Here is a 56058-nt window from a genome sequence, read left to right on the forward strand (position 1 = left end):
GGGGGGGGGGGGGCCTGTTTGGCGCGCCCCCCCAACCCCGCCAACCACGGGCGCCCCCGGGGGGGGGGGCCCCCCACCCCCCCCCCCCGCCCCTCGGTCGTATTCGGTTGTGCGGCAGGTCAGACGCGGGCTCTGATCCACTTGTAGACGACCAGCACCACGATGGCGCCGATGATGGCGCCGAGGAAGGTGTGCTGGACCGGCGGATGGACGCTGAACTTGTGCGGGGCGAAGACCAGACTGCCCAGGGTGCCGCCGACGTAACCGCCGATGATGCCGAGAACGACGGTCCAGATAATGCCGAAATCCTCCTTGCCCGGAACCAGAAGGCGGGCGATCGCGCCCGCGATGAGGCCGATGATGATCATCGTGATGATGCCCATGGCATGCTCCTTGCCTCGAGGTGGCGCATTCGAAGGTAGCAGGGCCGACGCCCGAAATGAGCGTGTCGCAAGACACCGGCGTGCGCGTTTCGTCCCGTGGGCGGCGGCCGGACCGGCGTTCTCGGGCAGCGAAACCCTCGTCGACGCTGGGTTTTCCGGGCCATGATGGAGGCCGACGACGTCATGACGGCAGTGGCTCCCGCACAACGGCAGCGTGGCCGCGCGGCGAGTACGCCGATTCCGAAAGGCATGCGCATGAGTGCGAATGCGCCCGAAACTCCCTCTCTCACCGGTCGGGGCGCTCTGGCCCGGACCATCGCCGCCCGCGGCGGACTGGCGGCCCCGGAGGCGCCGTTCGTCATCGAACACCGCGAAGCGCTCATCTACATGCTCTGCCAGGCCGCCGAACTCGAACACGGCATCATGTGCCAATACCTGTTCGCGGCCTTCTCGCTCGAGACCTCCGCCGCGGAGGGCCTGAGCGCCGCCGAGGTCGAGAAGGTCACGCGCTGGCGGGAACTGGTGTCGCACGTGGCCACCCAGGAGATGCTGCACCTGTCGCTGGTGCACAACCTGCTCTCCGCCATCGGCGCGGCGCCCCACATGACCCGGCCCAACCTGCCGCTGCCCGCCGCCCACTATCCGGCCGGGGTGCAGCTGGCGCTGCTGCCGTTCGGGGAGCAGGCGCTGCGGCACTTCATGTTCCTGGAACGCCCGGAGGGCATGGCCCTCGACGACGCCGGGGGCATCGCCGTGGCCGGGCGCGTCGCGGCGCACATGGAGCAGGGCGAGATCGTGCCGCGACTGCAGGATTTCGCGACCGTCGGCCACCTGTACCGCTCCATCGAACTCGGCATCGAGCATCTGGCCGAGAAGTACGGCGAGCGCTGGCTGTTCGTCGGACCCCACCGCGCCCAGGCCACCGAAAAGCATTTCCGCTGGCCCGAATTGGTGGCGGTGACCGATGTGGCCTCGGCCAAGCGGGCCATCGACACCATCCTCGAACAGGGCGAGGGCGCGCGCGGCGACTGGCGCGACGCCCACTTCGGCCAGTTCGTCAAGATCCTCGACGAGTACGAGCAGTGCCTGCGCGAGAACCCCGACTTCGACCCGGTGCGGCCGGTGCTGGCCGCCAATGTCCGTGCGCCCGAACGCGATATCCCCGTTCCGCTGATCAGTGACCCGGGCACCGCGCGCGTCACCGACCTGTTCAATGTCGGCTACGAGATCCTGCTGCAGATCTTCGAGCGGTTCTTCGCCCACACCGAGGAGACCGATGCTCAGCTGCAAACCCTCGCCGACGCCACGGTCTCGCTCATGTTCGGCGTCATCCGCCCGCTCGGCGAGCTCATCACCACCCTGCCCGCCGGCCCGGACCACCCCGGCCGCACCGTCGGCCCCAGCTTCGAATTGTTCTACGAGACCGACTATTTGATGCCCCATCGGGAGGCGGCGTGGACGCTGCTGACCGAACGCCTGGGCGAGGCGGCCGCCCTGGCCGAGGCCATTCGCGCCGATATGCCCGGGGCGGTGGGGGACGGGCTGGTCCCGGTGGCCAGGGCGTTCGGGGATATCCGGGACACGCTCGCCGCGCACTTCCCGAGTTGGAACGCCCACGCGCGGCCCGAGATCTTGGGCATCGATCCCGCCGTGCAGGCCGCGGCACGGCAGCGCGCCGACGAATTCGCCGGTCGGGTGGCCGGAATCGGGGGCAGTGGGGAACTCGCCGAGTTGTTCCACGCGGTGTACGCCGTGACCCGGAAGCCCGCTCCGGCGTTGGTACTGCCGCGATTGGCCGACAGCGTGCTGCGTCCCTTGTCGGAGGCGCTGATTCGCCACGGCCTCGACCCCAGCACGACCGGTCTCGACGGCGCGGCAGAGCCAGTATCGGGCGATGCGGTGGGGACCGTATTGGGCGATGCGGTGACGACGGTGTCGAGCGATGCGGTGGGGACGGTGTCGAGCGATGCGGTGGGGACGGTGTCGAGCGATGCGGTCACGACGGAGTCGAGCGATGCGGTCACGACGGAGTCGAGCGATGCGGTGGAAGCGGTGTCGAGCGATGCGGTGGCGACGGTGTCGAGCGATGGGGCGGAAGCGGTTTCGAGCGGCGTGGTGGGGACGGTGTCGAGCGATGGGATGGACAGGTCATCGCGCGACGCGGTGCAAACGGCACCCGGAAGCGTGACTCATGTCGGCGCAAGCGTGATTTATATCGGCGCGGCTGCGGGTAAAAGGGCTGAGCCCGAGCCTGATTCAGGAGTACCCGAGCGGCTGCGCGCGCTGGCTCTCTCGGCGACCCGGTTGCGGGCCGGGGCCGACCTGCCCGAGCTCCTCGAGGCCACGGCTGCGCTCCAGGATCTCGCCTGCGCCGTCGCCGCGGTCGGCGAACGACCCAGGTTGCGTGCGGAATTCGCGCAACTGCAGTCCGGGTTGCCCCGCTCGATCCGTACGGCGAAGAATGGCCCCTACCTGGCCACGAACGCGACTCTGGTCGATCACCTCGGTCTGCCCATCGAGCTCGGCCCGACGGCCGCGTTGTGCCGGTGCGGTGCGTCCGCGCTCAAACCGCTGTGCGACGGCAGCCACACGCGTATCGGCTTCAATGACGCGAAAGATCCGGCGCGGGCGGCGGACCGGCGTGACACTTATGCCGGGGGTCAGGTCACCGTTTTCGACAACCGCGGCATCTGTCAGCACTCCGGACTCTGCACCGACCGCCTCGCCACGGTATTCCATACCGGCGCTGAGCCTTTCGTCGCGCCGAATGGCGGCCGCATGGATGAGATCGTGCGTGCCGTGCGCGCCTGTCCGTCGGGCGCGCTCGGCATGGCCTTCGACGGTGTCGAGGCGCGCGAGGTCACCGATTGGCACGGCACCCGCGAGCCGGTCATCGAGGTGACCAAGGACGGGCCCTACCGGATTCGCGGCGGGATCCCACTGACCGGCCCCGAAGGCGGCGACATCGACCGTGCCACAGGCGCTTCCGCCGAGCACTACGCGCTGTGCCGGTGTGGCCGGTCGCGCAACAAGCCCTTCTGCAGCGGCATGCACTGGTATGTCGGCTTCCAGGATCCGGTGCCCGTGCCGGGCACGGAGCCGACGCTGTTCGAATGGGCGGGCGGCTATCCGGCACTACGGCGGATGACCGCGCTGCTCTACGAACAGCTGATCCCGGACGATACTGTCCTGGCAGCGGCTTTCAACGATCCTGACGCCGATTACGTACGCCTGGAGGCGGATTGGCTGGCGATCGCGTTCGGTGCGCCCCGGGAGCCGGACGAACCGCGGTCCAGGCCCGACCTAGCCGAGGAACAGCAGGAGCGCTGGGTTCAGCTGATGCTGCGCGCCGCACGCGAGTCCGGACTCCCGGACGATCCCGAATTCCGTTCCGCCTTTGCCGCTTTCGTGGCATGGGCGGTCACCGCCGAAGGCCGTGCGCCCGACTGGGATTGGGGCCCGACAGGACCGCCGTCCTATGGGGCGCCGAAGTTGTCCGCCGAATCATCCGACCCTGCCCTGCCCGGACCCGAGGAGGCCGTCGGCTTCGCCGCCCACATCAAACCCCTTTTCCGGGACAAGGATCAGCGCTCCATGAGCTTCGTCTTCGACCTGTGGTCCCTCGACGACGTCACCAAGCACGCCGCCGAGATCCTCGACCGCCTGGCCGCCGGCACCATGCCCTGCGACGGCGCCTGGTCGACGGAGAAGGTGGACGTCTTCAGGAGGTGGACCGAGTCCGGCACGCGCCCGTGACCCGCCCGGGCCGCGATCACCGAGTCGTGATCGTGCGGCCCGGACAGCCGTTCGCGCGCCGAATCCCGGCTCAGCCCACGTGGATCGGCATGGCGGCGATGTCGTTCTGGGTCATGACCGGAAGATTGACGATCTCCTCGACCGGGGTGGCCAGCCGCAGCTCCGGGAAGCGGTCGAACAGGGCGGGCAGCGCGATGCCCGCTTCGAGGCGGGCCAGCGCCGCGCCCGGGCAGATGTGCGGGCCGTATCCGAAGGAGATATTGCGGTGCGCGCTCGGCCGGGTGATGTCGAAATCGTCGGCATCCTCGCCGAAGACCGCGGTGTCGCGGCCGATGGCACGGTAGGACATGACCACGCCCTCACCCTGCTCGATCACGGTGTCGCCGACGGTGATGTCCTCGGTGGCGAAGCGCATGAGCAGATGGGTGACCGGGCCGTCCCAGCGCAGCGTCTCCTCGATGACCTGCTTCCACTCCACCTCCGCCGAGCGCACCCGGGCCAGCTGTTCGGGCCGGGTCAGCAAGGCGCGCACCGCATTCAGAATCAGGCTCACGGTGGTCTCGTGCCCGGCGGCGACCAGTGCCTTCAGGTTGCCGACCACCTCCTCCTCGGTGAGCGGCTCGCCGCCCTCGTCGGCCAGGATGAGCGCGCTGGTGAGATCATCGCCGGGCTGGGCGGTCTTGCGGCGGACCATCTCGGTGAAGTAGACGTCCATGTCCTCGATGACCCGCAGGCGCTCGTCCTGCGGGGTGACCATGGAGAAGAACTTCTTGTACCAGTCGAGCAGCATCGGGTGGTCCGCGCGCGGCACCCCCATGAGCTCGGAGATCACCCGCATGGGCAGTGGGTAGGCGACGACCTGCTTGAGATCCACCGCCGCGCCGTCGCGGCCCGCCTCGTCCAGATCGTCGAGCAGCTCCTTGGTGAGCCGTTCGATGGTGGGGCGCAAGGCTTCCAGGCGGCGCGGGGTCAGCGCCTGAGTGGTCTTGATGCGCAGGCGACGGTGCTCCGGGCCGTCCACGGTGAACATGGAGCGGCCGGCGTCGATCATGCCGATCAGGGGCCACTGCCGGGTGATGACGCCGTCCCGCCACAGCTTCCAGGCATTGATGTCCTTGACCAGCCTGGTGTCGGTGAGCAGCCGGCGGGCAATGATGTGGTCGGTGATCGTCCAGGCGGGGGCGCCGAGCAGATCGATCCGGGTGATCGCCCCGGCGGCGCGCAGGCGGGTGGTCTCGCCGGCGAGATCACCCACCATCGGATCTATCGAAATCGCATGCGGGCAGGGGGAACTCACTGAAAACCTCCGAGAGCGCGAACAGGAGTGAAAACAACAGGAAGGGAAGTCATTCCGCGCAGGAACGGCGACGGCCGCCGCACCAGGTTCTGCGCGGGCACCGCCAGATCGATGTCCGGCAGCCGGTCCAGCAGCACCTCGATGCCGGTGCGCGCCACCACCTCCGCGATCTGCTGCGCCGGGAACGGGCAGCGGTACTCGCCGTGGCTGAACGCGAAGTGCGCGTTGTTGCCGGTATGGGTGGCGGCCTCGCCGACCGCCTGCCGCACGTGCGGATCGGTGTTCGCGGCGGCCAGCCCGAGCAACAGCAGATCGCCCGCGCGAATCGTCCGGTCCGCCAGGCGCGTATCGCGCGCGGCCCAGCGCCCGGCCAGGATCGAGGTGGGGGAGTCCTCCCAGAGCACCTCGTTCATCGCCTGGTCCACACTGCGCCGCCCGCCGCCCAGCGCGGCCGCGAAGCGGTCGTCGGTGAGCATCAGGCGCACCGAATTGACCAGCCAGTCCGCCGTCGGCAGGTGTCCCGCGGCCGTCACGGCCATCAGGTCGTTGACGTACTCCTCGTCGGTGAACGGCGCCGGGAAGGCCAGCATGCGCGAGACCAGATCATCGCCGGGCGCGGTCTTCTTCACCGCCAGCAGATGCTGGATGTACTGCATGAACTGCAGGTGCGCCGCCTGGGCGTCCGCGCCGCCGTCGGCCATCACCTTCATGGCCCGCGCCAGCCCGGGGCCCTCGGCGTCGGGAATGCCCAGCAGCCAGGCCAGGACGAGCACGGGCAGTGGTTCGGCGAACTCGCCCACCAGATCGGCCTGGCCGCGACCGCAGAAGGAGTCGATCAGCCGATCGGCCAAACCCTCACAGACCCGGCGCAATTCGAACGGATCCACCGATTCCAGCGCGGGCTCGACCATGGCCAGGTGCCGCCGATGCTCCGCGCCCGCCGTGAAATAGATCGACGGCATGGGCGAGCCGACCATGGGCAGCAGCGGCCAGTCCGGCGGGATGTTCGGCCACTGATTCCACAGGCTGACATCGCGGGGGAACAGTTCGGGAGAGCTGGTGACCTGGTGCATCTCCCGATACCCCAGCACCAGCCAGGCCGGAATCCCGCCGGGCAGCTCGACCGCGGCCACCGGCCCGTGGTCGCGGCGCATCTCCCGGTACAGCGAATGCGGGTCGGTGTGGAAGCGGGGGCCGCTCAACGGCACCACGCCGGGCTCGTGGGGCACGGGGCAGGAACCCGGCGCGGGCGATGTCATGCGGGATTCCTCCACAGCGCGGTCTCCGGGTGAGAGAGGTATTCGACCAGGGCGATCAGGACGTTCTTGCAGGAGTCGCGGTCGCGGGCGTCGCAGTCGAGCAGCGGGATGTGCGGGTCCAGATCCAGCGCCTCGCGCACCGCGGGCAGGGCCGGGCCGGGTCCGAAGTTGTTGCACGCCACGATGAACGGGGTGCGCTGGTGCTCGAGCCGGTCGATGGCGTACCAGGAGTCGGCGATCCGCCGCTGATCCACCAGCACGATGGCGCCCAGCGCGCCCGCGAACAGGCGGTCCCACAGGAACCAGAAGCGTTCCTGGCCGGGCGCGCCGAACAGGTACAGCACGTGCTCGGTGTCGATGGTGATCCGGCCGAAGTCGAAAGCCACCGTGGTGGTGGTCTTTCCGGGCACGCCCGCGAGATCGTCGACGCCCTGGCCGGCCTGGGTCATGGTGGCCTCGGTGTCCAGCGGGCGGATCTCGCTGATCGAGCGGACCATGGTGGTCTTGCCGACGCCGAAGCCGCCCACGATCACGATCTTCAGACCCTGCCGGGCATCGGCGTGCAGCGGGGCGTCGGCGCGGGCCGGACGCGGGTCCTGGGTGCCGGCGCACCGGATGTCAGAGCTTACGGAGTCCAACGAGCACCTTTTCCAGCATGTCGGTATCGGGCAGCGAATTCCATTGCCGCGCGGCATGATCCGGATGACGCACCGTGATCTTGCCGGCGTCCAGCAGGTCCGACAGCAGGACGACGGTGATGCCGACCGGCAGCCGCAGCTCGGCCGCGATCTCCACCACCGCCGTCGGCGCGCGGCACATGTCGAGGATGGCGGCATGCTCGGACTGCATGCCGCGCACCGGATCGCATTCGCTGACCACCAGGGTCACCAGATCGAACGCGTCCGAATCCGGTTGGCTGCGACCGCCGGTCAGCGTGTACAGCCGATCCGGATCCTCGTCTGGCCTGGTCACGACACGCTCGCCCCCGGCACCCGCGGGGCGGCGGCCAGATGCTCGCCGAGCTGCTCGACCAGCTCCCGCATCGTGTGGCCGACCAGCCCGGCATCGGCGTCCTCCGCGGCCACCACCGCGATGTGCGCCCCCACCCCGGCCTCGACGATGAACAGGATCCCCCCGTAGAACTCGGTCATCGACTGGCGCACCCCGCCCCGCCCGTCCCCGAACTCCACCGAGGCCCCGTGCGAAAGGCTCTGGATCCCAGCGGCGATCGCCGCCAGCTGATCCGCGCTGTCGTTCCCCAGCCCGGCCGTATGACAGATCTTCAACCCGTCGCCGGACAGCAGTAGCGCATGCCGCGCCCGCGGCGTACGCGCCAGCAACTGCTCCAGCAGCCAACCCAGATGTGTGGCGGACGGTGTCATCGATCGGTCTCCGATGGGGTCGCAGGGGCGGGGAACGAGTTCGTGGTGAAGGCGCGTTGGAAGGCGGCCATGGCCGAGGGCGCGGACGGCGCGCGTGGCGCCTCGGGTTGTGCCGGGCCGGACAGGCCGTCCGGGTGGACGGCGGCCAGCGTGCTGCCGCGACGGCGCTTCGGCAGGCCGCTGGAAGTCGCTGTGCGCTGGTCGATTTCGGGCTGGGCCGGAAGAAGGTCCTGGGCGGTGGAGACGAAGGCGGGTTTCGGCGGCGGTGCCGTTGCGGGCGCGGCGGGGACATCCCTCGCCGGAGTGCCGGGGTGCGGGCGGGTGGTGACCGGGGTGAGGCGCCCGAAGGTGCCGGATTGGCGTTCCAGGCGGGTGGTGAGTTCGCGGGGGATGACGACGACCACGGCGGTGCCGCCGATGGCGGAGGGGCGGTAGCTGACGGTGAGGTCGTGTTTGCGGGCCAGGTGACCGACCACGGCCAGGCCGAGGCGGGTGCCGGAGAGGGCGGAGAGGTCGGAGCCGGCGCGGGGGCCGGAGACGGCGGATTCGGCTCGCCGGAGGGCGGATTCGCTCATGACGAGGCCGGAGTCCTCGATGGTGATGACCACACCGGCGGGGACCTCGGCGGCGTAGACGTGGACCTCGGTGGTGGGCGGGGAGAAGTTGCAGGCGTTGTCGAGCAGCTCGGCCAGGGCGTGCATGACGCCCTCGGCGGCATGGCCCGCGACGGCGATCTCGGTGATCGCGCGCAGGCGCACGCGCTGATAGCCCGCGACCCGGCCCATGGCCCCGCGCAGGATCGATTCCATGGCAATGGGTTTGGCCCACCGGCGGCCCGATCGCGCACCGCTGAGTACCGCGATGCTGTCGGCCAGCCGGCCCGCCTGCGCGGTGCGGTGGTCCAGTTCCAGCAGGTCGGCCAGCACCTTCGGGTCGGCGTGCCGGTGCTCCATCTCGCGCAGCTCCGCCAACATGCTGGTGCTCATGGCCTGCATGCGCCCCGCCGCGCCGGCGAACGCGGCCATGGCGGCGGCGCGGCGACTCTCGCTCTCCTTGGCCGCGCGGGTCTCGGCCGCGGCCTGTTCGCGGATGCCGTGAATCCTGGTCTCGGACTCGGCTATTCGCGCCTGAGCGGCGGAAACAGTCGCGGCCACATGCGCATCGGCCTGCGCGGTGTAGGCCAGCGCCTCCTGCCGCACCGCCTGCACCCGGCCCCGGTAATAGGCGGCGGCCGTGAGGGCGGCGGTCAGCAACAGCGCCGCCACGCTCGCGCCGATGGCCAGCGGCAGCCGGAAATCGATGGGGGAGTAGAAGACCGCGACCGCCACCGCGACCGTACTGAGCGCGAGGGATCCCGCCAGTATGGACAGGGCGGTCGCTGTCGCAGGACGGGTTGCCGCCCCCCGCCCGGCGGATTCACTGATTCCGACACGCTCCGCACTTCCGAACCGACGTCCACCAGGGCGAATACCCCGGTGCCCCCAACCGCAACCCGCATCCGGGATCCGTGCCAAATGCCCGGACCGGCAAGCGGATTCGGATCTGCCGGACGCAGCATAAGCGCACCGGGCGGGCCGCGCTACCCGAGCGCGAACCCGCCGGCGATCACGAGTCCCGGTGGGCGGGACGGTGGTTCAGATGCGGGTGAAGACCTGCGGGCGCGTACTCAGGTACCCGTAGCCCAGCACCGCCACCAGGTACAGCAGCAACGCCGCCGCGGGCAGCACCAGCCCGATCGCCGCGATCAGGTCGAAGCCCACGAAGCCGATCACCGCCTGCCGGCCCTCCCGCCGCGCGTAGTCGGCATCGTAGCCCGGCTCGAACAGATCCGGGTTGCGGCGCAGGGCAACCCACATCACGAACCAGGCCGCCGCCTGCACCGCACCCACCACGCCGTAGAAGGCGGTCGCCACCTTGGCGTTCCAGCCCCCGTCCTCCAGATGATGGGCCAGCACGGTCGTCGGAAACGGCAGGAACGCCACCGCGAGGAGCAACAGCAGATTGCCGCAGTGCAGCAGCCCGTCCATCCGCCGGACCCGGCCGAAGAAGCGGTGATGGCACAGCCAGATCACACCGATGGTGAGAAACGATCCGGCATAGGCGAGGTAGCTGGGCCACAGCCCGGTCAGCTCATGCCAGAGCGAGCCGTCATCGGTCTCCGGAAGGCGAATCTCGAGCACGAGCAGGGTGATCGCGATGGCCATGACGCCGTCGCTGAAGGCTTCCACGCGGGTGGTGTCGGAAAGCCGCGATTCGGGGTACTGCATGCGGTCATTATCGAGTGCGCGTGCCGGGTTCGATGTCCTCGAGTTCCTGTTCGCGTATGCGCGTACCGGCGACGAGCGAGCCCAGCGCGAACCCGAAGATCGGAACGGCGACGATCGGTGACCACGAATTCACCTGCGGCCCCGCCGGTCGCAGCAGCGTCACCACCCGGATCGCCGCCAGCGTGGCCCCGCTCAGCCCGCCGAACATGAACAGCGACAACGGCAGCCGGAACCGTGCCGGAACGATGCGATAACTCGGCGCCGCCGCGATCACCACCGCGCCGTTCACCGCGAGGCCCGACAGCGCCAGGATCCACTGGTGGGTCTCGATGGTCATATACGACGGATGCAGCGGGTCATAGGTGAGCAGCAGCCCCGCCTCCATCGTCACGAGCCCCAGATAGAACGCCCGCTTCAACAGCGGCTTTCCCCACACGCCGCCGACCGTCACCCCGATCAGCGCGCCCGCGCCGACCAGCGCCAGATCGGCGATCAAACCCGGAAGGCCCTCGAAATGCCCGCTCGGCAGCGCCAATTCGCCGGCCGAACCATTGATGGCCGGGGTGCGCAGCAGCGCCCACACTGCCAGCAACACCATGGCGATGGTGAACGGCCGCGAGTCGCGAGCCCGCCGGCGCCGCAGCCGGGCCCCCGCCGCGGCGAGCGACAGCAGCGCGGCCAGCAGGGGCACGGCGATATTCACCGGAACGGCCTCAGGCAGTTGCCATGTGGTGCGCTGCGGGATGGCGTTGCCCGATCCGGCGCGCTGCGCCTCGGCCTCGGTGATGATCCCGCCACCGCTCGATTCTCGCACGCGTTCTCCCCGGCTCCGGGATATGACGCAGCCCCGGTTTCGGTATGCCCATGAATCACCCACGGTTCGCCCAGAGCGGAATCGCGCCCCGCACACTTGACCTCAACATAAGTAGAGGTTCGATGCTGGAGTCATCGACACCCCGTCGAAAGCGAAAGGGAGGCAACGAGATGCGTGTAGTGCAGGCCGAGGAGTTCGGTGGACCCGAGGTGCTGACCGTGCGGCAGGTCGCGGATCCGGTGGCCGGCCCGGGCGAAGTGGTGGTGCGGGTCGCCGCCGCCGACGTCATGTTCCTGGACACGACATTGCGCAGCGGTTCGGCGCGCGACTACTTCCCCGTCGAGACCCCGTTCGTGCCGGGCGGCGCGGTCACGGGCACGGTCGAATCGGTCGGGCCCGACGTGGACCCCGCGTGGGTCGGCAAACGGGTCGCCACCCCGACGGCGGCCAGCGGCATCGGCGGCGGACTGCCCGTCGGCGGTTATGCCGAACTGGCCCTGGCCAAGGCCGGCACCCTGGCCGTCATCCCCGACGAGCTGAGCTTCGAGCAGGCCGCCGCCCTCGTGCACGACGGACGCACCGTGCTCGCGGTCGCCGACCGGGCCGCGATCCAACCGGCCCAGTGGGTGCTGATCACCGCCGCCGCGGGCGGTCTGGGCACCCTGCTCATCCAGCTGGCCCGCGCGGCCGGCGCGCAGGTCATCGCCGCCGCACGCGGGGAGGCGAAACTCGCTCTGGCGCAACGGCTCGGCGCACACGAGGTGGTCGACTACTCGAAACCCGGCTGGGCCGAGCAGGTCCGGGAACGGACCGGCGGCGTGCAGGTGGTCCTCGACGGCGCGGGCGGCGATATCGGCCGCGCGGCCCTGGCCGCCACCGCTCCCGGCGGCCTGCTCATCGCCTACGGCAACGCCGCCGGTGGCTTCGCTGCGGTCGACGCGGAATCCGCTGCCGCCCAGGGCATTACCATCGTCTCGCTGTTCGAGATCGCGACCCCCGAGACCGACTGGCTCACCCTCCACGACCGCGCCCAGGCCGAGGTCGCCGCCGGTCGCCTCGAGGTCGTCATCGGCCAGACCTTCTCCCTCGATCAGGCCGCCGCCGCGCACACCGCTATCGGGTCCCGCGCCGCCGTCGGCCGGACCATCCTCACGGTCTGAGAGTCATCGGCGTGTCGTGAACCTCCGCCCGGCCTCGGAGAGCAAGGTGGCATCGGGCGGAACACGATGCGGAGGTGGTGATGGGTACGAGAGCCGGTGCGATCGCGGCCGTGGTGGCGGGGGTCTGGATGGCCGTGGCGGGCGCCGCGTGCGCACAACCGGGCTTCGACCCGGACATCCTGCAGCCCGTTCACATCCCGCCGCGCACCGCGCTCTCGGTGCGCACGCTGGTGCCGGGCGCGGGCTGGGGCACCGACAACGAGACCCAGGAGCGCGCGGCCCTGTCCATCGCCAAGCTGTTCCTGGCGGATTTCGCCCTGCGGCACGGCGACGGCTCGGCCGAGGATCGCGAACTGGGCGAGCGCATGGTCTGCAAGTCCGACGACGCGGCCGCCGACCGGATCGCAGCGAAATATCCGTACGCCATCGACGCGGTCGCCCAGGAGTACGGCCTGCGCGCCACCCACGGCGGCGGCGGGTGGGAACTGTCGACCACCAGCGTCGCCGACGTGGCCGATTTCCTGGCCGCGAAAATCCGCGACGAACCGGACAGCCTGATCCTGGCCTGGATGGAACAGCCCAGCGAGCGGGCGGCCGACGGCACCCGCCAGGACTGGGGCACCGCGCGACTGCCACAGGTGTACGGAACCAAGTGGGGCTGGTCCGATGTCGGCGCTCCGGAAGTGGCATCGGTGTCCTTCGGCCCCGGATTCACCGTCGCCGCCCACACCTACGGCACCGCCGAGCAGCAGACCGAGGATGTGCTCGGCGCCTGGTCGGCGCTGACGAACCCGGTGACTCCCAGACACTGACAATCCGCGTGGTGCCGGCGGTGTCACCGTCCGCCGGATGCCGCGGTACATGTTCCGTCCACCGGCACACCGCGCAATCGTTGATCCACCCAATCCATGCTCGCGCCATAGGAACTGACGTAGGCAGTAGCCCGTTCATTCGTGAACTTGTGACAATCGGCTGCCACCCGTGAGAACGCGCGGAATGCGCTGCGGGCTCGGATGGTCCGCCAACGCCTCGTGTGATCCGTGCCATCGGCGCGACCCCTTGCGCTGGGAACAGTTGTGTCTACACAATCGTTGTGTGCTTACAACTGTCGACGAGCTGAGCTCGCGCCGGAAGACGATCATCCTGATCACCTGCTGTTTGAGCTTGCTGATCTCGTCGATGGACGCGACCATCGTGAATGTCGCCATCCCCGCCATCCGCGACGATCTGGGCGCGCCGCTGTCGCGGTTGCAGTGGATCGTCGACGTCTACACGCTCACCCTCGCCAGCCTGCTCATGCTCTCCGGCGCGGCCGCCGACCGCTTCGGGCGCAAGCGGGTGTTCCGCATCGGGCTGCTCACCTTCGCGCTCGGCTCGCTGCTGTGCAGCATCGCACCGACCATCGACGTCCTGATCGGCGCGCGGTTCGTGCAGGCCATCGGCGGTTCCATGCTGAATCCCGTTGCCATGTCGATCATTACGACCACCTTCACCGGCCGGATCGAGCGGGCCCGGGCGGTCGGCGTGTGGGGCGCGGTGGTCGGCATCTCGACCGCGCTGGGACCCATGGTCGGCGGCGTGCTCATCGACAGCCTGGGCTGGCAGTCGGTGTTCTGGATCAACCTGCCCATCGTGGCGGTCGCGCTGGCGCTCACCACCGTCTATGTGCCGGAATCGAAGTCGGCCAGGCCGCGCGGCATGGATCCGATCGGGCAGGCGCTGGCGATCGTGGTGCTGTTCACCCTCGTGTACGGCCTGATCGAGCGGGAGCCCGCGGTCTTCGTGGTGTCCGCCCTGGCGCTGGCCGGATTCATCCGGCACGAGGCGCGCCACCCGTCGCCGTTCATCGACCTGCGCTTCTTCCGCAGCTTCCCGTTCTCCTCGGCCACCGTCATCGCGGTCTGCTCGTTCGCCGCGCTGGGCGCGTTCCTGTTCGACATGTCGCTGTATCTGCAAGGGACCCGGCACTTCTCGGCCGTCCACACCGGTCTGCTGTACCTGCCGATGGCGCTGGGCATGCTGTTCTTCTCGCCGCTGTCGGGGCGGCTGGTGGGCCGCTACGGCACCCGCCCGTCACTGCTGGCCTCCGGCATCCTCATGGCGGTGGCCGCGATCGGCCTCACCCTGCTGCACCCGGACACCCCGATCTGGCAGCTGGTCATCACCTTCGCGCTGTTCGGCATCGGCTTCGGCATGGTGAACGCGCCCATCACCACCACCGCGGTGAGCGGCATGCCGCTCGATCGCGCGGGTGCGGCGGCCGCGGTCGCTTCCACCAGCCGCCAGGTCGGCGTGAGTCTCGGTGTGGCACTGTGTGGTGCGCTCACGGGCGCGGGATTGTGGTGGACCATCGCCGGTTTCGCCGCCGCGGTCACCGCGCTGGGCGTGGCCGCCAATACCGACTGGGCGTACCGTTCGCGAGATCGCGTCGCCCCCCTGCTCGAACAGAAGGTCCCCGCTCATGCCGGATGACACGCCCACGACCGACGAGGTCTGGCGGCAGCTCACCCACCTGGTGATGGACACCCGCGACACCTGGAAGCGCGCGGTGGTGGAGCGAACCGGCATGCCGTTCAGTCGGATTCGCATCCTGCGCCGGCTGCTGCCCGGCCCGCTCACCGCCAAGGAGCTGGCGCGGGCGGCCACCATGGATGCCCCCGCCACCACGGTCGTGGTCAACGATCTCGAGGAGCGCGGCCTGGTGATCCGCGAGATCGACCCGACCAATCGGCGCTGCAAGCTCATCTCGCTCACCCGCGCGGGCCAGGAGGTGGTGGCCGAGGCGCTCGCCACGCCGGACCCGGCGCCCGCCGAATTGGCCGCCCTCACCCCCGCCGACCTGCGCACACTCCACGGACTCCTGCGCAAACTCGAACACTGACTTACCCGTTCGTGATTCAACCGTTATCGTTTGTCCCGTGCGACACCGAACCTGGAAGTCCCTCGCGGCCCTCTGCGGCGCCCTGCTGATCGCGGGCACCGGCCAGAGCCTCGCCGCCGCACCGGTTTCGGGGTCGCTCGCGCGCCCGGCGCCGGAAGCTCCTGTCCGCCCGCTGTTTCCGATCGCCGGCCAGACCGTGGTCCTCGATCCCGGCCACAACGGCGGCGGCGCGGCCCACACCGACGAGATCAATGCCCAGGTGCCCGACGGCCGCGGCGGCACGAAGCCCTGCAACACCACCGGCACCAGCGGCGACGACGGCTACACCGAGCACGAATTCAATTGGGATGTGGCCCAGCGCGTCCGCGACCTGCTCAGCGCCCGCGGCTACCAGGTGATCATGAGCCGCGACAGCGACACCGGCGTCGGCCCCTGCGTGAACGACCGCGGCACCCTCGGCAATCGGGTCGGCGCGGCGGCCGTGGTCTCCATCCACGCCGACGGTGCGCCCGCCGGCGCCCACGGCTTCCACGTCGCCTACTCCTCGCCCGCGCTGAACGACGCCCAGTCCGGGCCGTCGGTGCAGCTCGCCACGACCCTGCGCGACACCATGGTCGGCGCGGGCTTGGCCACCTCCACCTATGTCGGCTCGGACGGGCTGAACCCGCGGGCGGATCTGGCCGGGCTGAATTTCTCCGAGCGCCCGACCGCCCTCGTCGAGTGTGGGAACATGCGAGATCCCGGCGACGCCGCGGTCATCGAATCACCGGATGGCCGCGCGCGATTCGCGCAGGTCATCGCCACCGCCGTCGCGGCCTATCTGGGCTAGCACACCGGACTGTACGGCTCATGGCGCGGGCACTGTCTGCGCCCGATTTGCCGTGAGTACATTCGTCACGTCATTTACCGACCGATTTCGGGAAACCGGACCCACAGAGTTCCGGGGAGGACTCCTTGACCACGACCGAGGCACAGCCGCGCTCGCGCTTTGCGAACTGGCTACTAGAGGACGCGGGTGAACATCACTCGCAGATTCAGGGCCCGATGGCCAAGAAGGCTCCCAAGGAGCATCAGCATTCCTGGTGGAAGGTCATGTGCCTGACGGGTGTCGACTACTTCTCGACGCTCGGTTACCAGCCCGGCATCGCGGCCCTGGCCGCCGGCGTGCTGTCCCCGCTGGCCACCATCGTGCTGGTCGCGCTCACGCTGCTCGGCGCGCTCCCGGTGTATCGCCGGGTGGCCAAGGAGAGCCACAACGGCGGCGGTTCGATCGCCATGTTCGCCAACTTCCTGCCGAACTGGTGGGGCAAGATCTTCATCCTGGTGCTGCTGGGCTTCGCGGCCACCGACTTCACCATCACCATGACGCTGTCGGCCGCCGACGGTGCGGCCCATATCGTCGAGAACCCGTACGTGCCCGGGTTCCTGCAGGACCAGAACATGACCATCACCCTGGTCCTGCTGGCACTGCTGGCGGCGGTGTTCCTCAAGGGCTTCAGTGAGGCCATCGGCATTGCGGTCGGTCTCGTCGGCGCGTATCTGGCGCTGAATCTGGTGGTCGCCGCGGTCGGCATCGTCAAGGTGCTGCAGGCGCCGCACCTGGTGACCGACTGGTCGCATCTGCTCACGGCCAAGCACGGCAATATCTTCGCGATGATCGGCGTGGCGCTGCTGGTGTTCCCGAAGCTGGCGCTGGGTCTGTCCGGCTTCGAGACCGGTGTCGCGGTCATGCCGCAGATCAAGGGCGATCCGGCCGACTCCAAGGAATACCCGCGCACCCGGATCAACGGCACCCGCAAGCTGCTGACCACCGCCGCGCTCATCATGAGCGGGTTCCTCATCGTCACCAGCTTCATCACCACCATCCTCATTCCGGAGAAGGAGTTCGAGGAGGGCGGGCAGGCCAACGGCCGCGCGCTGGCCTACCTGGCGCACGAGTACCTGGGCAATGCGTTCGGCACGGTCTACGACGTCAGCACCATCGCCATCCTGTGGTTCGCGGGCGCGTCGGCCATGGCGGGCCTGCTCAACCTGGTGCCGCGCTACCTGCCGCGCTTCGGAATGGCCCCCGAATGGGCGCGCCAGATCCGGCCGCTGGTCCTGGTTTTCGCGCTGGTGTCCTTCGGCATCACCTGGTATTTCGACGCCAGTGTCGACGCGCAGGGCGCGGCGTACGCGACCGGTGTGTTGGTGCTGATCACCTCCGCGGCCGTGGCGGTGACCATTTCTGCCTGGCGCAAGCAGCAGTACTCGCGGGTGCTGGGCTTCGGCGTGGTGTCGCTCATCTTCGTCTACACCACCATCGACAACATCATCGAGAAGCCGGCCGGTCTGCATCTGGCCATCCTGTTCGTGGTCGCGATCATGGTGGTGTCCTTCGCCTCGCGCATCCGCCGGGCCTTCGAGCTGCGGGCCGTCGAGGTGATCTTCGACGAGAAGGCCTGCCAGATGATCGACCAGCTGGCAGAGCGCGGCGAGATCCGCATCGTCACCCACGACATCACCGATGGCCGCTCGCCCGAGGAGTACGCGGAGAAGGAAGCCGATCAGCGGCGCGAGAGCCACATCCCGGAGTCGGAGCCCATCCTCTTCCTCGAGGTCATCGTGAAGGACCCGTCGGAGTTCAGCACCACGCTGCACGTGACCGAGGTGGATGTGGACGATTACCACATCCTCACCGTCGAGGCCGCGGCCGTGCCGAACTGCATCGCGTCCATCCTGATCGCGATCCGCGACCGCACCGGCGAGTGCCCGCACGTGTACTTCGAATGGACCGAGGGCAATCCGCTGGTCAACCTGGTGCGCTTCATGTTCTTCGGTGAGGGCGAGGTCGCCCCCGTAACCCGCGAGATCCTCCGCCGCGCCATTCCGCGCCGCTCCCAGCGCCCCCACGTCCACGTCGACAGCTAGCTCCGCACGAGGGAGCTCTCACCGCGGGGAATCGGACGAATTTCCGCAGTGAGAGCTCCCTTGTCGTTTCGTACAGGGGATGGCTCGCAAATTTAGGTGTAACTCAGGGTTTCATGCATGCGTAGAATATTGCTACGCTCACGCAGCAAACGCGATACGAGACCAGGAGTACCGATGAAGCTACTTCCGAAGCTGGGCCGCCGACCGGTGACCGAACCCGGAGAGGTAGCCCTGCATGCCCGGAATGTGCAGTTCGATTGGTCCCGGACCGAACCGGTCTGGATGAAGCAGGAACCGATCGCCTCTCACCTCCTCAATGCCCTGAGCATGCTGCTGCCCGAAGGCGAGCGCATGTTCCTGGTGACCTTCGGCGAAGCCCTCGAACTGGTCAAGGACGAGAAGTTGCGGGAGGCCATGATCGGCTTCATCGGGCAGGAGTCCATGCACGCCGAGAGTCACAACGGGGCGCTCGAGGAGGTGCTGTCCGCGCACGGGATCGATATCGAACCCTATGTGCGGCAGACGGAATTCCTGTTCCGCAAGACGCTGGGCCCGAAGGCGGCGGCCAGTGAGGCGGCGCGGCAGCAGCAACTCGTCGAGCGTCTCGGCGTCATCGCCGCGCTGGAGCACTTCTTCGCCTTCCTCGGCGACTGGATCATCAACGCCGACCTCGAACAGTTCGACACCGATCCGCAGATGCTGGACCTGTTCCGCTGGCACGGGGCCGAAGAGGTCGAGCACCGCATGGTCGCCCACGACGTGGCCGAGTACTTCGAGATCGGCTATGTGCGCCGCGGTGCGCTCATGCTGCTGGTGTTCCCGATCTTCATCGCACTCATCCTGCGCGGCACCAAGTTCCTGGTGCACGCCGATCCGACGCTGCCCAACCACCGCTACCCGATGTTGATCGGGCGGATCTTCGCGGGCATGTGGCGGGGGTCGATTCCGGGGATCCCGTCGCTGCTGATCAGTGCGCTGTCCACCTTCAAGCCCGGCTACACCCCCGAGACCGTCGGCTCGACCGCGCAGGCCGTGGCCTACCTGGCGCAGTCCCCGGCCGCCCGGGCGCTGGCCTCGTGAGCTCGGTTCGTCCCGTCCCGGTCGCGCCGCCGCAGGATCTGTTCGGCAAGGGTCGTGCCGATCGCACCACGCGGGTGCTGGATTTCATCGCCGGGAGCCGTTTGCGCTGGACCACTTTCGTGAACCGGCGTGAGCCGGACGCACGGGTGGACGACTGGCGGATTCCGCTGGTCGTGGTGGAGCGCCGGGTGGAGGCGCACGACACCGATGTGATCAGCCTGCTGATGACCGCGCCGGACGGAGGCAAGCTGCCGGAGTGGCGGCCGGGCGCGCACCTGGATCTGGAACTGCCCTCGGGAAAGGTGCGGCAGTACTCGCTGTGCGGCGACCCGGCCGACCGGCACGCGTATCGCGTTGCGGTGCGGCGCATTCCGGACGGCAACGGCGGTTCGCTCGAGGTGCACGAGGGGCTGGCGGTCGGTACCCCGGTCACCGTGCGGGGGCCGCGCAATGCCTTCCCGTTCGTGCTGCCCGGGTACGGATCCTCCGCCGCGCGAGTGCATTTCGTGGCGGGCGGCATCGGCATCACGCCGATCCTGCCGATGATCCGGATGGCCGACCGGCTGGGCGTGGAGTGGAGCATGGTGTACGCCGGGCGGTCCCGCGACACCATTCCGTTCCTGGCGGAGGTGGAGTCGTTCGGCTCGCGGGTGACCGTGCGCACCGATGACGAGCACGGCATTCCCACGGCCGCGCAGCTACTGCCGGACGTCGGTCCCGACACCTCCGTCTACTGCTGCGGGCCGGTCGTGATGACCCACCTCATCGCCGACGCCGTGCGCGAAATGCCCGGCGTGGAACTGTATTCCGAGCGTTTCTCGCCGCCGCCCGTGGTGAACGGCACCGCCTTCCAGGTGGAGCTGGCCCGCACCGGCGAGGTCCTCGACGTGCCCGCCGACAGGTCGGTGCTCGAGGAAGTGCTGAAGGCCCGCCCGGACTCGTCGTATTCGTGCCGGCAGGGCTTCTGCCGCACCTGCGTGGTGCGGGTGCGCTCCGGCGAGGTCGACCATCGCGACACCGTGCTCACCGATGCCGAGCGCGCGGCCGGCGACATGCTCATCTGTGTATCCCGTTGCGGCGGGGACCGTTTGGTGCTGGACATCTAGCGCCGTCTCTCAACGAGGAGAAGATCGTGACCGATCAACCCACCGTCATCCCCGCCGCCGAACGCCTGGTGCGCAGCGGTGAATTCGATATCGCCGTCTACGAATACGGTGAGCCCTCCGCCGAGACCATCGTGCTGGTGCACGGCTGGCCCGACGACAACCACCTGTGGGACCGGGTGGTGCCGTTGCTGGCCGACCGTTTCCACGTGGTCACCTACGACACCCGCGGGCACGGTCGTTCCACCCGCACCGACCGCACCGAGGACTACCGGCTCGAGCACTTCGCCGCCGACTTCTTCGCCGTCGCCGACGCGGTGAGTCCCGATGCGCCCGTGCACATCCTGGCCCACGACTGGGGTTCGGTGGAGATGTGGGAGGCCGTCTGCGAGCCACAGGCCGCCGGGCGGGTCGCCTCGTTCACCTCGGTGTCCGGGCCCAACCTGGACCACCTGGGCGCGTGGGTGCGGTCGAGCCTGTCGCGCGGCAAGGTGTGGGGGCCGTTCACCCAGCTGCTGTCGTCGATGTACACCGGGCTGTTCATGACCCCGGGTGTGCCGCGGGTGGTGCTCAAGCCGCTGGGCACCGAGAAGATGTGGTCGCGCTTCGTCGGGCTGATGAACGAGACCTCGCCGGAGAACATCAAGCTCGGACCGGAATTCCGGCGCGACTTCTTCGACGGCATGCGCATCTACCGCGCCAATATCCTGCAGCGCCTGGGCGATCCGCGCGAGCGCCGCACCGAGGTGCCGGTGCAGCTGATCATCGCGCGCCGCGATGTCGCGGTGCGCCCGGCCGGCTACGACGACACCAAGGACTGGGCGCCCAACCTGTACCGGCGCGAGGTCGGCGGCGGGCACTGGCTGCCGTTCTCGCACCCGGAACTGCTGGCCACCTCCACCGTCGAGCTCATCGACTCGCTGCGCACCGGGGAAACGCCGCGCACCCTGCGCCGTGCCGAAGTCGGCCGGGAGCAGCGGCCTTTCGAGCACCAGCTGCTGGTGATCACCGGCGGCGGCAGCGGCATCGGGCGCGAGACGGCCCTCGCCTTCGCCCGCAAGGGCGCGGACGTCGTGCTCTCCGACATCAACGTGGACTCGGCCAAGGAGACCGCGGATCTCATTGCCGCCGAGGGCGGTACCGCGTACGCCTACCAGCTCGACGTCTCCAGCGAGGAAGCCGTCGCCGAGCACGCCGCCGCGGTCATCGCCACGCACGGTGTGCCCGACATCCTGATCAACAATGCCGGTGTCGGCGCGGCGGGCGACTTCTTCGACACTCCCGCAGCCGAATTCGACCGGGTCCTCAATATCAACCTGCACGGCGTCATCAACGGCTGCCGCGCCTTCGGCAAGGCCATGGCCGACCGTGGCCTCGGCGGCAGTATCGTCAACCTGTCCTCGATGGCCGCCTACACCCCCCAGCGCGGTTTCGCTGCCTACTCCACCTCCAAGTCGGCGGTCTTCATGTTCTCCGACTGCCTGCGGGCCGAACTGGCGGGCAAGGGCATCGGCGTCCACACCATCTGCCCCGGCATCGTGCACACCAATATCGTTGCCACCACCCGCTTCTCGGGTGTCTCCGCCGAGGAGGAGGCCGCCAAGCAGCAGCGCTACGACAAGCTCTACGCTGCCCGACGCTACGGCCCGGAGAAGGTCGCCGCCCAGATCGTCAAGGCCGTCGAGCAGGGCCGCGACGTCGTCCCGGTCACCCCCGAAGCCTGGCTCCAGTACCGCTTCAACCGCTTCGCCCCGGCCGTCGCCCGCTTCTTCGCGGCGCGGGTGAAGCTGACGTAGCGAGTACCCACTGTCGCGGGGGCTCACACCAGCGGTGAGCCCCCCAGAAAATGGGTTTGTCGGACCGATTCTCCCCGGCGTAGTTTTCGGCTATATCCCGCGGTCGGAGGGGCCGTGAGGTGGGGGAGGAGGCCGACGATGGTTGGCGGAATTATCGTAGTTGCGGTTGTGATCGCTCTGGTTCTCGTGACGGTTGTCGCCACCCGCGGCGAGCCTGACCGCCGCCGTGGAAGTCGCAGCCGGAGTTGGGGATACGGCTCGGCGGGAGGCGACTGGGGCGGCAGTTCGAGCGACGGTGGTGGCGGATGGTCCGACGGGGGCGGCGGCCACGGCCACGGTCATGGGTGCGGCGGTGGGCACAGCGGTTGCGGCGGCGGTAGCGGCTGTGGCGGCGGTGGTTGCGGCGGCGGTGGCGGCAATTAGCCGGCCATCGCGACGCCGGCCCGAGCGGCGGTCAGCCCGCCCGTAGCGCCGTCTCGATGGAGTGGACCCGCTCCGATGGGATGCCCCACGGATGGTCCACTCCCACAACGGTATCCAGGTCCCACAGCACGCATTTCTCGCCCGGTCGCGCCACGAACGACCAGGCGACCACCGTGCGCCCCAACTGCTCCGCCATCGGGTCACCCGAACCCGTGCCCTCGCCGTCGGGGAAGTGATGCAGAAACCGGCCGTACGCACTGTCGCACAACCGCGCATACCGCTTGGTGCACAGGATGAGCCCGTGCCAGGCCTCGTCCACCGCATGCGAGGGCATACCGATCACCCGATCGTCGCGCATCGCCGCTCCACAACAGCGCAACCATTGCCGCAGACCGGTTTCCACCAGCTCGCGCGGCTGCCACGGACAGGTCTTGAACACCGCCTCGGGAAGTTCCAGCGCATCCACGGCGCGATTGACCTGCTCGAGCCGAGGCGGCCGGGAACGGTGCAGCAGCATGGTTTCACGCTACGTCGGCACCGGCGCGGTTCGCGAGCGATATTCGCCGGTCCCTGCCGCGCGGTTCACTGCACGTCGACCGCGGTCTCCTCAGTGTGTCCCTTGTCGCCGCGGGTGGAGCGGAGGCTGGTGAAGGTGACCGTCGCGAGCACCACCACGATCACCAGTAGCGAGGCGGCCGTGGGGATCTGGGGAACACCGCTCCAGATGCCGTGCGCCCAGTGCAGGACCAGCTTCACGCCGATGAAGGCGAGGATGGCGGCCAGGCCGTAGGCCAGGTGCACCAGGCGGGAGAGCGCGGCGTGCAGGACGAAATACAGTGCGCGCAAACCGAGTAGCGCGAAGGCGTTGGTGGCGAACACCAGGAACGGGTCGCCGGTGACGCCGTACACCGCGGGCACCGAGTCGACGGCGAAGACGATATCGGTGGCCATGACCGCGCCGACCACCAGCGCCAGCGGGGTCAGGGCCCGGCGGAACTTACCGGGCTGGGCGGGATCCGCCTCGCGGACCACCATCCTGGTGCCGCGGTAGTCGTCGGTGACCGGCCAGATGCGGCGCAGCAGGCGCACCGACTTCATGGTGGCGACATCGAGGTCCTGCTCGTGCCCGCCGGCCGCGTCGGCCAGCAGCTTCACCGCGGTCACCAGCAGGATCATGCCGAACAGCAGGAACGCCCAGTCCAGGGTGGCCAGGGCGGCCGCACCGAGCGCGATGAAGATGCCGCGCAGCACCAGCGCGCCCGCGATGCCGTACAGCAGCACCCGCTGCGCCAGCGCCGCCGGGACCGCGAAGGCGGACAGCAGCAGCATGAAGATGAACAGGTTGTCCACCGACAGCGACTTCTCCAGCAGGTAGCCGGTGAAGAACTCCACGGCCGGGGTGCCGCCGTTGTTGAACCCCAGGAACACGCCGAAGGCGATCGGCAGGGCGATGTAGAAGACGGTCCAGGCGATGGCCTCGCGCATCGACACCTCGTGCGGGCGGCGGGTGAGCGCGAAATCGAGGATCAGCAGCGCCAGCACCGCGGCGATCGTCCCGCCCCACAGCCAGGGCGTCCCGACGCTGTCGATGGTGGTGGAACTCGCGAGAACGGACAGGGTAGGACTCATGGGACCTCCTCGGGCAGGGTAAACCAGCCGAGGTCTCCTTCACCTGCGTCTTCGAATGCCACAGTCGCAGGCAACCATCCGGGGGACGCGTCGGCGCGGCCCGTACTGACCGGAGTGATTCTTGGGAAGTACTCCCCTCAGGTCAGGAAGGATAGTCGACCCTTACCCGCGAGGTCCACCCGGCGCTGGTGTCAGCGCGGTGTGAGCACCACCACGGCGATCGGCCGCGAGGTCATCGTCTGATACTGGGTGTAGCGGCCCTGGTTCACCTTGTCGACGAGCTGGAAGCGGCGCGCGTACTCCGGATCGTCCGGATAGGTGGCCTGTGCGGTGACCGGAATCCGCTTGGTGCCGATCTGAATGTCACAGTCCGCCTTGGCCTTCACATTGGCCAGCCAGCCCGGCGGCCTGGGCGACCCGCCATTGGACGCGGTGACCAGGTAGTCCTTGCCGTCCTGCGCGTAGGTGAGCGCGTTGGTGCGCTCCTGGCCGGTCTTGCGGCCGACCGTGCGCAGCAGCAGCGTCGGGTTCCCGAACAGCAGCTTGTGGCCGACCAGGCCGTTGCTGTTCTCGTAGATCCACTGATGTGCCTTCAGCACGTTCGCGAACAGACTCGCCATCGTGATCCTCCCTGCGGTCGTGGACTGCCCCAGATTAACGCTTCACGATCCGGTCACGATCTTGTGGATACGTTTCCCGAGCCGGCTCACCCGGGATTACGAAAACTGCACGACGACAAAAGGATTCATCGCATGACCACCGCTCTCGCCACGCCGATCAAGCCCCGCAACCCGGTGCTGGTGTGGCTGGTCTGGCCGCTCATCACCCTCGGCATCTACTTCTTCGTCTGGTACTACAAGATCCACAAGGAGATGGCCGAACTCCGCCGCGACCCCGAGGCCCCGGTCGCGGGCCCCCTCCTGGTCATGCTCTTCCTCTCCTGGACCGGCATCGCCGCCATCATCAGCTTCTGGCGCACCGGCACCCGAATCCGCCAATCCCAGGAAGCCGCCGGCCTCGACGGCACCTGCAACCCCCTCCTCGGCTTCGTCCTGAACCTGATCCTCGGCCTCGGCATCCTCTACTACCAGCTCGAACTCAACAAGATCGCCGACCGCTACGCCGCATAGCGAGTCCAACTGGGCATCGACCCTCCCGAGGCGGTAGCATCTCGCGGAGCCCGCAGTGATCTGAAGCGGTCGGGGGCGGTAGCTCAGTCGGTTAGAGCCGTGGACTCATAATCCATTGGTCGCGGGTTCGAGCCCCGCCCGCCCCACAAACCCCCTCTGAGCAGGGGGTTTGCTCTTTCTGGAGAGGTTTCAATCTAGAACAGCGCTCTTCCACGAATAGATTATGGGAGGCGGAAGAGCCGAGCCAAGAAGACGATCGATGTGTACCTGCTGCACATCGGGTACTTCGCCGATCATCTACTCTCCGAAGCACTTCCGATCGAAGCGCCCGCCATCGCTCGCGACCACGTCGGTGGGTACATCGAGACGTTGCTGCGCGAACGAACCGGCGGACCGGCGAGCCGCTGTCGCCGCGATACGCGCGCAGCCAGTACCGGAGTCTCCAACAGTTCTTCAAATCACCACTATCGAATCGATTTGGGGCCAGTTGCGTGCCCTGCATCCGTTGTGATCGACAGGCACAGCTGGCTGTCTAGCCGGATCCTAGGTCTTTTCGCGCGGCCTCGACGAAATTGTCGATAGCGGTATCGTTCACGAATTTATCGATCGCGGCAACGCCGGCGTTGGCAAGGCGAGGCCAGTTCTCATCAGTCGCGATCTGATGGGTGCTGGCGTAGTTGAAGGTCGGAGCCAAGGAGTCGGGGCCTTCCCATAGCGCGCTCATTGCGGCGTTGATTCCATTGAGCTTTTTATTCGTGGAGGAGCTCATGACGATATACAGCATGGCCAAGCTGTGCTGATAAGGTACAAGCGAATCTTGCACTTTCGTCTCGACGCCTTGCAGCGTGTCGTTGTTCGCAGGGCGTCCCAGGACCCCTCTGAGCTCGCCTAATTTCAGTCCGAGGTCCATATAGGCGGTGCCGAAGTCCGTATAAGCGCGTAATCGGTCCGCCCTTATCGTCTGCTCACGCGCGAGCCTTTCTTGCCGGTCGATCTGGGTGCTGCTCACGTGCATGGAGGACCATGCGGAAACTCCGGACGACAACAGGGCTGCCACAGCGGCCAGGACTGCGACCGTCAATGCGTTACGTCCGTTGCGTGAGGCGACTTGGAGCTCCTGCTGGAGTGTGCGTGAAGGTGAGTTCGGCGGTTCAGGCACCTGTTGGGAGACAGCGTGGTCTGAGGGGTGAGGTCGAGATTCTTCGGTCGCCATGATGCCTCGATCCGGGAGCGCGGGGGCTTGGCAGAAGTCGCATGAGTCACCAGGCGTGCGACCGCACCTGTTCGAGAGCGGCGCGGTACTTCGAGTTGCACTGGTTCGTTGGCAGTATGTCCAGTGTCGGCCGGTCCGCTGGTTCTGCTCGGTTCCCACGCCGGAACTTTGCTGGGCCATCCCATGAGGTTGGCGCCGCCGGCCGAATCGGCAGCTCGTCGGTCTCGCGCACGAGCCAGCGCATGAATGCGACCACGCGCGTGCGTTCAGATTCGAGTCGGCGTCGAGCACGGCGGGGTCGACCGACGGTCACCAGGTGGGCTTGATTCTGGAAGAGGCCGCATCACCGCGAGACCTTCGCCCGAGAGCGAAGCCCTCTACCCGAAGAGCTGACCCCGGAAATATCGCCCAAGAAAGTTGGGGCCACAGGGGTTTTTTGAAGTGGGCGAATTTCACAGTTGGTGAAAGTTATGTTCTGTCGACCCCGAACGAAGGGGTGGGAAAGGAGTCCACCAATGCCCGCCGAAACTCGATCTATCCGCCGCATCGGTTGGGGCGCAACCACTTTGGCGCTGACAGCGACCATCGCCGCGTTGTCCGCGCCCACAGCCTCCGCCATCGGGCCGGTCCAGGTCTACCAATGCACGTCGGACCCGACGTCCTCGTCGTACCCGGGACCGCCTTGCGTCATACCGCCGTCGTATGTCGTCGGCCAGACCTACATGCTCGACTCGCCGATCACGCCCAACGTCAACGGGGACAACGCCTTCGTGTCCTTCTACGACAACGGACAATGTGTCGCGGGCGCTATCGCGCCGTCGGACACCGACCCCGGCCACCTCTTCGCGAATGTCCTCTGGGTGCCGACCACTGCCGGAACCCACAAGATCACCGTGAACCAACGAGGCTCCTCGTCCATCACGGTGACCGTGGTCGCCGCGCCGCCGGGGTCCGGTACCCCGCAACCGCCGACACAGTCCAGTTGCCATGGCAGCAGCGGATCCGGCAGCTCGAATCTCCTCAGCTCCGGTAGCGCCGGACTCTGATATGGGGCGTGAGGTCCAGATCTGCGAAAAGTCACCCCCAAGCCTGCCCGGCCGCCTTGCGGCTGGGGCCACCTTTGGAAGCAGCCTGCACCTGGTGACACGTTCCTTGACGGCGGGCCCGCTGTAGGGTTCATCGGCAGCGATGAAATCTGCTGTGGCGCACGGGTATAGGCCACCATTCCCGCTGATTGAGCGAGCGACCCACCGGACCGGAGCAGTGCGATGAACGAGCGTGTCGACCTGCCCTCGATACAGGTCCGGTGGTCGAACACCGAATCGACCTCATCGCAACTGTATCCCGGGCTGACCCACCGCAGCCCGTGTTCCTCGCTGGCCGCCGCGGGCGGGCGCACCGACGCCCTGCTCCGGGCGGACCCGCCAGCGGGCCCGCCCGGCAAGTGAGAAACCCTGCGCGACAACAGGACATGTCCACCGCCGCTGTGGCCCGACTGCCGCCCGGCGGCCATGAGCCTGAAGTTGGGGGTGGTGGCGAAACCGATCGGGATCCGGCGCGTCTCGAGGCACGTCGGGGCGGCGGTCAAATACTCTTGGGTTCGACCCTGGAACTGGCTTGAGAAATAACCGTCAAGCGAGAGGCATCGCGGCATGACCATTCCAGCCGATGGCAGAATCGAACTTTCGGACATGATCCGCTATCTCAAGTCCGAGCTGACCGCGGCCCAAGCGGGCTCGGGTGACGGATCCAAGTTGACGCTCGACGAATGCGCCATCGAGCTGAACATCGCCGTGAAAGACGAAGGCGAGGCGGGCATCAAGGCGTATGTCGTCGCCATCGGCGGCGGGATCTCCTCAGCGCAGACGCATAGGGTCAGCGCGAAATTCAAGCCCGCCGCCGCAGGCGATCCGAAGGAGTACGTCTTCGAGACCGGCAGCGGTGCATAGCCGTCCCAGGGGACCGTCAGCCCGGTGAAGTCCAAGGAAACCTGACATTGCCCTACGATTCACGGTCTCCCGGCGGTCACTGGAGCAGCGAGAACCGGGAGTTGCTCACTCGTCCTCGCCGCACCCGTACCGGGTGGCCGATGGTCGTTGGTCACACATTGTCGGCGCGTGCCGGCGAGCCGGCTCGCTGCCGGATTTCACGGGAGGCGCGGCATGACATCGACGTATAGGGGGAAGCCGTACTATCCAGCGTGGCTGGACAACCTGGCCGACGACGTAACCGGGGAAGGCGCCGCGTGGGACGGCGTCATCGAAGGCGCAGAGGCCGTCCATGAAGTCGTGGTCGCCGCCCGCGAAATATACGAGTTCCAAGACTTTCACTACGCCGGCCCGTGTGGCGAGAACAGTTTCCTCGAGGACTACACCTCATCTGTACGCGGCGTACCGATTCATGTCATCGTTCTGGTCACCTTCAACGCCGCCGGAAAGGCCCAGCGTCTCCTGGTGAACCACCGTCCACGCAGCTCATTGCTGCTGTTGTCCCGCGTGATGCTCGAGAGGTTCGCCGACACACCCCTTGCCAAGCACTGGGAAAACACACCGTGAGGAGCGGGTATGAATGCGCCCTTGTACCTGATCACCGGGGCGGGTGGTGGCACCGGTGGCGTGAGCCGGCAGGTGATCGGGCAATTGCGGGAACGCGGGGATCGCGTTCGCGCATTGGTGCACCGCGACGACGCTCGAGCTGAGCCGTTACGCGCACTCGGCGCTGATGTCGTGGTCGGAGATTTGACCGATCCACGAGATGTCGTCGATGCGATGGCCGGTGCCGATCGCATGTTCTTTTCGATGGGTGTCTCTCCGGACTACCTGCAGGCAACGGTAGTCGTCTGCGATGCCGCGTTGGAGTACGGCCGTCTCGAGGTGGTCGTGAACATGTCCCAGATGACTGTTTCTCAAATGACGCTGACCAGTGTGGGGGAGTCTCGTCAACATCGACTGCATTACCTCGCCGAGCACGTCTTGAACTGGTCGGGTGTCCCGGTCGTGCACATCAGGCCGACGGTGTTTCTGGACAATCCGATATTCACCGGACTCGCGGTACCGTCGCTGCGAGAGCGAAACCTGTTGGCCCTCCCCTTCGGAACGGGTCGTACATCACCGATAGCTACCAGCGACGTGGCTCGCACGATTACGGCAGTGCTCGTGGATCCCACTCACCGCATCGGCGACGTCTACGAATTGACCGGGCCGGCGCGTTTGGACATCGATGGCCTGGCCGCCGAGTACACCCTGGGACTTCACCGGCGGATTCGCGGCACCGACATTCCCCACGAAACCTGGGTCCGGGAGGTCCTCGAGCCCCGAGGTCTGCCCGCGCACGTCGAGCAGCATTTGACCACACTGGCACTGCTACACCGCGCCGGACGCTACGACCGAGCTACCGACGACGTCGAGAAGATCACGGGACAGCCGCCGTCCACGGTTGGTCAGTACATAGCCGAACACTCGGAACTGTTCTCATGAAGGACGCCAGGTACCGTGCGGTCGATCCGATGTCTGGGTGAATCTCAGGGTCGGATGTGAGTCCGGAGTCGTAGGGGGACAGCGACCGTAGGACGACTTGTTTCGCGACCCGTGAGTGATGTGGAAGCCAGTTCGGATCGGTGACGATCGAGGGGGTAAGCACATCGATGAAGGGATGTCCGTGTCCATCAATGAGTTTGATAACCATGGAAGCACCGGCACAAACAGCATGATCATCAGCACGATGAACGATCTGCCGGGCTATGAGGTGGTCGAGGTGCTCGGTGATGTCGTCGGCCTGACGGTACGCAGCCGGCACCTGGGGTCGCAGATTGGAGCCGGCATCAAGTCGATGTTCGGTGGCGAGCTCAAAGGCATGACGAAGATGCTCTACGACAGCCGGATCGAAGCCAGGGACCGGCTGATCGAGAGCGCTCAGCAACGCGGTGCACACGCCGTTCTCGCAATGCGCTTCGACGCCAATGACTTCGGCGACGGCGGCCAGGAGATTTGCGCGTACGGCACCGCGGTCAAAATCCGGAAGCGATAACCGGCCATCTCCAACAGCGGGTTCGTCAACCGTTCGGACCACACCGATTTCGACGAGCCCGACGAAAAGGACATCGGATATCTGGGCCGCCCGTAGACCAGGATGCGCGGCAGCACTTCCCGCAAGCGTGCCACGTCCGCTGCCTGCGGCGATCAACGAGTGAGCCTCGCCGGACGGTGCATCCGCTCGGATCGAAAGGCGCGTTGGGTTTTACACGGCGTCGGCGGTTGCCTTTTGCCGACGCCGATGCGCGGCTTGTTTGGCGCGATTGCCGCAAATGGCCATGCTGCACCAGCGGCGGGCACGGCTACGGGTGTGGTCGGCGAACATCAGAGTGCATCCAGGGCCTTGGCACACCTTGACGTAGGTGAAGTCCTCCTCGCATACCAACCGGGCCATCGCTTCGGCGAGGGGGAGCAGCAGCATTTCGGGGGACTGCCACCGCCGCACTGGGGCTAGTGAGAGGGTGCCGGGTACGTGCGCGACGATCGCACTGTAGCGGTGATCGCGCTCGAGCAATTCGTTGAGCGGGGCGAGCTCTTCGAGAACCGAACCGGCCAGCGGCGCACCTCGGTGCTCGCTCACGAATTCGCGGAACCATTCACGCAGGGCGCGCGCCTGACCAGCCAGGAGATCGATCTCGCCGGGCAGCGCCCGCTCGCGAATGGCGGTCAGCGCCTCCTCGGGCACCAACTGGGCCTGGCGGAGCCAGGCGAGCAGTCCATCGCCGTTTGCGAGCCAGTCGACGGGGGCGTCCAGCGGTGTGGCCACCGAATTGAGGAAGTCCAGCCCCGTTGAGTCTGCCAGGAACAGGGCGGGCATCGGCTGTGTCATCGGTTCTCCTCCCGATCGCAACGTAACCGCTCTAGATGGCTTTGACAAGTTACAAGGCCGGTGAGTAACCTTATCGGCAGCTTCGAGTAGGTTACGGCGATTGTCTGGATGCCGAGCTATGTGTTCGACACAAATGCCCGGGAGAGCAAATGACCCCGCATCCCCGAAGAAAGTGAGCTCCCAAGTCATGTCCGCGATCCGATATTTGCAGGCCGACGTCGATGGATTCCGCGTGTCCTACCGCGAGGCGGGCACGCCAGGAAAGCCCAAACTGCTTCTACTGCACGGCTTTCCGACGTCCAGTCATATGTTCCGCGACCTGATCCCCTTGCTCGCTCACGACTTGCACCTCATCGCTCCCGACCTGCCGGGCTTCGGCGGTTCGGACATGCCGCCGCACGAGCAGTTCGCCTATACCTTCGACCACATCGCCGAGGTGATCGACCGCTTCACCGAAGTAGTGGGCTTCGACCGGTACGCGATGTACGTCTTCGACTACGGCGCCCCGACCGGATTCCGGCTCGCCGTCGAACATCCCGACCGCATCACCGCCATCGTCTCCCAGAACGGCAACGCCTACGCCGAAGGGTTGAGCGAGGGCTGGAACCCGATCCGCGCCTATTGGGAGGACCCCTCGGACGCCAATCGCCAAGCGCTGCGGCAGTTCCTCGCACCGGAAACCACCCGCTGGCAGTACACCCACGGCGTATCCGACGATGCCCTGGTTTCCCCCGACGGCATCGCCCTCGACAACCACTACCTGGCCCGCCCCGGCGCGGACGACGTGCAACTGGACCTGTTCCTCGACTACAGCAACAACGTTGCCCGCTACCCCGAATTCCAGTCCTACTTCCGTACCTACACGCCCCGACTCCTCGCAGTGTGGGGCAAGAACGATCCCTTCTTCCTCCCTGCCGGTGCCGAGGCTTTCCGACGCGATCTCCCCGAGGCCCAGATCCGCTTCTACGACACGGGCCACTTCGCCCTCGAAACCCACGCGCACGACATAGCCCAAGCCATCCGGTCGTTCCTCTCCGTTTGAGCGGTAGCGGTCACTGGCGGCCGAGTATCGAATCCTCGAGACCCGCCACCTCGCCGAGGATCTCGTCCTGGGCTATCGGTCATTACCAGGTCTCGCGACTGTGAAACATCGCCCTTACCACGGCGCGGGTTGGGTCAGCTGTTGAGGAAGGCGAGCAGATCGGTTTCCAGCGCGGTGCGGTATGCGCCGAAAATGCCGTGGGGCGCACCGGGATACACGCGCAGTTCGGAAACGTCCCTATCAACAAAGAGGTTCGCTCGTGGAACCGGAGCAATCCGCCCGCCGACTACCTGTCCATGCTGCACCGCTTCGACACCGACCACGACATCCGCACCGCCGCCGTCATTCTCACCTTCCTACTGGTCATTGCCACGACCGCCCGCATGATCGGCGCACCGACGCGCCCACCCGCCCCTGCCTCGGATCGCACGCACTGACAACCCCCCCTCGGGGATGAGTAGGACTGGAGGAGAAGAGAATTGGAACGACGAGTCGTGTTGCGAGCGCTGATGGCTGCCGGCGGTGCCGCCACGTTCGCAACCACCTCGCCCAGGATCGGCGCACCAGAAGCGAAGGCGGACGGACAAGGCCCAGCCGGGCCTCTCCGCGTCCATATCGTCATGTTCGACGGTGTCGAAGAACAGGACTTCATCGGACCCTTCGAGGTGTTCTCGCTGGCCGCCATGCTCGCCGAGCGCGGCGTGGACCTGCGGTACGTGACTACCGGTCAACCCGGAACGATCCGCGCTTCCTACGGCACCGTCGTGCAAGTCACCGAACCGTGGGCGCCCCAGAACGCCGATGTGCTCGTCGTACCCGGCGGCGGCTACACGCACCGCGACGCGCCGGGCGTCTGGGCCGAGATCAATCGTGGCGTCCTACCCGAAGCTCTGGCAGCCGCGCCCCGCGCTGGACTGACGATCAGCTCATTGTGTACCGGCGCAATGCTTTTGGGCGCAGCCGGGCTGATCAACGGCCGCCCCTGTACGACCCATCACGGTGCTTTCGACACACTGAAACAACAAGGTGGCGTGCTTACGAAGGCACGCGTCGTCGACGACGGCGATCTGGTGACAGCGGGCGGCATAACTTCGGGGATCGACCTGGCTCTCTGGCTGGTGCGCCGCGAGCTTGGCGCCGAAACCGCGACCCGCGTCGAGGAGATCCTGGAATACGAGGCACGCGGGCCGATCTGGACCCGATGACCCAATCTCGATCCACCCGTTGACCCCTCCCTATCCTGGTGGGGGTTCAGTTCGGATTCGGAAAGACGAGACGCGAAATCCTTGACACGACAACGGATTTCGCGTCTCGGTGTGTTCTGGCAATGCGAACGGCATTGATGCGTATTTGTCAAATGCTCTGATTGAACGGTGGTTGTGAAAACTGCTGGTAGAGAACAAGCTTCGGCAGAATCTCGTGGAACCCGGCAGTCGCCCGCCGACATGGGACGACTAGTCACACCCCTAAGAACTATCGAGGCTAGGATGCTTGCGAGGGTAAGTGAGTCGACCACGTGAGGCGGCGAGCATATGGTGACCCAGGATAACGAACAGCGATCCCTGTACCTGTCTTATCTCGGGTACTGTAATGAGCACGATTTTGAGAGTATGGCGTCATTTTATACGCCGACCATCAAAGTCGATGACATCCCTATGGATCCAGCCGCTGTTACGGCGCAATTCTTGCCTCTTGTCTCCGGATTTCCTGATTGGCATTGGGAGATGCGCCACCTCGTCGTTGACGGCGACTATATTGCGGTGCACTTCACGGTAACCGGTACCCATCGGGGGACTTTTCAGGGAATTGAGGCGTCCGGTCGTCGGGTGACTATATCGGAGTTCACTCTTTATCACCTCGAAGACGGCAAGTTCGCCGAGGTCTGGGATTACACCGATATGGACTCGTTGATGAGGCAAATCGGGTAGCGCGAGGAACCGCTGACAGCCCGGCTGACGAAGCCGATACCGCAGACAGCTGACTTCGCTCCCGTCCATGTGGTTTGACTCCACCTCCTGGAAGGCAGGCCGATGACCCCCACCACACCCTCGTTCTTCGAGGCACAACTTCCCGCCCTCTCGAGCAGCGGAAGAGACGCACCGGCGTTCTGGATGCTCGATCTGCTGTGGATTCCGCTGCTGGAGGCCCATCAAACCGGGGGCATGTTTTCGGTCACCGAGCAGTGGATGCCGAAAGACTCTGGCGCACATACCAAGCACGTGCACAATGTCGACGAGTGGTTTTACGTCCTCGACGGCACCGTCGACTTCGAACTCGAGGGCGAGACGTCGTCGGGGCAAGATGGCGACTCGCTGTGGATTCCTCGGGGCACCGTGCACAGTTTCAATGTCACGAGCGATGTCTGCCGTGTGCTCAATGGCTATACCCCGGCCGGTTTCGAGCAAGTGATCAAGGGGCTCGCGAGACCGGCGCCGAAGCGTGAGCTTCCCCCGAGAACTGAAGAGCCGGCGCCAGAAGACATCGCGGCTGCACAGTTCCTGTTCAGCAACTACTGGACCGCACGAGCCGACGATCCCTGGGCGAAATTCTTCGTCCGTTGATCCCGCGCCCGCACCGCAGCCGGTGCGGGCCAGCCGATACCACCACTGGCAGTAGCGAGCCGGAACTCCTTTTCGAGGTCTGCGGCGGAGGTGACGTCGGAATCCGGCACCACCACGGTCATCGTGGTGACCACCCAACCCGAGAAGGCCGCACTCTGAGCGATCATGGAAGTGCGGCGTAGCGCGCAGCGGCTACGCGGCCAGGGACACCGACAACTCGGCATCGAGAGCGGCGGCAACTCGCTCGGAGGGTTGTCAACGTCGGCACCACATTGGTCGGAGCAGGCCCATGATCAAAGGAGCCGCAGGTCGGGGACCTGCGGCTCCTTTGTGGTTTGGGTCTATTTGGTGGCCGGTGGGGTGAAGGGCTGGTTGATGGTGGTGAAGTATTGGGCGGCGGCGAGGATGGCTACCGGGGCGGTGATGAGGAGTTGGCCGGCTACGGTGCCGAGGGGGGCGATGGCGGCGATGCCGCCGATGCAGCCGACGGCGGCGGCGGGGAGGAAGGGGCCGAAGAGGCCGATGATGGTGGCGGAGGCGGCGGCCGCGCCTGCTGCGCCGCCCAGGAGGCAGCCGACGGCGGCGCCGCCCAGGCCGCCTACCAGGGTGCCGATGGCGGCGCCGGTGACGAGGGTGGTGCCGAGGCGGGCCCAGGCGGCTTGTTCGCGGTCGTATTCGTTCTTCCAGGGGGCCTGGTTCTCGTAGGGGAGGGCAACGGGTTGGTAGGTTGCGTGGTCGAGGTCGAAGCGGGGGGTGAGGACGGCGGTGCGGTTCGTGATGTCGGCGGTGATGGGAAAGACGAAATCGTCTACGCGGAAGGATAATTCGGTGCCCGCGAGGGTGGTGCCGTCGGCGGCTTCGATCTTGAAGGTGCCGTGGTCGTTCACCAGGGAGCCGGCGTCGGTCGTGATGGTCAGCGCGCTGTCGGTGCGGACCGCGGTGTAGTCAACTTGGCCGGTGGTGCCGGAGTCGGCAGGCGCGGTATCGGATTCGGCGTGTGCGGTGGCGGGTAGGGCGGTCAGGGCGGTGGCCGTGAGCAGGGCGAGGCCGATGTTCTTGTGCAAGAGGATGACTTTCAATTCGGGGTGGTGAGGATGGGGTCGTGGGTGATGCTGCGTTCACGGACCAGCCACGAGGCACCGTGCGGAACGAGGTGATCGCGGATATCGGTGCTCAGGTGCAGCCGCGGGGACTGCCCGGGGCCGGCTTCGACGACCAGGGAGTAGAAGCGGGTGCGGACGGTTCCTGTTGCCGCGCCGTCATCTTCGATGGTCAGGTTGCCCAGCCAATGGCGGCGCACGAGGCCCGCGGCGCGGAGTCGCTCCGCGGTGCGGCGTAGCCCGTCGGCGATCTCGGCCCGCCCCGTGTGGATGGCGGCCCGCTGCGGATGGATCAACAGCCCGTCGGGTTCGAACTCGGCCGCCCATTCGTCGACGCGCCCGTCGTCGAGCCGGCGCAGGTGCGCGGCATAGAACTGCTGGAGGTCGACATAGAGCTGGCGGGTGCGGTCAGCGTCGGACATCGGAGCCCCGTTCGGTGGATTCGGCCCATTTCTTCGCGTTCTCGAGGGTGGACAGGGAATTGCGGCCCAGGGCGTTTCGAATGAAGGCCGTGGCATCGGCGAGGGTCTTGCCCGTGCCGAGGATCGCGGGGATCGCCTCGGTGATGAGGGCGACGGTGTGCTCGGAGGTCGCGAGCGTTCCCCCGTCGCGCGGTGTGAAACTCCAGCGACCGCGGTGTAGGGAGAGCAGCGCGGGCAGCCGCGTCTGCTTGTAGACGATGTCGCCGGAGTCGAGGACCACGCGCCACGAGGCGGTGGTGTGGACGTCCCCCTCCGGTGTCCGGGTGTCCAGGCTCAGGAACTGGTGTCCGGGTACCGGTTCGGTGAGGGTGACGGCGTCGACGTGGGCGAGTCGCTCCGCCCACAGGTCGGCGCGGTCGATGAATTCCCGGACCCGCGCCGGTTCGGCGTCGATCCACAGCGAGTCCGCGAAGGTGACGGTGGCCTCGGGTCGCCGGGCCAGCGCCTCCGCTGCGGACTTGAGCGATTCGAGCTCCCGGGTCGAGTTGGTGTCGACCGCGGCCTCGATCCATTCCCGGGCTCCCGCGCTGTCGTCGGGAGAGAAGCTGTGCAGCAACAGCACTCGGCTGTTGTCGGCGTCGATCTCCTGCACCACCCATTCCCCGCTCATGGAGGCGACCGGGGGAGCGGAGACCACCTGCCGGAAGGTGATCCGGCGCTGTTCGGGGTCGAAGGTGCGGCGTGAGGTCCAGGTCTTCAGCGACTCGTTCGCGGTGGCCCACAGCCGGATGTGATCGCCGGAGGCGTCGTGCTCGAGGGTCTCGGCGTGGATTGTCGGCGGAAAGATGTCGGGCCAGTTGACGACCGACCGCAACGCGTCGTGCACGGCCTGGGCCGGCGCCGCGATCGTGATGGCGTGTTCGGTGTGATGGAGGCTCATCCGAGCCACCTCCCAATCTGTCGGTGGCTCAGTAGTTGCCCAGTCCGCCGCAGACATTGATGGCCTGCGCGGTGATCGGCGCGGCGGCGGGCGTGGTGAGATAGCCGACCAGTCCCGCGACCTCCAGCGGAGTCGAATACCGTCCCAGCGGGATCTTGGCCTCGAACTTCTCGAGCACGGCGGCCTCGGTGGTGTTCCACACCTCGGCGTAGCCGCGCCGGACCCGTTCGGCCAGTGGGGTTTCGACGTATCCGGGGCAGACGGCGTTGACCGTCACCCCGGTCTTGGCCAGTTCCAGTCCGAGCGCCTTGGTGAATCCGATGACGCCATGCTTCGACGCCGAATAGGGTGCGCCGAGCACCACGCCCTGCTTGCCGCCGGTCGACGCGATATTGATGATGCGGCCGTCCTGGGCGTCGAGAATTCCTCCGTGCGACAACACTTCTCGCGTCACCCGGAAGGTTCCGGTCAGGTTGATGTCGAGCACGTCCTGCCACAGCGAGTCGTCGATGTCCCGGGTGACGCCGCCGCCGTTGCGGCCCGCGTTGTTGACCAGCACCGTGACCGGTCCGAACCGCGCGACCGCCGCCGCGACGAAGGCCCGCACGTCGTCGGTCGATCGGACATCGGCGGCGATGCCGTCGATGGTGATGCCTTCGGCGCTCAGCTCCTCGACCGTGCTCTTGACCCTCTCCGCATCGCGGGCGTTGATGAAGACCTGATATCCGGCCAGACCCAGCGTGCGGGCGATCTCGAGGCCGATTCCGCTGGTGGCGCCGGTGACAATGGCGTGCTTGCTCATGCGAGTGCTCCTGAGGATGGATCGGAGGCACCGGCGTCCTGGCCGGCGCCCTCCGCGAGGGTGGTATTGACCAGTTCGAGAAAATCTCGAACGGTCACGGCGTCGATCACCGAACTGTCGAGAAGCTTTATCCCGTAACGGATTTCGATCTGGTTGGACAATTCCAGGACCGCGAGGGAGTCGTATCCCAGGTCCTCGAATGAGCGATCGGTGATGTCTCCGCTCAGGTCGATGGTCTCGTCTTCGCCGGCGACCCGCTGCAGTACCTCGCGCAGCTGATCGGTGGTCACGGCTGGGTTGGCAGACACCATGTGCTTCCCTTCTCGGTCGGGTGCTGTTGGGGGAGTGGCATTTTCATCGGACGCCGCGCAGGACCACCGCCGAGGTGAATCCGCGCCCACCGCGGGCGAGCACGAGCGCGGCCGGTGTGGTCAGCTCACGCGGCTCCCGGACCAGGTCCAGGCGGGTGGGACAGGGATAGTGCTCGAGGCCGGGGGTGGGCGGGATGGTGCGGCTGTCCAGCGTGAGGGCGGCCGCGGCGATATCGAGCGCCCCGCCGCCCGCGAACAGTCGCCCGGTCCCGGTCTTGGGTGCGGTCACCGGGACCCGGTGCGCGCCGAATACCGTGTCGAGCGCGGCGATTTCGTGATCGTCCTGTTCGCGGACTCCGGCCGCGTCGGCGAACACCACCCCGATCTCCCCGGGCGCGGCGCGGGCGTCGGCGAGCGCGGCCCGGATGATCCGGGCCAACGCCGGTGGCCGCGGCGAGCCGGGCCGCGGATCGAATCCGCTGGCATACCCGCTGATGTGGGCGTAGACGCGCGCGCCGCGGTCGCGTGCCCGGTCCGGATGTTCGAGGACGGTCAAGGCGCCGCCTTCGCCGGGTACGAAACCCTCGGCGGTGTCGGCGAATGGCTGGTAGGCCCGTTTCGGGTCGGTGCTCGTGCTGACATTTCCCCCGGCGAGCGTGGCCAGCCAGCCCCACGGCGAGAGCACGGAATCGAAACCGCCGGTGAGCACCAGCGGGGTGCCCGCGCGCACCAGCCGGCGCGCCTTACCGACCGCGTCGAGGCTGCCCGCCTGGTCGGCCACCACGACACTGGAGGGTCCGCGCGCGCCGTGCCTGATCGCGAGCTGCCCGGTGTTCACGGCGTAGAACCAGGCGAAAGACTGATACCCGCTGACATGGCGACTGCCCTGGGCCCATAGTTTCTGCAGCTCCTTCTGCCCGAACTCGAAGCCGCCGCTGGTGCTGGCGGTGACCACTCCGAGTTCGAAGTCGTCCCGGTCGTCCGGGGTGATGCCGGCGTCACGCAGCGCGGCGTCGGAGGACACCAGGGCATGCCGGGTGGAAATGTCGGTTTGCGGAAGCAGGCGGCCGGACAGCGGCGAGGGGTCGAAGTCGCGAATCTCCCCGGCCAGGGTGGCGGTGTACGGACTGGGATCGAAGCGGGTGATCCGGTCGATCGCCGAGCGCCCCGCGAGGGTGTTGCGCCAGTAGTCCGCCACGGTGACTCCGGTCGGCGCGTGAACGCCGATGCCGGTGACGGCGGGATCCACCGTGGCCGCGAGTCCGGTCATGGCGCGACCAGCACTGCGGCACTCTGGAATCCGCCGAATCCGCTGCCGACGCTCAGCACGGTGTCGGTGCGCTGGCCGCGCGCGGTCAGCGGCACGTAGTCGAGATCGCAGCCGGGGCCCGGGTTGTGCAGGTTGGCGGTCGGCGGGATGACGTCGGTGTCGATGGCCAGCGCCGAGGCGGCCAGTTCGAGGGAGCCGACAGCGCCGAGCGAGTGCCCGATCATGGACTTGATGGAGCTCATGGGAACGCGCCGGGCATGGTCGGCCAGCGCCCTTTTCACCGCGGCGGTCTCGTGCAGATCGTTCTGTTTGGTTCCGGAGCCGTGGGCGTTGACGTAATCGACCGCGGTGGGGTTCACCCGGGCCTGGTTCAGCGCGGCGCCGATGGCCTCGGCCATCTCCACTCCGTCGGGCCGCAGGCCGGTCATGTGAAAGGCATTGCCGCGCGTGGCGAATCCGGCGAACTCGGCGTAGATGTGCGCGCCTCGGGCGCGGGCCCGGTCCCAGTCCTCGAGGATCAGGGTCGCGGAACCCTCGCCGAGGACGAAGCCGTCCCGATCCCGGTCGAACGGACGCGACGCGTGTTCCGGGTCGTCGTTGTTGGGGCTGGTGGCCTTGATGGCATCGAAGCAGGCCACCGTGATCGGTGAGATCGGGGCCTCGCTGGCGCCGGTCACGACGATATCGGCGGCGCCCTCGCGGATCAGATCGGCGCCGTGGCCGACCGCGTCCAGCCCGGACGTGCAACCGGTGGAGACCACCGAGGTGGGTCCTTCGGCGCCGATCGTCCAAGCCAGTTCCGCGGCAATGGAACTGGGCACCAGGTAGTCGAAGAGCTGCGCCACAGCCCAGGCCGGGTCCACCAGCCATTCCCGGCCCTGATCGCTGACCAGGGAGTACTCGCGTTCCAGGCCCGTCGTGCACCCGACCGCGCTGCCGATGCTGATGCCGATCCGCGCGGGGTCCACCGTGCGGAGATCGAATCCACTGTCCTGCAAAGCTTCCCGTGCTGTGGTGACCGCGAACTGGGTGACCCGATCCCAGGCCCGCTCCTCGCGCCGGCTCAATCCGTGGTCATAGGGCCGGAAGTCGATCTCGCCCGCGATCCGGGACCGGTAGCCGCCGGTGTCGAACGAGCTGATCCGGCGGGTGGCGGTGCGGCCCGCGGTGAGCAGGTCCCAGAACTGGCCGGTGCCGACCGCTCCGGGAGCCAGTACGCCGATTCCCGTGATCGCGACCCGGCGCGGTCCGTGCGCCTCTGTTGTCTTTGCTTGCGCCCCAACGTATGCCATGTTCCATCCTTTCGAGTTCGGAACAACTGCCGGCGATCGCCACGACTTCGTGTCAGTGGCGTCGACACTCGCATCGGCTGCTGGAGGCGACGCCGACGAATACTGGAGGACCACTGGAATCGGTTGCTCCAGCGATCCTGTAGGCGGTTGCCGGGCGGGTGTGGGCACAGTCGAGCGGCGACTGTCCACCTGGAGGAGAAGTAATGACTGTGCAGCCGAATGGTCTGGCCGAACGCCGCATCGTGATCACCGGAGGTGGCCGCGGGCTGGGCCGCGTGGTGGCCGAGGATCTGCTCCACCACGGCGCGCGCGTAATGATCGTCGGCAGGGAATCGACTGCGACACAGTGGATTCAGGAGCATCCCGCCGGGAGCGCCGTGACTGCGGATGTCACCGACGCCGTGCAGCTGGCGGCGGCCTTCGCCGAGGCCGGCAGCAGGCTCGGCGGTGTCGATGTGGTGTTCGCGAACGCCGGCGTGAGCCGCCCCGGCCCCTTGGCGGTCACGCCGCCGGCGAATTTCACCACGGTGCTCGAAACCAATGTCGTCGGAACGTTTCTCACCCTGCAGGCGGCGGTGCCCTATCTGGCCGACTCCGGGTCCGCCCGGTTCATCGCCCTGTCGTCGGCCCTGGCGCGGCGGATCGCGCCGGGCGCGGGCGCGTACTCGATCAGCAAGGCGGCCATCGAGGCACTGGTCCGCATCGCGGCGATAGAGCTTGCGCCGCAATCTATCTCGGTGAACGCCCTGTCTCCCGGTTTCGTCGACGAGGGGATGGGCCGCGATCTCATCGCTAATCCACCGGTGTGGGGCCGGTACCTACCGACCATCGCGGCGGGTAGGCCGGGGCGGGCCCAGGAGATCGCCGATGTGGCCCGGTTCCTTGCGGGTCCGGACTCGGACTACGTCAACGGCCATGTGCTCGAGGTGAACGGCGGCCTCGCGTTCTGACGCCTGCTACCAGTGCAGAACCGCCTTGCCGTGAAAGGTCCGCTCCCGGAGTGCGGACAGCGTGTCGTCGAGCGTGTCCAGCGGCCCGGTCCGGTGCACGGCGAGGCTCAAATCCCCTGCGGCCCAGCGCCGTCCGAGCCAGAGCAGATCGTCGGCGGCTCCGATCCCGGCGTCGAGCTCGTCGAACAGGTTCACGTAGCTCAGACTCACCCCGGGCCGCCGATGTCCCCAATCGACCGGCAGCTCGAGCGGCGCGCGGACGGTATTGCCGAAACTCACCAGCACACCTCGCGGTTTCAGCAGCTCGAAAGCCGCCTGCAGCGTCGGTCCGCCGACACTGTCGAACACGACGTCGACCGGCCTCGGTGCGGCCGGTTCGCCTTCCGGAGAGACGACATCGAGCCCGGCACCGGTGATTTCGAGACCGGTGCCGGTGAACCGGTGCCGGACCGACAGCACCTCGGCCCCGGCAGTGTGCGCGAGTTGCGCCAGCACCCCGCCGACGCCGCCACTCGTTCCGGTGACCAGCACCGTCCTGCCGATGATCGGCCCGGCCCGCCGGATGGCCGCGAGCGCCGTCAACCCGGCCACGGGCAGCGCGGCGAGATCGACGGCCGTGCCGGGGTCGTCGATGACCGCGACGTCGCGGCGCGGCACGGCGACCCGATCGGCCCACCCGTCGCCGCGCGCGAGCGCGACGACGGCCCGCGAGTGCGCCGGCCCGTCCGCGCCGGCGTCCTCGATCGTGCCGAGAATGTCCCAGCCGAGCCGGGACCCCGCCGGAAGTCGCTCCGCCCGGGTCAGCTCACCCCGGTTGATCCCGATGGCCCGCACCCGGACCAGCACCTCACCGGGCCCCGGCGTCGGCTCGCCGACCTCGATCAGCCGCGTCGGCCTCTGCCGGTCGCCGGTGGTCACTACCGCTCTCATCGCACACCCGTCCTGTCTCGCGTATTCACGCGATCCAGCAAAACGACTGCCGCGCAACGCTGTCCAGCAAGCGCCGGACGCCTTCCAGCGTTCCTCCAGCGGCGCCGGAGTGCGGCTGCATCAGCGGCGACAACACTGCGAACCATGATGGGTAGAACCGTGTGGCCGCTGGCCGCCCTGTTGACCGCTGCCGCGCTGGTCGCGGGCTGCTCCCCGGGTACGGATAGCGGGGGATCGGACGGGCCGCCGGTGGCCGGCGGCACGCTGCGTTTCGCGCTGCCCTCGGAGCCGAGTTGCCTGGACCCGGGGGTGAGTCCCGCCGACGCCACCGCCCTGATCGATCGCGGTGTGGTGGATTCCCTGGTGGCGCAGGGCAATGACAACACCTTCCACCCGTGGCTGGCGAAGAGCTGGACGATCAGCGATGACCTGACGCGGTACGTCTTCACCCTGCGCGACGATGTGGTGTTCCACGACGGCACCCGGCTCGACGCCGCCGCGGTCAAAGCGAACTTCGACCGGATCGTCGATCCGAACACCAAATCCCAATGGGCGGCAACGCTGCTGGGACCGTACAGCCGGTCGACCGTGATCGGCGAGCACACCGTCGAGGTGGCCTTCACCGAGCCATTCCAGCCGTTCCTCGCGGCGGCGAGCACCACCGCCCTGGGTATCCAGTCGCCGAAGAACTTCGCCGACAACGCCGGCAAGCTCTGCGATCACGTGGTCGGGTCGGGTCCGTTCACCTTTGCCGGGCATACCGCGCAGCAGAGCGTCGGCCTCGCCAAGTTCGCCGGATATGACTGGGCTCCTGAGACTTCGGCGCATGCGGGGCCCGCGCGCCTCGATGGTGTCGATTTCCGTTTCGTGCCGGAGAACTCGACCCGCATCGGGGCGTTGACCAGCGGCCAAGTCGACGGACTGCTGTCGGTGCCCGCCCAGAACGTCAGCGACCTGAAGTCGGATCCTTCGCTTCGGTACACCCGCTACGACGCACAGGGCACCGGCTACGGCGTCTACATCAATACGCGGCGGGGTCCGTGGCAGGACCCACGCGTCCGCCGGGCGTTGCAAGTATCGACCGATGTCGACTCGATCCTGTCCTCGATCTATTTCGGCGTCTACAGCCGGTCGTGGAGCATCCTGACCCCGGCTACCCAGTTCTACGATGCGGCACTGGAGAATTCGTGGAACTACAGCACCGACGAGGCCAACCGGCTGCTCGACGAGGCCGGGTGGAACCAGCGGGACGCAGCGGGCTACCGGGTCAAGGATGGCGTCCGGCTCCGCGCGAACTGGACGACCACCAAGGCACAGGACGAATCCAACTATCGAGGCCTGGTCGGGCTGGCCATCGTCGCCTCGGCCAAGAAGGTCGGCATCGAGATCGTCCGCACCAATGTCCAGACCGGTGAGCTCTTCCAGCTCGTCGCGCGCGGCGACTACGACCTGTTCGACACCAGCTGGTCATCCAACTCGCCGGACATCATGCGCAGCTTCCTGCTCTCGACCGCCAAACCCATGGCGGGACAGAATATTTCGTGGGTGAACGACCCGCAGGTAGACGCGTGGGTCGGCAATGCCGCGCGCACCCTCGACGCGGGCGCGCAGCGCGCGGACTATGCCGCCGCCCAGCACTGGGCCATCGATCAGGCGGTGCTCGTTCCGATCTTCGTGCCCGCCAGCCAGGTCGCGACCCGGACCCGGGTGCACGGTATCGCCGCGGCCCCGGCGTCGTACCCGGTCTTCTACGATGCGTGGCTGAACTGATGGCCGCCCTGGTGACCGTCGCCGGTGCGATCCTGCGCCGGGTACTCGGAATCGCCGGAATCCTCACGGGGGTCGCGACCGTGACGTTCCTCGCCATGTCCCTCGTGCCCGGCGATCCGGCCTACGCCATGCTCGGGAATGCGCCCGCGACCCCGGCGACCCTCGCCGCCATCCGTGCACAGATGGGCCTGGACGAGCCGCTGCCGCAGCGGTTCCTGCACTATCTGGGCCGCCTGGCCCGCGGCGATTTCGGCGAGTCCTTCCAGAGACAGCAGCCGGTACTGCATGTGATCGGCGAACAACTCGCTCCGACACTGGAACTCGCCGCAGCGGCCATCACCCTCGGCGTCGCGGGTGCGCTGGTCACGGTGGTCGCCACCTCGGGGACACGCCGCGCGCCGCGGGCGATCGCCCATGCGCTGGAGCTGATGGCGGTATCCACGCCGACCTTTTGGACCGGCACCCTGCTGCTGGCGGGTCTCTCGTTCCGCCTGCACCTGTTTCCCTCGACCGGGTCCGGTCCGGCGGCCCTGGTCCTGCCCGCGACCACTCTGGCCGTGCCCATCGGCGCGCTGCTGGCCCAGGTGATGCGGGACGGCGTGGACGCGGTCATGCTGTCCCCGTTCGTGCTCAGCGCCCGCGCCCGGGGGCTGGGTGAGCTGGACATCCGAATCCATCACGCGCTGCGGCACACGCTGCTGTCCGCCGTCACGGTCAGCGGTTGGCTGGTCGGCGGTCTGCTCAGCGGCGCGGTGCTGGTCGAGACGGTGTTCGCGCGCCCCGGTCTGGGGCGAGTCTTGTTGTCGGCGGTCACTACTCACGATTTTCCGGTGGTCATCGCACTGGTCATGTCCGGCTCGCTACTGTTCATCGCCGTCAATTCCGTGGTGGACCTGGCCTACCGGGTCATCGATCCGCGCTCGGCGACGCCCTCGGAGGTGGCCCGGTGACCGCGACGCCGAATGCGCGGCTGCTCCTGCCCGGCCTCGTCGCCGTCGTGCTGGCGGCCTGTGTCCTCGTGCCCGGCTGGATCGCGACGCGATCGCCCATCGAAGTCGATCTGGGTGAGGCGCTGGCGACGCCCGGCCGCCACCACTTCCTCGGCACCGATCAGCTCGGACGAGACATCTTCGCGCGCATTGTCTTCGGCGCCCGCTATTCGATCCTCGTCGGTCTCACCGCGACCCTGCTGGCCGTCCTCGGCGGCACGCTGATCGGGCTGTGCGCGGCGCTCGGCGGCCGGCTCATCGACACCGTCATCGCGCGGGGGCTGGACATCGTGCTGGCGTTTCCGGGCGTCCTGCTGACGCTGTTGGTGATCGCGATGCTCGGGCAGGGGGCGGGCAGCCTGATCGCGGCGATCGCCATCGCCGAATCCGCCTCGTACGCCAGGCTGGTCAGGTCGCAGGCCCTGGTGGTGCGGAACGCCGACTACGTCCGGGCATCGATCGCGCTGGGCCGCTCGCCCGGATATCGGATCGTGCGCCACATCGTCCCGAACTCGCTGCGCCCGACCGTCGTGCTGGCGACCCTCGGCGTCGGCAGCTCGATCTTGATCGGCTCGGCCCTGAGTTTCCTGGGGCTCGGCCCGAAAGAGCCCACTCCCGAATGGGGTTCGATGCTCGCGGCGGGCCGTGAACTGTTGTCCAAGTCGTGGTGGGTGGCCGTTCCGCCCGGAGCCGCCATCACCCTCACCGTCGTCACCGTCACCGTGCTCGGCCGGGCACTGCAACAACGTTGGGAGGGCGGCCTTGCCCGTTCTGCACGTCGATGATCTGCACGTCTCCTTCGGCCGGGGCGGTGACCGGGTAGCGGCGGTGCGCGGCATCGGGTTCGAGCTCGCGGCCGGTGAATGCCTGGCGATCGTGGGGGAATCCGGGTCCGGCAAGAGCGTCACCGCCCGCGCGCTGCTGGGCCTGACCGGACCGGGTTCGACGGTCGCCGCGCGGTCCCTGCGCCTGGGCGATATCGATCTGGATCGATTGTCCGCGCGCGAGTGGCGTTCCGTGCGCGGTCGGGAGATCGCGCTGATTTTGCAGGACGCGCTGATCTCGCTCGACCCGCTGCGGCCGGTCGCGGCCGAGGTGGGCGACACGCTCCGCGCGCACCGGCTCGCGCGCTCCGCGGCCGACCGCGCCCGCCGGGTCGACGAGTTGCTGCGATCGGTCGGTATCGACGATCCGGAACTACGCAGGACCCTGCGCCCCCACCAGCTTTCGGGCGGACAGCGGCAGCGGGTATTGATCGCGTCCGCCCTCGCGGGGCGGCCGAAGGTGATCATCGCCGACGAGCCGACGACGGCCCTCGACGCCACCGTGCAGGCCCGGATACTGAAACTGCTGGCCGCCCTGCGCGATGACGGCACCGCCCTGCTGCTGGTCAGTCACGACCTGTCGGTGGTCGCCGGAATCGCCGACCGGGTCGCGGTCATGCACGAGGGCCGCATTGTCGAACAGGGCCCGGCCGCCCGGGTTCTCGGCGCACCCGAGCACCCCTACACCCGCCGCCTGCTGGCGGCGGTCCCGACTCCCGAGAAACGAGGCAGGCCGCTGTCGGGGGACGGCCGGGCCGCCGCGCGATCGGAACCGGCGGCCCGCCCCGCCGCCGGGATCGAATCCGCCCCGCCCGCCCTGTCCGTGACGGGGTTGTGCAAGTCGTTCCGCGTGGCCCGCGGCCGGTCGGTGGCGGCCGTCACCGAGGTCGGCTTCGAGCTGCCGGTCGGCACCACGCTGGGCCTGGTCGGCGAATCCGGCTCCGGCAAGAGCACCACCGCCGCACTGGTTCTCGGCCTGCTGCGACCGGACGCCGGCACCGTCACCCTCGGCGGCCAACCCTGGAGCGCCCTGCCCGAGCGGGCCCGCCGGGCCCGGCGTCCGCAGGTCGGCGTCGTCTGGCAGGACCCGGCGAGTTCGTTCGATCCCCGCTGGGACGTCACCCGGATCATCGGTGAGGCCCTGCCCACGCGCGGGCGCAGCGCCGCCGATCGGCGCAAGCGAATCCTGAGCCTGCTCGATTCCGTCGGTCTGCCACAGACTTTCGAACGGCGGCGGCCCGGCGAGATGTCCGGCGGGCAGCGCCAGCGGGTGGCCATCGCCCGCGCCCTGGCCTCCGATCCCGCCGTCCTGATCTGTGACGAGCCGGTCTCCGCCCTGGACGTCACGATCCAGGCGCAGATCCTGGATCTGCTCGCGGATCTGAAAGCCCAACGGGGACTGTCGATGCTGTTCGTTTCGCACGATCTCGCGGTCGTGCAGCACCTCAGCGACTCCGTGGCGGTGATGGCCGCGGGCCGAATCGTGGAGCAGGGGAGTGTCGACCAGGTCTTCGACACTCCCCAGCACGATGTCACCGGGGCCCTGCTCGCCGCGGTCCGGCTTCAGCCGCAGAGCGAATCCACCTGCGGTCGTAGTCGACCCGCGATGAGCTCGGCCGAATAGCGAGAGGCGGCGACGATTTTCGGTGGCGGAGCCAGCTCCGGGGCGCTGCGCAGCACCTTGTGGTGCAGTTGCTGCAGCGCCGGGGTGGGCTCCAGGCCCAGCTCCTCGGCCAGCCGGTGCCGCAACCGCTCGTACACCTGCAGCGCGTGCGCCTGCCTGCCGGAGCGGTAGAGCGCGATGATCAGATGCGCGTGCAGGCTCTCCAGCAGCGGCGAGCGCTGCACCATGCCGCTGAGTTCACCGATCAGTTCGCGATGACGGCCCAGCCGCAGATCCACCTCGATGCGGTGTTCGAGGATCGACAGCCGCACCTCGTTCAGGCTGGTGGCCCACATGGTCAGCACCGGACCGGGTTTGATGTCGGTGAAGACCGGGCCGCGCCACACCGCCAGGGCCGCGCGCAGCGCGCTGTCGGCGCTGTCGTCGTCCTCGGCCGCCAGTGCCATCCGGGCCAGCCGGACCTTGTCCTCGAAGACGTCGACATCGAATTCCCCGGGACCCACATGCAGGAGGTAGCCGCGTTCGCGGGTCTCCAGCCGGGACTCGCCCCGATCCAGGTTCGAGCTGTGTTCGCCGAGGCATTTGCGCAACTGCATGACATAGGTCTGGAGCGTGGAGGCCGCCGAGGACGGCGGCGCGGACTCCCACAGTTCCTCGATGCAGTAGTCGGCCGAGATCACCCGGTTCGCGTTCATCAACAGCAGGGCGAGCAGTTGGCGCTGCTTCGGTGCGCTCGGGACTGCGCCGACACCGTCGATGCAGCACTGCAGTGATCCCAATACCCCGAATTTGATCATGTGAAGCTCCCGAGCTGTATGAAGATTTCAGCGCGCCGGAAATCCGGTCACGCTGGTCGTTCGATCGCGTAGGCGCGCAGAATCAGTCGTGCGGCGCGCGCCGAGATCTCCGCGGCCCGGTCCGGCGTGAGCGCGATGGTGCCGAAGGCCGAGGCCTGCTGGCCGTCGTGGGACAGCTGCGCGAAGAACTGGCCCGCCACCTCCGCCGGTTCGGTCGTCTCCAGAATGCCCGCCGCGGCGAGCACTTCGAAGCGATGGGCGAGCCATCCGGCGATCCGCGGCCCCTGCGCCACGGATTGATCGGCACAGACCTGATGCAGGTCCGGATGCCGCGCCACCTCACCGACGATCAGCCGCCGTACCGCGGACACCCGCTCGGACAGGGTCACCGCGAGGAACAAACGCCCCACGGTGACCAGATCCTCGAAGACGGTGTCCGGATTCCGCAGCAGGCGCGGATCGAGTTCGTCGGCCGTATCGGCCGCTGCCCGCACCCCGGCGAGTACCACCCGGAACAGGGTCCGTTTGTCGCCGAAGTAGTTGTAGATCGTCTGCTTGGACACGCCGGCCTGCTCGGCGATGGCATCGACACTGGTTCGCTCGTAACCGAATTCGAGGAACGAGTCCGTGGCGGCATCCACGATCACCGACCGCTTGTTCGCCGCGCGTGATTCCAGCGCGACTGCGGCCCGGGACGAAGCTGACACCATGGGCACACTCCTTCATTCGAAATGCGATCCGATTCCACAGGCTAGCCAGCGTCCGCCGGGTGCGGAATCGTCCCGCTCGCCGTGATCGGAAGGCTTCATCAGTATTTCATAATCTGTTACGGCACAGTCGAATTGGTGACATCGGCAATCGGCGGGTGGGCGTGCCGAGGTCAGGCGGAGGCCGGGATCGAATGCCCCAGGAAGGCCGCCATATCCGCCAGGACCGGTCCCGAGCGGATCGGCGCGGCGGTGTCCGCGATCTCGGCGTACGCACAATGGAGATTAGCCACCAAACGCTCCGGTTCATTCCACGACGACCACGGATGGCCGCCCAGTCGCGCCGGATCGACCTGGCGGGCCGCCTCGAGTGGCGTCGCGCCGGACGGCATCGCGTCCCGGGCCACCGCGAGCAGCCAGCCGAGATAGTCGCGGGTCTCGGTGAGGACGTGACGGTCGGCGACCTCACCGTGGCCGCCGATGATGGTCTCGGGCGCGAGGTCCCGCAGCCGATCGATCCAGTCGAGCATGCCGTGCACCGAACCCGACAGCAGGAACGGTGTCGTGCCGGGCATGACGAGATCACCCGCGATGAGGACCCGCGCGTGCGGCACCCACACCGCCAGATCGGCGTCGGTGTGTCCGATACCCCCGGTGAGCAGGTGGATCTCGCGCTCACCGGCGTGCAGGACGGCCCGATCACCCACCCCGACACCGGGCAGCACCAAAGGCAGGTCCCCCCAATCGATCTCGGGCCACAGGGCTCGCACCGCCCAGCCGTTGCGAGCCATCGCCGGCCGGCACCGTCGATGCGCGACGACCGGAGCCGGGGCGAACAGCGCGTTCCCCGCCGTGTGGTCCCCGTGCCAGTGGGTGTTGATCACCATCGCCGGTGAGCCCGCGCCCATCCGCATCAGCGCGGAACGCAAACCGCGGGCTCGGCTTTCGGTGCCCAGCGTGTCCACCAGAACGGATTCGCCGTCAGCGCGGACGAGCGCGGCATTGCTCACGCACCAGCCGCCGGGGCGCTCGATATAGGCGAAGACGTCGTCGGCGACCTCGTCGAGTGCACTCACCCCGACCGACCGGCCGATCGAATGATCCGGCACAGCTGCGGATCTCCGGCCGCCACCTCACCGACCCGGGTGCGGGTGCGGAATTCCGGATTCGAGGTCGCGCGCAGGAATGCCTCGCGGCCGGACCAGCGAGCGATATTGATGTAGACGTCCGGATCGCTCTCGGATTTGAGCAATTCGTAATGCCGGAAGCCGGGTTGCCGCGAGAAATAGTCCGCGACATCGGCATAGATCGATTCGAATCGCTCCGCCGGACCCGCCAGGCGCAAGACATTCACGAAGACGTACTCGGACTGCTGCCCGGCCGCTACCGGGTCGGTCGTTGGATCGGACACCGATCGTCCTCACTTCTCATCGATCGAACACGTGTCTCCAGCATGTGCGCGGGATCTGCAGAGCCACTGGAGTCCCGCTGGAGTCTTGCTGGAGTCCCGCTGGAGCCGGATTGACGGTGGACTCACGAGTCCAGATATTGGACCCATGAGTCCATCGGACTCGAATCACCTTCGTGTCCAAGGGAATTGGAGCCCAATCCATGTCCACACCGTCTCCGTCGCTCGACACCACACGGTCCCGGATTTCCCGTCCGCCGGATTGGGCGGTGCTGAGCCTGCTCTGCCTGGGGCAGCTGATCGTCGTCCTCGACCTTTCGATCGTCAATGTCGCGCTGCCCGCCATCCAGGGTTCGCTCGACTTCTCCGACGCCGGACTGCAGTGGGTGGTCAACGGCTACGCCATCACCTTCGCCGGCTTCCTGTTGCTCGGCGGCCGGGTCGCCGATCTGATCGGCCGCCGGCGGGTGTTCCTCATCGGCCTCACCATTTTCACCCTCGCCAGCCTGGCCGGTGGTCTGGCCAGATCGTCGGAATGGCTGGTGATCGCCCGCGTCATCCAGGGTTTCGGCGGTGCGCTGCTCTCGCCCGCCACCCTGGCGATCCTGTCGACCACCTTCACCGAGGGCAAGGCGCGGGCCCGTGCCACCGCGGCCTGGGGTGCGATCTCGGGGGCCGGTGCCGCACTGGGGTCGGTGCTCGGCGGTGTACTGACCGATATCGCCAGCTGGCAGTGGATCTTCTACGTCAATATCCCGCTCGGTGCGCTGGCCCTGGCACTGACCTATCCGTTGCTCGGTGAGAGCCGGGGCGCGGCGGGGAAGCGGCTCGACGGGGTCGGTGCCGTGCTCGTCACCACGGCGCTGGTGGCGCTGGTGTTCGGCGCGGTGGACTCCCAGAACCATGGCTGGTCCGCATCCTCGACCTGGGGGCCGATCGCAGGCGCGGCCGCGCTGCTGGTCTGGTTCACCCTGCACGAGGCGAAGGTGGCGGTCGCGCCGCTGATTCCGTTGTACGTCTTGAAGATCCGGTCGGTCGCCTTCGCCAATATCGTCATGTTCTGGATCGGCGCGGCGGTGATCGCGCACTTCTACTTCCTGTCGCTGTACATGCAGAACATCCTGGGCTACAACGCCTTCCGCACCGGCATCGCGTTCCTGCCGGGCGCGGTGGCGATGACCATCGGCGCGTACTCGGGTCCGCCGCTGGTCAAGCGATTCGGGGGCGTCCGCCCGCTGCTGACCGGCGCGCCCGCGTTGAGCGCGCTCGGACTGCTCTGGCTCGCGTTCGTCCCGGATCACGGCTCCTTCGCGCTGCATGTGCTGATCCCCCAGGTCCTGATCACCCTCGGTGCGGGTTTGGTGATGGTGCCGCTGGTCATTGCCGCCACCGGCGGCGTGGCGCCCGCCGAGGCCGGCGTGGCCTCCGGAATCATCAACACCACCAGGCAATTCGGTGGAGCCATCGGATTGGCGGTGCTGGCCACCATCGCTGCCTCCCGGACCGGTTCCGGCAGCGGCGGCCACCCGCCGTCGCACGCTGAGCTGCTGTCCGGCTATCACGCCGCGTTCGGTGTCGGCGCGGTCTTCGCGGTGGTAGCGCTGGGCTTCACCTTCGGTCTGCGGACCGTCGCGCCGCCCATACCGACGGCGGCGACCCCGGCGGAGCCGGAGATCGACGCACCTGAGTCCGATGCCGCTCTGGAGACCACCGAAAGCAGTCCCGCCCGCCCGTGACCGGCGCCGGGCGAGGGTCCTCACGAGTCGCCGAGGAACCTCGCCCGGTGGTCGCGCACGAACTTCTCATAGCTGATCGGCGGTGTCCCGGTGAGTATTTCGACGTCATCGAAGATCCGGCCGCGGACCGGGCCCGCGGCGGCACGGGCGGCGGTGACCGCGTCCGCGACCGTCGCGGGCACCCGGCGGGCCAGCCGCTCCCGCTCCTGCTCGATCGAGATCTCCCGCACGGCGATCGGCCGGCCGAGCACCTCGGCGAGGACGGCCACCTGCTCACGCGGGCTCACCGCCCGCGGGCCGCTGAGCCGCAGCACCGGTGCGCCGGCGGGGTCGGTCTCCGCGGACAGCGCCCGGGCTGCCACCCGCCCGATATCGCGGGGATCGAGATGGGCCGCGGGCAGATCGGGCAGCGCTACCTCGACCACGCCGGTGCCGAGAATCGAAGGGATCCACGCGAATGTATTGGAATAGAACCCGTTCGGCCGCAACACGATCGACGGAATGCCGGACTCGACGGCCACTCGCTCGCCCGCGGCATGCCAGCCGCCGAGCGCGCCGTCCGGATTCTCGTCCACTGCCAGCGACGAGACCGTGACCACCCGCCGCACGTCCGCCGCCGCCGCGGCCGCGACCACGGTGGCGTCCTGCCTCGCCTTCAGATGGCCGGAGGTCGCGATGAAGACCGAATCCACCCCCTCCAGTAGCGGATCCAGTGTGCGGGGAACATCGAGGTCCCCGGCCACGAATTCCACACTCGGCACCGGGGCGGTCCGGCCGGGATTTCTGGTCAGGGCGCGGACCTTCGCACCCCGCCGCGACAACTCCCGCACCGTCGCGGTGCCGACGATACCGGTGGCTCCGACCACGAGAATCATTCGAATCATCTCCCTTGCCACGCGATTCACTGCGACGGCGGGAGCGTATCCGGCAATTCGGGCGCACGGCCGAATGCCGGATCCACGCTCCAGAGATCCTCCAGGAGCCGTGCAGCAGCGCTTTCTACGGTCGATTCCGACGCCAAACCTCAGGAGGACTCGATGAGTCACGTCTCCACACCGCTGATCCCCGCTCCCGGTGACACTTTCGGCAACACCGATTCCGGAGGATCGCCCGCCCACATTCTCGGCCTGGTCTCCGGGGCCCGCCGTGCCCAGGTGGTGCTGGCCGCGGTGGAGCTCGACCTGTTCACCGCACTGGCCGACAAGGAGCTTCCGGCAGCCGAAATCACCACGATCACCGGCATTCAACCCGAATGGTCGCGCGATTTCCTCGATGCCGTCGCCATCACCGGACTGCTCATCACCGATCACGGTCGTTACGCGAACAGTCCCGATGCGGACCGTTATCTGGTGCGTGGCCGTCCCCACTATCTCGGCGGATTCCTGCGTTTCCTCGACAAGACCCTGCATCCGGCCTGGACCGGGCTCGCCGCCAGCCTGAAATCCGGGAAGCCGGCCAATTCCGATGCGGCGGACGGTGATCCATACGGCACCCTGTTCACCGACGCCGACGATCGTCGCGCCTTCTTCGAGGCGATGGATGTGCTCAACGCCCCCATCGGCGCGGCGCTGTCCCGGCTGGACTGGTCGCAGCGCACCACCTTCGCCGATATCGGCGGCGCGCGCGGAAATATCGCCGCGGAACTGGTGCGAGCCCACCCGCACCTCACCGCACGGGTCTTCGACCTACCCGAGGTCGAGCCCGAATTCGACGCCCACATCACCGAACTGGGGTTGACCGACCGGATCGCCTTCCGGCCCGGCGACTTCTTCACCGATCCGCTGCCCAGCGCCGATGTGCTCATTTTCGGGCATGTCCTGCACAACTGGCCCGTCCATCGGCGGCAGCAGCTCATCGCCGCCGCCTACGCGGCGCTGCCGGAGGGCGGCACCATCGCCATCTACGACCCGGTGCTCGATCCGGTCAGCCCCACCCCACCGGCCTTGCTCGCCAGCCTGAACATGCTGGTGTGGTCCTCCGGCGGCAGCGAGTACACCGTCGCGGAGGCCGAAACATGGCTGCGCGCAGTGGGATTCGTCGATATCGCCGCAGTTCCGCTCGGTCCGACATCCACGCTCATCACCGGCGAAAGGCCACATCATGGCGGTGCCACTGCAGCGATCGCCGAATAGCACCCGGGATCTGGTGCTGGGCTGGCTGTCCCGTACCTCGACCGGGTACGACATCGATCCGGACAGCGTCGATATCTCGCTGCCGCGCAACGGTTTCTCGGCGGAGACCATTCAGGTGACCGCGCGCGATATCGCGGGCGGCGCCCACCGTTCGATCATCCGGGTCGGCGCCACCGGAGAGAGGATCTATCCCACCGAATCGATCGTGGCGCAGGCCGATGCGCTGCGGGCGGTCCGCCGCCACAGCGATGTGCCCGTGCCCGAGGTGCTGGCCGTCGAACCCGATGCCACCGTGCTGGGTGCGCCGTTCTTCCTGATGGAGTTCGTCGACGGGCGGGTCCCGCCGGACTTTCCGTCCTACCACCGGTCGGGCTGGGTCGCCGACCTGGTGCCCAGCGAACGCACGGCGGTCTGGTGGGCGGCCCTGACCGCGCTCGAACGACTGCATTCGATCACGGCGGACACCGCCGATCTGCCCGATCTGGGTCCCGCGGGTCCCGCTGCGCAGGTGCGGTATTGGAGCGACGCGCTGGACTTCTACCGCTGTGCGGACGATCCGGTGATCCGGCGGGCCCAGCGGTGGCTGGCGGGCAATATTCCGGTTCCCCGGTCGCCGTACGTGCTGCTGTGGGGTGACGCCAGGCTCGGCAACATCATCTACCGCGATACCGAGGTCGCCGCCCTCGTCGACTGGGAGATGACCGGATACGGCGAACCCGAGAGCGATCTCGCCTGGTTTCTGTACCTGGACCGGCACCTGAGCCGGGGGATCGGCGCACAGCGACTGTACGGGCTGCCCGACCGGGACCGAACCGTCGAGGCGTACGCCGCGCTGTCCGGCCGGACGCTGCGAAATCTCACCTTCTACGAGGTGCTGGCCGGATTCAAATTCGCGCTCATCACCGCGGCGGTGACGCGCCGCGCGGAGCGCACCGGACTGCCCTCGGATACGCCATTTCCCTTGCACCGCAATGCGGTAGCCCTGCTCGACGAAACCCTGGAGGCGCTATGACCATCAGATTGTCCATCCTCGACCAGGCTCCGGTCCCCGAGGGCACGCTCCAGTCGCAGGCCCTGGCCAATTCTCTCGACCTCGCCCGCCACGCCG

58 protein-coding genes and 1 tRNA gene (1 of these 59 only partly in view) are annotated in these 56058 nt (G+C 67.8%); 31 read left to right on the forward strand and 28 right to left on the reverse strand.

The genetic code is table 11. The features are described from left to right. Positions 1–119: 119 nt before the first annotated feature. Positions 120–383, reverse strand: coding sequence for a GlsB/YeaQ/YmgE family stress response membrane protein (locus ABZV44_RS19725; RefSeq protein ID WP_354837990.1), 264 nt, complete (start codon positions 381–383; stop codon positions 120–122). Positions 384–638: 255 nt separating this feature from the next. Here ABZV44_RS19725 and ABZV44_RS19730 point away from each other — a divergent pair, with 255 nt between their 5' ends. Continuing rightward, positions 639–4139 carry a ferritin-like domain-containing protein gene (locus tag ABZV44_RS19730; protein ID WP_354837992.1) on the forward strand — a complete coding sequence of 1167 codons (3501 nt, stop codon included), beginning with the start codon at positions 639–641 and terminating at the stop codon, positions 4137–4139. A gap of 70 nt (positions 4140–4209) precedes the next feature. Here the strand turns inward: ABZV44_RS19730 and ABZV44_RS19735 are convergent, their stop codons facing one another. The 8 genes from ABZV44_RS19735 to ABZV44_RS19770 all read right to left on the reverse strand — a co-directional run bounded on the left by ABZV44_RS19735 (position 4210) and on the right by ABZV44_RS19770 (position 11158). Continuing rightward, positions 4210–5397 carry a cytochrome P450 gene (locus tag ABZV44_RS19735; protein ID WP_354837994.1) on the reverse strand — a complete coding sequence of 396 codons (1188 nt, stop codon included), beginning with the start codon at positions 5395–5397 and terminating at the stop codon, positions 4210–4212. Positions 5398–5432: 35 nt separating this feature from the next. Next, a complete protein-coding gene (locus ABZV44_RS19740) occupies positions 5433–6695 on the reverse strand; it encodes a cytochrome P450 (RefSeq protein WP_354837996.1) in 1263 nt (420 codons plus the stop codon). Further along, positions 6692–7261 carry an ATP/GTP-binding protein gene (locus ABZV44_RS19745; protein WP_354838494.1) on the reverse strand — a complete coding sequence of 190 codons (570 nt, stop codon included), beginning with the start codon at positions 7259–7261 and terminating at the stop codon, positions 6692–6694. Before ABZV44_RS19745 ends, ABZV44_RS19740 begins: the two co-directional genes overlap by 4 nt. A gap of 52 nt (positions 7262–7313) precedes the next feature. Further along, positions 7314–7667, reverse strand: coding sequence for a DUF742 domain-containing protein (locus ABZV44_RS19750; RefSeq protein WP_354837998.1), 354 nt, complete (start codon positions 7665–7667; stop codon positions 7314–7316). Next, the gene (locus tag ABZV44_RS19755) at positions 7664–8077 is read right to left on the reverse strand and encodes a roadblock/LC7 domain-containing protein (protein WP_354838000.1); all 414 of its coding nucleotides are present in this window, start codon (positions 8075–8077) and stop codon (positions 7664–7666) included. The genes ABZV44_RS19750 and ABZV44_RS19755 overlap by 4 nt, the downstream gene beginning before the upstream one ends. After that, positions 8074–9405: an ATP-binding protein gene (locus ABZV44_RS19760; RefSeq protein WP_354838002.1), complete on the reverse strand. Its 1332-nt coding sequence runs from the start codon at positions 9403–9405 to the stop codon at positions 8074–8076. Before ABZV44_RS19760 ends, ABZV44_RS19755 begins: the two co-directional genes overlap by 4 nt. A gap of 306 nt (positions 9406–9711) precedes the next feature. After that, a complete protein-coding gene (locus ABZV44_RS19765) occupies positions 9712–10344 on the reverse strand; it encodes a TMEM175 family protein (protein ID WP_354838004.1) in 633 nt (210 codons plus the stop codon). Positions 10345–10351: 7 nt separating this feature from the next. Next, the gene (locus ABZV44_RS19770) at positions 10352–11158 is read right to left on the reverse strand and encodes a hypothetical protein (RefSeq protein ID WP_354838006.1); all 807 of its coding nucleotides are present in this window, start codon (positions 11156–11158) and stop codon (positions 10352–10354) included. A 170-nt stretch (positions 11159–11328) separates the two neighbouring features. On the opposite strand from ABZV44_RS19770, the gene ABZV44_RS19775 reads away from it, so the two are divergent. The 9 genes from ABZV44_RS19775 (at position 11329) to ABZV44_RS19815 (ending at position 22088) form a co-directional block, all read left to right on the forward strand. Next, the gene (locus ABZV44_RS19775; protein ID WP_354838008.1) at positions 11329–12318 is read left to right on the forward strand and encodes a zinc-binding dehydrogenase; all 990 of its coding nucleotides are present in this window, start codon (positions 11329–11331) and stop codon (positions 12316–12318) included. An 80-nt stretch (positions 12319–12398) separates the two neighbouring features. Further along, positions 12399–13130: a hypothetical protein gene (locus tag ABZV44_RS19780; protein ID WP_354838010.1), complete on the forward strand. Its 732-nt coding sequence runs from the start codon at positions 12399–12401 to the stop codon at positions 13128–13130. A gap of 283 nt (positions 13131–13413) precedes the next feature. After that, entirely contained in the window at positions 13414–14790 is a 1377-nt protein-coding gene (locus tag ABZV44_RS19785; protein ID WP_354838012.1) for an MFS transporter, read from the forward strand. Beyond that, entirely contained in the window at positions 14780–15199 is a 420-nt protein-coding gene (locus tag ABZV44_RS19790; protein WP_354838014.1) for a MarR family transcriptional regulator, read from the forward strand. The genes ABZV44_RS19785 and ABZV44_RS19790 overlap by 11 nt, the downstream gene beginning before the upstream one ends. Before the next feature lie 37 nt (positions 15200–15236). Further along, entirely contained in the window at positions 15237–16028 is a 792-nt protein-coding gene (locus ABZV44_RS19795) for an N-acetylmuramoyl-L-alanine amidase (protein ID WP_354838016.1), read from the forward strand. A gap of 215 nt (positions 16029–16243) precedes the next feature. Beyond that, on the forward strand, positions 16244–18109 hold the full coding sequence (locus ABZV44_RS19800; protein WP_354838497.1) for an amino acid transporter: 1866 nt from the start codon (positions 16244–16246) through the stop codon (positions 18107–18109). 174 nt (positions 18110–18283) lie between these two features. Continuing rightward, positions 18284–19189: a metal-dependent hydrolase gene (locus ABZV44_RS19805; protein ID WP_354838018.1), complete on the forward strand. Its 906-nt coding sequence runs from the start codon at positions 18284–18286 to the stop codon at positions 19187–19189. After that, on the forward strand, positions 19186–20295 hold the full coding sequence (locus ABZV44_RS19810; RefSeq protein WP_354838020.1) for a PDR/VanB family oxidoreductase: 1110 nt from the start codon (positions 19186–19188) through the stop codon (positions 20293–20295). The genes ABZV44_RS19805 and ABZV44_RS19810 overlap by 4 nt, the downstream gene beginning before the upstream one ends. Before the next feature lie 23 nt (positions 20296–20318). After that, complete coding sequence (locus ABZV44_RS19815; protein ID WP_354838500.1) at positions 20319–22088, forward strand: SDR family oxidoreductase; 1770 nt, start codon at positions 20319–20321, stop codon at positions 22086–22088. Positions 22089–22542: 454 nt separating this feature from the next. On the opposite strand, the gene ABZV44_RS19820 is transcribed toward ABZV44_RS19815, so the two are convergent. From ABZV44_RS19820 to ABZV44_RS19830, 3 genes are all read right to left on the reverse strand, one after another. Beyond that, positions 22543–23028 carry a hypothetical protein gene (locus ABZV44_RS19820; RefSeq protein WP_354838022.1) on the reverse strand — a complete coding sequence of 162 codons (486 nt, stop codon included), beginning with the start codon at positions 23026–23028 and terminating at the stop codon, positions 22543–22545. Between the two features lie 65 nt (positions 23029–23093). Then, positions 23094–24140, reverse strand: a complete 1047-nt coding sequence (locus ABZV44_RS19825; protein WP_354838024.1) for a TerC/Alx family metal homeostasis membrane protein — start codon at positions 24138–24140, stop codon at positions 23094–23096. A 191-nt stretch (positions 24141–24331) separates the two neighbouring features. Beyond that, positions 24332–24760 (reverse strand): nitroreductase family deazaflavin-dependent oxidoreductase, encoded by a 429-nt coding sequence (locus ABZV44_RS19830; RefSeq protein WP_354838026.1) that lies wholly within the window; start codon positions 24758–24760, stop codon positions 24332–24334. Between the two features lie 132 nt (positions 24761–24892). On the opposite strand from ABZV44_RS19830, the gene ABZV44_RS19835 reads away from it, so the two are divergent. Beyond that, positions 24893–25270 (forward strand): DUF4234 domain-containing protein, encoded by a 378-nt coding sequence (locus ABZV44_RS19835; protein WP_354838028.1) that lies wholly within the window; start codon positions 24893–24895, stop codon positions 25268–25270. A gap of 72 nt (positions 25271–25342) precedes the next feature. Then, positions 25343–25416: transfer RNA gene (locus ABZV44_RS19840), tRNA-Ile, on the forward strand. A 386-nt stretch (positions 25417–25802) separates the two neighbouring features. Here ABZV44_RS19840 and ABZV44_RS19845 read toward each other — a convergent pair. After that, on the reverse strand, positions 25803–26279 hold the full coding sequence (locus ABZV44_RS19845; protein ID WP_354838030.1) for a hypothetical protein: 477 nt from the start codon (positions 26277–26279) through the stop codon (positions 25803–25805). Between the two features lie 719 nt (positions 26280–26998). Here ABZV44_RS19845 and ABZV44_RS19850 point away from each other — a divergent pair. The 6 genes from ABZV44_RS19850 (at position 26999) to ABZV44_RS19875 (ending at position 30509) form a co-directional block, all read left to right on the forward strand. Further along, positions 26999–27529, forward strand: coding sequence for a hypothetical protein (locus tag ABZV44_RS19850; RefSeq protein WP_354838032.1), 531 nt, complete (start codon positions 26999–27001; stop codon positions 27527–27529). Between the two features lie 222 nt (positions 27530–27751). Then, complete coding sequence (locus ABZV44_RS19855) at positions 27752–27931, forward strand: hypothetical protein (RefSeq protein ID WP_354838034.1); 180 nt, start codon at positions 27752–27754, stop codon at positions 27929–27931. Positions 27932–28135: 204 nt separating this feature from the next. Then, positions 28136–28432, forward strand: a complete 297-nt coding sequence (locus ABZV44_RS19860) for a trypco2 family protein (RefSeq protein WP_354838036.1) — start codon at positions 28136–28138, stop codon at positions 28430–28432. 213 nt (positions 28433–28645) lie between these two features. Continuing rightward, complete coding sequence (locus ABZV44_RS19865) at positions 28646–29038, forward strand: hypothetical protein (protein WP_354838038.1); 393 nt, start codon at positions 28646–28648, stop codon at positions 29036–29038. Between the two features lie 9 nt (positions 29039–29047). Continuing rightward, entirely contained in the window at positions 29048–29959 is a 912-nt protein-coding gene (locus ABZV44_RS19870) for an NAD(P)H-binding protein (RefSeq protein ID WP_354838040.1), read from the forward strand. Positions 29960–30140: 181 nt separating this feature from the next. Further along, positions 30141–30509 (forward strand): YbjQ family protein, encoded by a 369-nt coding sequence (locus tag ABZV44_RS19875; protein WP_354838042.1) that lies wholly within the window; start codon positions 30141–30143, stop codon positions 30507–30509. 210 nt (positions 30510–30719) lie between these two features. On the opposite strand, the gene ABZV44_RS19880 is transcribed toward ABZV44_RS19875, so the two are convergent. Next, positions 30720–31343, reverse strand: a complete 624-nt coding sequence (locus ABZV44_RS19880) for an ABATE domain-containing protein (RefSeq protein ID WP_354838044.1) — start codon at positions 31341–31343, stop codon at positions 30720–30722. Positions 31344–31530: 187 nt separating this feature from the next. Between ABZV44_RS19880 and ABZV44_RS19885 the strand changes: the two genes are divergently transcribed. Then, complete coding sequence (locus tag ABZV44_RS19885) at positions 31531–32385, forward strand: alpha/beta hydrolase (protein WP_354838046.1); 855 nt, start codon at positions 31531–31533, stop codon at positions 32383–32385. A gap of 134 nt (positions 32386–32519) precedes the next feature. Here the strand turns inward: ABZV44_RS19885 and ABZV44_RS19890 are convergent, their stop codons facing one another. Next, positions 32520–32708 (reverse strand): hypothetical protein, encoded by a 189-nt coding sequence (locus tag ABZV44_RS19890; protein WP_354838048.1) that lies wholly within the window; start codon positions 32706–32708, stop codon positions 32520–32522. A gap of 156 nt (positions 32709–32864) precedes the next feature. On the opposite strand from ABZV44_RS19890, the gene ABZV44_RS19895 reads away from it, so the two are divergent. The 3 genes from ABZV44_RS19895 to ABZV44_RS19905 all read left to right on the forward strand — a co-directional run bounded on the left by ABZV44_RS19895 (position 32865) and on the right by ABZV44_RS19905 (position 34946). Further along, positions 32865–33590 carry a DJ-1/PfpI family protein gene (locus ABZV44_RS19895; protein WP_354838050.1) on the forward strand — a complete coding sequence of 242 codons (726 nt, stop codon included), beginning with the start codon at positions 32865–32867 and terminating at the stop codon, positions 33588–33590. A 327-nt stretch (positions 33591–33917) separates the two neighbouring features. Continuing rightward, complete coding sequence (locus tag ABZV44_RS19900; RefSeq protein WP_354838052.1) at positions 33918–34313, forward strand: ester cyclase; 396 nt, start codon at positions 33918–33920, stop codon at positions 34311–34313. Between the two features lie 102 nt (positions 34314–34415). Beyond that, complete coding sequence (locus tag ABZV44_RS19905) at positions 34416–34946, forward strand: cupin domain-containing protein (protein WP_354838054.1); 531 nt, start codon at positions 34416–34418, stop codon at positions 34944–34946. A 341-nt stretch (positions 34947–35287) separates the two neighbouring features. On the opposite strand, the gene ABZV44_RS19910 is transcribed toward ABZV44_RS19905, so the two are convergent. The 7 genes from ABZV44_RS19910 to ABZV44_RS19940 all read right to left on the reverse strand — a co-directional run bounded on the left by ABZV44_RS19910 (position 35288) and on the right by ABZV44_RS19940 (position 41083). Next, on the reverse strand, positions 35288–36010 hold the full coding sequence (locus ABZV44_RS19910; protein ID WP_354838056.1) for a hypothetical protein: 723 nt from the start codon (positions 36008–36010) through the stop codon (positions 35288–35290). Between the two features lie 11 nt (positions 36011–36021). Further along, entirely contained in the window at positions 36022–36468 is a 447-nt protein-coding gene (locus ABZV44_RS19915) for a nuclear transport factor 2 family protein (RefSeq protein ID WP_354838058.1), read from the reverse strand. After that, the gene (locus tag ABZV44_RS19920) at positions 36455–37408 is read right to left on the reverse strand and encodes an aromatase/cyclase (RefSeq protein ID WP_354838060.1); all 954 of its coding nucleotides are present in this window, start codon (positions 37406–37408) and stop codon (positions 36455–36457) included. The genes ABZV44_RS19915 and ABZV44_RS19920 overlap by 14 nt, the downstream gene beginning before the upstream one ends. Before the next feature lie 28 nt (positions 37409–37436). Further along, entirely contained in the window at positions 37437–38210 is a 774-nt protein-coding gene (locus ABZV44_RS19925) for an SDR family NAD(P)-dependent oxidoreductase (RefSeq protein ID WP_354838062.1), read from the reverse strand. Further along, positions 38207–38500, reverse strand: coding sequence for an acyl carrier protein (locus ABZV44_RS19930; RefSeq protein WP_354838064.1), 294 nt, complete (start codon positions 38498–38500; stop codon positions 38207–38209). Before ABZV44_RS19930 ends, ABZV44_RS19925 begins: the two co-directional genes overlap by 4 nt. 64 nt (positions 38501–38564) lie before the next feature. Continuing rightward, positions 38565–39791, reverse strand: coding sequence for a ketosynthase chain-length factor (locus ABZV44_RS19935; RefSeq protein WP_354838066.1), 1227 nt, complete (start codon positions 39789–39791; stop codon positions 38565–38567). Next, positions 39788–41083 (reverse strand): beta-ketoacyl-[acyl-carrier-protein] synthase family protein, encoded by a 1296-nt coding sequence (locus ABZV44_RS19940; protein ID WP_354838068.1) that lies wholly within the window; start codon positions 41081–41083, stop codon positions 39788–39790. The genes ABZV44_RS19935 and ABZV44_RS19940 overlap by 4 nt, the downstream gene beginning before the upstream one ends. Positions 41084–41286: 203 nt before the next feature. Here ABZV44_RS19940 and ABZV44_RS19945 point away from each other — a divergent pair, with 203 nt between their 5' ends. Beyond that, on the forward strand, positions 41287–42033 hold the full coding sequence (locus tag ABZV44_RS19945; protein ID WP_354838070.1) for an SDR family oxidoreductase: 747 nt from the start codon (positions 41287–41289) through the stop codon (positions 42031–42033). Positions 42034–42039: 6 nt separating this feature from the next. Here the strand turns inward: ABZV44_RS19945 and ABZV44_RS19950 are convergent, their stop codons facing one another. Continuing rightward, the gene (locus tag ABZV44_RS19950) at positions 42040–42963 is read right to left on the reverse strand and encodes a zinc-binding dehydrogenase (protein ID WP_354838072.1); all 924 of its coding nucleotides are present in this window, start codon (positions 42961–42963) and stop codon (positions 42040–42042) included. 144 nt (positions 42964–43107) lie between these two features. Here ABZV44_RS19950 and ABZV44_RS19955 point away from each other — a divergent pair, with 144 nt between their 5' ends. From ABZV44_RS19955 to ABZV44_RS19970, 4 genes are read left to right on the forward strand one after another with little or no spacing between them, the layout of a single operon-like run. Further along, positions 43108–44733 (forward strand): ABC transporter substrate-binding protein, encoded by a 1626-nt coding sequence (locus tag ABZV44_RS19955; protein ID WP_354838074.1) that lies wholly within the window; start codon positions 43108–43110, stop codon positions 44731–44733. Then, entirely contained in the window at positions 44721–45683 is a 963-nt protein-coding gene (locus ABZV44_RS19960; protein WP_354838076.1) for an ABC transporter permease, read from the forward strand. The genes ABZV44_RS19955 and ABZV44_RS19960 overlap by 13 nt, the downstream gene beginning before the upstream one ends. Then, positions 45680–46507 (forward strand): ABC transporter permease, encoded by an 828-nt coding sequence (locus ABZV44_RS19965; RefSeq protein WP_354838078.1) that lies wholly within the window; start codon positions 45680–45682, stop codon positions 46505–46507. The genes ABZV44_RS19960 and ABZV44_RS19965 overlap by 4 nt, the downstream gene beginning before the upstream one ends. Next, on the forward strand, positions 46485–48170 hold the full coding sequence (locus ABZV44_RS19970) for an ABC transporter ATP-binding protein (protein ID WP_354838080.1): 1686 nt from the start codon (positions 46485–46487) through the stop codon (positions 48168–48170). Before ABZV44_RS19965 ends, ABZV44_RS19970 begins: the two co-directional genes overlap by 23 nt. Here the strand turns inward: ABZV44_RS19970 and ABZV44_RS19975 are convergent. The 4 genes from ABZV44_RS19975 to ABZV44_RS19990 form a co-directional block, all read right to left on the reverse strand. Next, complete coding sequence (locus tag ABZV44_RS19975; protein WP_354838082.1) at positions 48110–48967, reverse strand: AfsR/SARP family transcriptional regulator; 858 nt, start codon at positions 48965–48967, stop codon at positions 48110–48112. The two genes, ABZV44_RS19970 and ABZV44_RS19975, sit on opposite strands and share 61 nt — an antisense overlap. Positions 48968–49014: 47 nt before the next feature. After that, positions 49015–49677: a TetR/AcrR family transcriptional regulator gene (locus ABZV44_RS19980; protein ID WP_354838084.1), complete on the reverse strand. Its 663-nt coding sequence runs from the start codon at positions 49675–49677 to the stop codon at positions 49015–49017. Between the two features lie 170 nt (positions 49678–49847). Continuing rightward, complete coding sequence (locus ABZV44_RS19985) at positions 49848–50750, reverse strand: MBL fold metallo-hydrolase (protein ID WP_354838086.1); 903 nt, start codon at positions 50748–50750, stop codon at positions 49848–49850. Beyond that, complete coding sequence (locus tag ABZV44_RS19990; RefSeq protein WP_354838088.1) at positions 50747–51085, reverse strand: antibiotic biosynthesis monooxygenase family protein; 339 nt, start codon at positions 51083–51085, stop codon at positions 50747–50749. Before ABZV44_RS19990 ends, ABZV44_RS19985 begins: the two co-directional genes overlap by 4 nt. A 200-nt stretch (positions 51086–51285) precedes the next feature. Between ABZV44_RS19990 and ABZV44_RS19995 the strand changes: the two genes are divergently transcribed. Then, entirely contained in the window at positions 51286–52818 is a 1533-nt protein-coding gene (locus ABZV44_RS19995; RefSeq protein WP_354838090.1) for an MFS transporter, read from the forward strand. Between the two features lie 20 nt (positions 52819–52838). Here the strand turns inward: ABZV44_RS19995 and ABZV44_RS20000 are convergent, their stop codons facing one another. Further along, positions 52839–53693, reverse strand: coding sequence for an NAD(P)H-binding protein (locus tag ABZV44_RS20000; protein WP_354838092.1), 855 nt, complete (start codon positions 53691–53693; stop codon positions 52839–52841). Positions 53694–53855: 162 nt separating this feature from the next. Between ABZV44_RS20000 and ABZV44_RS20005 the strand changes: the two genes are divergently transcribed. The 3 genes in view from ABZV44_RS20005 to ABZV44_RS20015 are tightly spaced (each overlapping or abutting the next) and all read left to right on the forward strand, a layout consistent with a single transcriptional unit that may run on beyond the window. Further along, positions 53856–54950 (forward strand): methyltransferase, encoded by a 1095-nt coding sequence (locus ABZV44_RS20005; protein WP_354838094.1) that lies wholly within the window; start codon positions 53856–53858, stop codon positions 54948–54950. Continuing rightward, positions 54919–55962, forward strand: coding sequence for a phosphotransferase family protein (locus tag ABZV44_RS20010; protein WP_354838096.1), 1044 nt, complete (start codon positions 54919–54921; stop codon positions 55960–55962). The genes ABZV44_RS20005 and ABZV44_RS20010 overlap by 32 nt, the downstream gene beginning before the upstream one ends. Beyond that, positions 55959–56058, forward strand: partial view of an MsnO8 family LLM class oxidoreductase gene (locus ABZV44_RS20015; RefSeq protein ID WP_354838098.1) — the 5' portion only. 926 nt of this gene lie beyond the right edge of the window; only the first 100 of its 1026 coding nucleotides appear in the window; the start codon lies at positions 55959–55961; the stop codon falls past the right edge of the window. Before ABZV44_RS20010 ends, ABZV44_RS20015 begins: the two co-directional genes overlap by 4 nt.

The organism is Nocardia sp. NPDC004860, assembly GCF_040609015.1.
In the GTDB taxonomy this organism is placed as follows: domain Bacteria; phylum Actinomycetota; class Actinomycetes; order Mycobacteriales; family Mycobacteriaceae; genus Nocardia.

Excerpts from the sequence above, each read along its gene's own strand:
- ABZV44_RS19830 (WP_354838026.1), bottom strand. The coding sequence starts at position 24,760 with ATGGCGAGTCTGTTCGCGAACGTGCTGAAGGCACATCAGTGGATCTAC.
- ABZV44_RS19975 (WP_354838082.1), bottom strand. The coding sequence starts at position 48,967 with ATGATCAAATTCGGGGTATTGGGATCACTGCAGTGCTGCATCGACGGT.
- ABZV44_RS19730 (WP_354837992.1), top strand. The coding sequence starts at position 639 with ATGAGTGCGAATGCGCCCGAAACTCCCTCTCTCACCGGTCGGGGCGCT.
- ABZV44_RS19735 (WP_354837994.1), bottom strand. The coding sequence starts at position 5,397 with ATGGTGGGTGATCTCGCCGGCGAGACCACCCGCCTGCGCGCCGCCGGG.
- ABZV44_RS20000 (WP_354838092.1), bottom strand. The coding sequence starts at position 53,693 with ATGATTCTCGTGGTCGGAGCCACCGGTATCGTCGGCACCGCGACGGTG.
- ABZV44_RS19765 (WP_354838004.1), bottom strand. The coding sequence starts at position 10,344 with ATGCAGTACCCCGAATCGCGGCTTTCCGACACCACCCGCGTGGAAGCC.
- ABZV44_RS19820 (WP_354838022.1), bottom strand. The coding sequence starts at position 23,028 with ATGCTGCTGCACCGTTCCCGGCCGCCTCGGCTCGAGCAGGTCAATCGC.
- ABZV44_RS20005 (WP_354838094.1), top strand. The coding sequence starts at position 53,856 with ATGAGTCACGTCTCCACACCGCTGATCCCCGCTCCCGGTGACACTTTC.
- ABZV44_RS19740 (WP_354837996.1), bottom strand. The coding sequence starts at position 6,695 with ATGACATCGCCCGCGCCGGGTTCCTGCCCCGTGCCCCACGAGCCCGGC.
- ABZV44_RS19955 (WP_354838074.1), top strand. The coding sequence starts at position 43,108 with ATGATGGGTAGAACCGTGTGGCCGCTGGCCGCCCTGTTGACCGCTGCC.
- ABZV44_RS19980 (WP_354838084.1), bottom strand. The coding sequence starts at position 49,677 with ATGGTGTCAGCTTCGTCCCGGGCCGCAGTCGCGCTGGAATCACGCGCG.
- ABZV44_RS19885 (WP_354838046.1), top strand. The coding sequence starts at position 31,531 with ATGTCCGCGATCCGATATTTGCAGGCCGACGTCGATGGATTCCGCGTG.
- ABZV44_RS19865 (WP_354838038.1), top strand. The coding sequence starts at position 28,646 with ATGACATCGACGTATAGGGGGAAGCCGTACTATCCAGCGTGGCTGGAC.
- ABZV44_RS19925 (WP_354838062.1), bottom strand. The coding sequence starts at position 38,210 with ATGAGCAAGCACGCCATTGTCACCGGCGCCACCAGCGGAATCGGCCTC.
- ABZV44_RS19860 (WP_354838036.1), top strand. The coding sequence starts at position 28,136 with ATGACCATTCCAGCCGATGGCAGAATCGAACTTTCGGACATGATCCGC.
- ABZV44_RS20010 (WP_354838096.1), top strand. The coding sequence starts at position 54,919 with ATGGCGGTGCCACTGCAGCGATCGCCGAATAGCACCCGGGATCTGGTG.
- ABZV44_RS19825 (WP_354838024.1), bottom strand. The coding sequence starts at position 24,140 with ATGAGTCCTACCCTGTCCGTTCTCGCGAGTTCCACCACCATCGACAGC.
- ABZV44_RS19870 (WP_354838040.1), top strand. The coding sequence starts at position 29,048 with ATGAATGCGCCCTTGTACCTGATCACCGGGGCGGGTGGTGGCACCGGT.
- ABZV44_RS19915 (WP_354838058.1), bottom strand. The coding sequence starts at position 36,468 with ATGTCCGACGCTGACCGCACCCGCCAGCTCTATGTCGACCTCCAGCAG.
- ABZV44_RS19725 (WP_354837990.1), bottom strand. The coding sequence starts at position 383 with ATGGGCATCATCACGATGATCATCATCGGCCTCATCGCGGGCGCGATC.
- ABZV44_RS19800 (WP_354838497.1), top strand. The coding sequence starts at position 16,244 with ATGGCCAAGAAGGCTCCCAAGGAGCATCAGCATTCCTGGTGGAAGGTC.
- ABZV44_RS19940 (WP_354838068.1), bottom strand. The coding sequence starts at position 41,083 with ATGGCATACGTTGGGGCGCAAGCAAAGACAACAGAGGCGCACGGACCG.
- ABZV44_RS19905 (WP_354838054.1), top strand. The coding sequence starts at position 34,416 with ATGACCCCCACCACACCCTCGTTCTTCGAGGCACAACTTCCCGCCCTC.
- ABZV44_RS19835 (WP_354838028.1), top strand. The coding sequence starts at position 24,893 with ATGACCACCGCTCTCGCCACGCCGATCAAGCCCCGCAACCCGGTGCTG.
- ABZV44_RS19855 (WP_354838034.1), top strand. The coding sequence starts at position 27,752 with ATGAACGAGCGTGTCGACCTGCCCTCGATACAGGTCCGGTGGTCGAAC.
- ABZV44_RS19790 (WP_354838014.1), top strand. The coding sequence starts at position 14,780 with ATGCCGGATGACACGCCCACGACCGACGAGGTCTGGCGGCAGCTCACC.
- ABZV44_RS19945 (WP_354838070.1), top strand. The coding sequence starts at position 41,287 with ATGACTGTGCAGCCGAATGGTCTGGCCGAACGCCGCATCGTGATCACC.
- ABZV44_RS19780 (WP_354838010.1), top strand. The coding sequence starts at position 12,399 with ATGGGTACGAGAGCCGGTGCGATCGCGGCCGTGGTGGCGGGGGTCTGG.
- ABZV44_RS19850 (WP_354838032.1), top strand. The coding sequence starts at position 26,999 with ATGCCCGCCGAAACTCGATCTATCCGCCGCATCGGTTGGGGCGCAACC.
- ABZV44_RS19935 (WP_354838066.1), bottom strand. The coding sequence starts at position 39,791 with ATGACCGGACTCGCGGCCACGGTGGATCCCGCCGTCACCGGCATCGGC.
- ABZV44_RS19805 (WP_354838018.1), top strand. The coding sequence starts at position 18,284 with ATGAAGCTACTTCCGAAGCTGGGCCGCCGACCGGTGACCGAACCCGGA.
- ABZV44_RS19950 (WP_354838072.1), bottom strand. The coding sequence starts at position 42,963 with ATGAGAGCGGTAGTGACCACCGGCGACCGGCAGAGGCCGACGCGGCTG.
- ABZV44_RS19775 (WP_354838008.1), top strand. The coding sequence starts at position 11,329 with ATGCGTGTAGTGCAGGCCGAGGAGTTCGGTGGACCCGAGGTGCTGACC.
- ABZV44_RS19880 (WP_354838044.1), bottom strand. The coding sequence starts at position 31,343 with ATGACACAGCCGATGCCCGCCCTGTTCCTGGCAGACTCAACGGGGCTG.
- ABZV44_RS19900 (WP_354838052.1), top strand. The coding sequence starts at position 33,918 with ATGGTGACCCAGGATAACGAACAGCGATCCCTGTACCTGTCTTATCTC.
- ABZV44_RS19755 (WP_354838000.1), bottom strand. The coding sequence starts at position 8,077 with ATGACACCGTCCGCCACACATCTGGGTTGGCTGCTGGAGCAGTTGCTG.
- ABZV44_RS19995 (WP_354838090.1), top strand. The coding sequence starts at position 51,286 with ATGTCCACACCGTCTCCGTCGCTCGACACCACACGGTCCCGGATTTCC.
- ABZV44_RS19920 (WP_354838060.1), bottom strand. The coding sequence starts at position 37,408 with ATGAGCCTCCATCACACCGAACACGCCATCACGATCGCGGCGCCGGCC.